This is a genomic window from Antribacter sp. NEAU-D49 (genome assembly GCF_057158775.1).
This window is the reverse complement of record NZ_JBXTSN010000014.1, coordinates 1-57333: the sequence shown is the minus strand read 5'-3', so window position 1 is coordinate 57333 and position 57333 is coordinate 1. Positions and strand designations below refer to the sequence as shown.

Here is a 57333-nt window from a genome sequence, read left to right as displayed (position 1 = left end):
CAGCGCCCGTCTCGGGATGCGTCAGGAGACGCTTGAAGCTGGGGGCGTAGGCGGCCAGGGTGCGGGCCGTGTCGGGATCGACGGGACTGTGCCCGTCGAGGCACCCCGGGGCGGACCCGCCCAGGAGCGTGGTCACCGGCACGGTCACCTGGACGTGCGGGCGCACCGTCCGGGCGAGCCGCGCCAGGAACGACGGCGAATCGGTGTCGCCGGGCCGGAACGGCGGAGGATCCTCGGGAGCCGTCTCGACCGCCGGCGTGCGGGCCTCCACCGCTGTGAGCTCGCCCGCCACACCGCCACCCACCGCACCGCCGCCCGTCAGACCGCCATCCACCGCGTCCGGGGCCGGGCCCCGGTCCGGCACGACCGGTCCCGTCGCCATAGCCGCCCCGAACCGGTCGAGCGTCCCGTCGTCGAGGAGCAGGTCGGTCAGGGTGTCGGCGCGCAGCTGGGCGAGCGTGCGAGGGTCGCCGTCGGCGCCGGCAGCCTGCCCCGTCTGCGTGAGCCGGTCGTGGATCGCGTGGGCGGCGGTCGTGGTCAGCAGCGCGGTCAGGGTCGCCATGCCGTCCGGAGCGGGATCCACCCACACGCCGCGCCGGGCGGCGGCATCTGCGTGGCGCACCTCGAGCGGGACGGGCTGGATCAGATCGCGCGCCTGCCGCACACGACGCCGAAAGTCGGGGAGCGAGCGGGTCGCAGCGCCGGGCAGCACAGTCCGCTCGACCGCCGCGACCTCGCCGGGCGAGAGGTCCGCCACCTCGTCGGCGAAGGCGCGGGCGTGCCTCTCCGACAGGTCCCCGGCCAGCACGGCCGCGAGCGTGGCGGGTGCGGCACCGGTCAGCAGCTCCGCGTCAGCGAGCAGCCCCTGAGCGGTGCGCGGGCCGACACCCAGCGCGCTCTTGGTCTCCTCGACCAGCGCGCGACGGGCGAGGTCGGCAGCCCGGCCGGGGTCGAGCTCACGCAACCGCGGAGAGTCCGCGGCGAGCACCTCGTCCTCCAGGCACACCGCGATGCGCCGAGCACGCTCCACCGCGAGCAGCAGGTGACCGCTCAGCGTGTTGATCCGCCGTTGCACAGCCGCCATCTCCGCGACCGCCGCATGCAGATCCTCGAGGCTCGGCCGCGAGGCGACCTCCGCCAGGCGCGCGACGTCGGCCGGCCGGTACGCCGCGGGCTTCTCCCCCTGCGTCACCGACGGCGAGAGGAGGCTGCCGGACGTAATCGTCATAGATCACATTCTCCCACCGACAACTACGAACCGCTCGCACAGGCGTACGAATTCGCCCGGGGCAGAAAGTTCAGAAGACACGCCGGACATTCGGAGGAAATGCCCCAAAGAGGGAGGTTGGCAAGCCGGGCCCTCAGGAAGCGGGCGGGCGCCCCGTCGTCGCGTCCGTCACCGGCCGGCTCAGCAACAGGACCATCACCGCCGCCGCCAGCACGAGTGCCACCGCTCCTGCGACGGCGGCCCACGCCTCCCCGCTGCCGATCGCGGCGATCCCGCCGAGGATCTGGAAGAGCTGCCACGTGACGATGACGCCCCGCGCGCCGCGGCTCCCGCGGACCAGGGCCTGGCCCGCCCCCACGAGCGCGGAGGCCGCCCCGGCGGCGCAGACGATCAGGAAGAGACTCACGCCGACGGACTGGGAGCCACCTGAGAACAGCTCGGCGAGGAGCACCACTGCAAACGCCGAGAGAGCCGCCGCCTCTACCACGAGAAGGGCGCGGAGGGAACGGATCAATCGCGAAGGAGTAGGCGCGGATTGGCTGTCTGGTCCAGGCATGACGCACCAGGATAGCGATGATCTGCGCTTTCACAATAGTGTGACGGATACCTCACGAGACATCTCGAAGAAACTTTGCCGTAACCCCTTGTGCGACGCTTCACGAGGTGTGAATCTTGATGGAGCAATCCCACACCGCCCCCCGAACAAGCCCGCGTCCTCGACCGCACCGACCCCCGGCAACAACGTTTTCCATCCAGTCCTGCGCCCCCAGAACGCACGACTGACGATGCCGGCGCAGGGTCATCCGCGGTCTAGAACCCCCCTCGGACGACGGGCCCGTTCCTTCTTAGGAGTATGCGAACCATGGACTGGCGCCACCGCGCTGCATGCCTCGACGAGGACCCCGAGCTCTTCTTCCCCATCGGCAACACGGGCCCTGCCCTGCTGCAGATCGAGGAAGCCAAGGCCGTCTGTCGCCGTTGCGAGGTTGTCGACACCTGTCTCAAGTGGGCCATCGACTCCGGGCAGGACGCCGGAGTCTGGGGTGGCATGAGCGAGGACGAGCGTCGCGCACTCAAGCGCCGCACCGCCCGCGCCCGCCGCGCAGGCTGACCCACTCTTACCCCGCAAGACCCAGACTCAGGCCCGAGCACCCCTGGCGCTCGGGCCTGAGTCGTACCCGGGCCCGCCGGGCCGGACGACCCCCGTCCAGCCCGGCGGGCCTCACGGCATCAGCCCGCCGCCTGCCCCGTCGCGCAGGACGAGCTCCAGCACCACCTCGGTGCCGCCGCCTTCTCGCACCTCCCAGGTGATCGTGCCGCCCAGCTCGTTGGTGACGAGCGTCCGCACGATCTGCGTGCCCAGGCCGCTCCCGGGTCCGCGTCCCTCAGGGAGGCCCACACCGTCGTCGGCGACCACGACCCGCAGGGCGGAGCCCTGCCGCTCCACGCCGATCTCGACGGTGCCGCTCGCCCGGCCCACGAACCCGTGCTCCACCGCGTTGGTGACGAGCTCGGTGAGCACGAGGGCGAGCGGGGTGGCGTCCTGCGCGGGAACCAGCCCGAACGACCCCGTCCGCACGGTGCGCACACTGGTGCCCGCCGACGCGACGTCGGCCGTGAGCCGCAGCGCGCGGCCCACCATGTCGTCCAGCTCGACCGACTCGTCGAGGGTCTGGGAGAGGCTCTCGTGGACGAGCGCGATGGTCGCGACCCGCCGCATCGCCTCCTCGAGCGCCGCCCGCGCCTCCGGCAGGTCCATGCGCCGGGCTTGGAGCCGCAGGAGCGCCGCCACCGTCTGGAGGTTGTTCTTCACCCGGTGGTGGATCTCGCGGATGGTCGCGTCCTTGGTGATGAGCTCGCGCTCACGACGTCGCAGCTCGGACACGTCGCGGCAGAGCAGGACGGCCCCGATGCGCTGCCCGTGGTCGGTCAGCGGCAGCGCGCGGAGCGAGAGCGCCACGCCGCGCGCCTCGACGTCGGTGCGCCACGGCGCACGGCCCATGACCACGAGCGGCAGCGACTCGTCGACCGGGTTCTTCTGGTTCTCCAGCAGGTCGGCGGTAACCTCGACCAGCGACTGGCCCACCAGGGGGCCGATCACACCGAGGCGGTGGAAGCACGACAGCGCGTTCGGCGACGCGTACAGCACCTCCCCCTCGGAGTTGAGCCGGATCAGGCCGTCCCCGACACGCGGCGCCCCGCGGCGCGGGCCTGTCGCAGCGTTCGGCGAGGGGAACTCCCCGCGCGCGATCATGGCCACGAGGTCGTCGGCAGCCTCGACGTAGTTCAGCTCGAGCCGGGACGGCGTGCGCCCCGACCCGAGGTTGGTCTGGCGCGCCACGACGGCGATCGGCTTGTCCTTGTGGACGACCGGCACCGCCTCCTCCCGCACCGCGTACGCACCGAACCACCGCGGCTCGCGCGACCGCTGCGCCCGTGCCTCGTCGAGGGCGCGCGCCAGCTGCGGGCGCTGCCCTTCGGGCGCGAGCGAGCCCACGATGTCGTCGTAGTGGACCGTGGCCCCGGTCGAGGGACGGCACTGCGCGATGGCGACGAAGCTGCCGTCGCTGGTGGGCAGCCAGAGCACGAGGTCGGCGAAGGCCAGGTCGGAGACGACCTGCCAGTCACCCACGAGCAGGTGGAGCCACTCCACATCGGCCGGCTCGAGCTCGGCATGCTGGGCGATCAGGTCACTCATGGCAGACACCCGCCCAGCCTAGAGGCCGCGCGGTCAGGCGGCTCCGCGGGCCCACCACGCGGGAACCGACCGGGCCCGCCGGACGTCGTACCCGCCGGACGGACCCCCGGCGCCCGCGGGCCCCGGGTTAGAGTTCACACCACCGGCACGCCACGAGGAGAGCCCGTGCACCTGACCGTCGACCTGACGTTTCCCGCGACCCTCGACGACGTGTCGGCGATGCTCGCCGACGAGGAGTTCGTCCGATGGCGCGCCCGCCGCACGGCGGGCACCGACACCGTGGAGCAGGCGGACGTGACCGGCTCGGTGGAGTCCGGCTTCACCGTGGTGGTCCGGAGGACGTTCTCCACCGACCAGATCCCGGTGCAGGCACGCCCGTTCGTGGGCGACGAGCTGGAGATCCGCCAGGCGGAGGCCTGGGAGGCGGAGTCCGGCGGCCGTCGCGTGGGCTCTGTGGCCATGGAGATCCTCGGCGCCCCGGTCCGGGTGGTCGGCACCATGTCGCTGGACCCGCTGCCCGACGGCGGCACGCGCCTCGCGTACTCGGGCGACGTCACGGCGTCGGTCCCGTTGTTCGCGCACGTCGTCGAGGAGGCCGCAGCGGGCGCCGTGCGCGGCACCCTGGAGGCCGAGGCCGAGGCCGGCCGGGCCTGGCTCGCCGGTGACCGGGACACGCCCAACCGTGACCAGCCGGACATCCACTCGTAACGATCGGGTCACGCCCGCGTCGTCGAAACGCCTGTGACCTGGGGCGTTACCGTCCCGAGACCCGCCCGAGCGGGTGATCCACGTCGCAGGTGGCTTGACGCACCCTCGTCCACGGGGGCACCATTCGAGCACGCTATGGAAGCGCTACCACCACGCTGTGGGAGCGCAACCACAGGAACGAGACGCGTCAGCTCCGACACGTCCTGAAGACAAGGGAGTCACCCGTGCTGAGCAGCACCCGACCCACCCGCCGGCGCGCTCTCGCCGCGACCGCCGGCATCGCCACCCTCGCCCTCACGCTCACCGCGTGCGGCGGCTCGAACGAAGGCGGCGAGACCGCTGAGGGCGAGGACATCACCCTCACCGTCGCCACGTTCAACAACTTCGGCTACACCGACGAGCTCCTCGCCCAGTACGAGGCGGAGAACCCGGGCGTGACGGTCGAGCAGGTCGTCGCCGCCGAGTCCGGCGACGCGCGCACCAACCTCACGACCAAGCTCGCCGCCGGCGGCGAGGGCCTGGCCGACATCGAGGCCATCGAGGTCGACTGGCTCCCCGAGCTCATGCTCTACCCCGACCTGTTCGTGGACCTGAGCGACCCCGAGCTCGAGGGCCGCTGGCTCGACTGGAAGGTCGAGCAGGCCACCACGCCGGACGGCGCCCTCATCGGCTACGGCACCGACATCGGCCCCGAGGCCATCTGCTACCGCCAGGACCTCTTCGAGGCCGCGGGCCTCCCCTCTGACCCGGCCGGTGTGGCCGAGCTGCTCGGTGGCGAGGACGCCACCTGGGAGGACTACTTCGCCGCGGGCGAGACCTTCGTCGCCGCCTCCGACTCGGCCTGGTACGACGCCGGCACCGCCATCGCGCAGGGCCTCGTCAACCAGATGGAGAACGCGTACGAGGAGAGCGACGGCACGGTCAAGGACCTCGCCACGAACACCGAGATCCGTGACCTCTACGACACGGTGATCGAGGCCTCCGTCACCAAGGGTCTCTCCGCCGGCCTGGGCCAGTGGAGCGACGACTGGGCCGCGGGCTTCCAGAACAACGCCTTCGCGACCATGCTCTGCCCGGCCTGGATGACCGGTCCGATCGAGTCGAACTCCGGTGGCGTCACCGGCTGGAACGTGGCCGACGTCTTCCCCGGCGGCGGCGGCAACTGGGGCGGCTCCTTCCTGACCGTCCCCGCCTCCGGCGAGAACACCGAGGCCGCCCAGAAGCTGGCCGCCTGGCTGACCGCTCCCGAGCAGCAGACCGCCGCGTTCGTCGAGGCGGGCACCTTCCCGTCGCAGGTCGAGGCGCAGGAGTCGGCCGAGGTCCAGGACTTCACCAACGAGTTCATGAACAACGCGCCGGTGGGCCAGATCTTCTCGAACCGCGCCAAGGCGATCGAGGTCAACCCGTTCAAGGGCGAGCACTACTTCGCGATCCACCAGACGGTGACCGACGCCATCACCCGCGTCGAGGTCGACAAGACGGACGACCCCGAGACGTCGTGGAACAAGGCTGTCGAGGCGTTCAACGCTCTCGGCCTCTCCTGAGAACGCTGATCCGATCCGCTGACGGGCGCTGAGCCCGGACGCGATCCGCACGGGCCGGGTCGGTGCACCTGCACCGGCCCGGTCCGCTGTCCACCAACCGCGCGCGCTCGGCGCTCAACCAGGAAGACGACATGGCCGTCACGACCTCCGCGAAGCCCTCACCGGCGCTCGACGGACCCACGCCTCGCGCACCACGCAGGCTCGGGTTCTCGCAGAAGCTCAGCCGGTGGGACGTCAAGATCTCGCCCTACCTCTACATCTCGCCCTTCTTCGTCCTCTTCGCGCTGACGGGCCTCTTCCCCCTGATCTACACCGCCGTGGTCTCGGTCTACGAGTGGAACCTCCTGGGGGGGCAGGGCGAGTTCGTCGGGGCCCAGAACTACGTCGACGTGCTGGACCAGCCCCACTTCTGGAAGTCGCTGGGCAACACGTTCTCGATCTTCGTCCTGTCGTCCATCCCGCAGCTGTTCGCCGCGATCCTCATCGCCGCGCTGCTCGACCAGAACCTGCGCAACGCGACGTTCTGGCGCATGGGCGTGCTGATCCCCTACGTGGTGGCGCCGATCGCGGTCTCCCTGATCTTCGGCCGGCTCTTCGCCGACCAGTCAGGCCTGATCAACGCCATGCTGGGCATCATCGGGCTGGACCCGGTCTTCTGGCACTCCGACCGCCTCGCCAGCCACATCGCCATCTCCTCGATGGTCAACTTCCGCTGGACCGGCTACAACGCGCTGATCTTCCTCGCCGCGATGCAGGCCGTGCCGCGCGACCTGTACGAGGCCGCGACGATCGACGGCGCCGGTCGCGCGCGCCAGTTCTTCTCCGTGACGATCCCCCAGATCCGCGCGACGATCATCTTCGTGGTCATCACGTCGAGCATCGGTGGCCTCCAGATCTTCGACGAGGCGCGCCTGTACGACTCCGGCGGCCTCGGCGGCGCCGACCGACAGTGGATGACGACCGTGCTCTACATGTACGACGTGGCCTGGGGCAACCAGCGCAACTTCGGCCGCGCCGCGGCGGTCGCCTGGATCCTCTTCGTCCTGATCGTGCTGATCGGGCTGATCAACTTCCTCGTCACGCAGCGGATCTCCAGCTCCGGCCCGCGGGCGCCCAAGGTGAGCCGCGCCGTGACCAAGCGGCTGCTCGCCGAGGCGAAGGCCGCCGGCGCCGGCCGGCCCGGCCCTCGCGGCCGTCACACCACCCCGACCACCGACCGGAGGAAGTCATGAGCTCCGTCGCCGTAACCGCACAGACCGCGGGCCGTGGCGCGGCCAAGGCGAAGGCACGTCGCCTCGCACAGGACCACGGCACGGGCAGCGCCGTCCGCCGGCCCGGCTGGGTCACGTACACGCTGCTGGGCCTGGCTCTCCTGGTCTCGATCTTCCCGCTGTACTACACCCTCCTGCTGGGTTCGTCCGACCAGGTGACCATCTCGCAGCGGCCGCTCCCGCAGCTGCTGCCCGACTTCAGCATCTTCGAGCGGTTCAGCCAGGTCATGGCCTCGTCCCAGATCAACTTCTGGCTCGCGCTCGCCAACTCGCTGATCATCGCCGTTGTCGTGTCGCTGGCCGTGGTGATGTTCTCCACGCTCGCCGGGTTCTCGTTCGCGAAGCTGAACTTCAAGGGCCGCGGGCCGCTGCTGATCTTCGTCATCGCGACGATGGCCGTGCCCACGCAGCTCGGCATCATCCCGCTGTACATCCTGATGAGCGAGCTCGACTGGATCGGCAAGATCCAGGCGGTCATCGTGCCGTCCCTCGTCTCGGCGTTCGGCGTCTTCTGGATGACGCAGTACCTCGAGGAGGCCCTGCCCTACGAGCTGGTCGAGGCCGCTCGCGTGGACGGCGCGTCGATGTTCCGCACCTTCTGGAGCATCGCGCTCCCGGCCGCCAGGCCCGCCGCGGCTATGCTCGGTCTGTTCACCTTCGTGCAGCAGTGGACCAACTTCTTCTGGCCGTCCATCGTCCTGGGATCCCGGAACCCCACGCTGCCGATCGCTGTCCAGAATCTTCAGGCGGGCTACCACGACGACTATTCGCTGATCATGGCCGGTGTGTTCCTCGTGACGCTGCCGCTCCTGATCATCTTCGCCTTCGTCGGCCGACAGCTCGTCGCCGGCATCATGCAAGGAGCTGTCAAGGGATGAACACTCAGACGACGACGGGCGGCGTCGCCCGGATCCCCGCGCCCGGGACCGCGCTGCCGTTCACCCCGTCAGCCCCGCGCACCGAGCCCACGCCGAACGCCACCGGGCGGGTCGACTTCCCCACCGACTTCCTCTGGGGAGCGGCGACCGCCGCGTACCAGGTCGAGGGCGCTGCTCACGAGGACGGGCGGGAGGACTCCATCTGGGACGTCTTCGCGCACGTCCCGGGTGCCGTGCTCAACCAGGAGGACGGCGAGGTCGCCTGCGACCAGTACCACCGCTACCCGCAGGACGTCGCGCTCATGAAGGAGCTCGGCATCAAGGCGTACCGGTTCTCCACCTCGTGGGCCCGCGTGGTCCCGGGCGGCCGCTCCGTCAACCAGGCCGGCGTCGACTACTACTCGCGCCTCGTGGACGAGCTCCTCGGTGCCGGCATCCTGCCGTGGCTCACGCTCTACCACTGGGACCTCCCCCAGGCGATCGAGGAGGAGCACGGCGGCTGGGCCAGCCGTGACACGGCGTACCGCTTCCGCGACTACGCGGTGACGATGCACGAGGCGCTCGGCGACCGCGTCGGCGTGTGGACCACGCTGAACGAGCCGTGGTGCGCCGCGTTCCTCGGCTACACCGGCGGGCAGCACGCCCCCGGCCGCCAGTCCCGCGAGGACGGCCTCGCGGCCGCGCACCACCTCATGCTGGGCCACGGCCTCGCGGTCCAGGCCCTGCGCGAGCGCGCGCCCGAGGCCAACCTGGGCATCACGCTCAACTTCGAGGTCGAGGACCCGCTGGACCCGGAGAACCCCGCAGACGTCGACGCCGCCCGCCGGCTCGACGGCGGGTTCAACCGGATCTTCGCCGACCCGGTCCTGCGTGGCGCCTACCCGGAGGACGTGCTGGCCGACGTCGCCGACTACGGTCTCGAGAAGCACATCCAGGACGGCGACCTGGAGATCATCTCCACGCCGATCGACTCGCTGGGCGTGAACTACTACCACGGCAACGCGGTCTCGGCGACGCCCCCGGTCACGAGCCTCGACGGCGGTGCCCCGGTGAGCCGGCCGTCGTCGTCCCCGTTCCCCGGCGGCGACGGCGCGTACACGCACCCGCGTGGCCTGCCCATCACCGACCAGAACTGGGAGGTCCAGCCCGAGGGGCTGACCCGCCTCCTGCTGCGTCTCCAGCAGGACTACACCGGACCCCGGGGCATCGCGCTCTACGTCACGGAGAACGGCTGCGCCTACGACGACGTCGCGGACGAGAACGGTTTCGTCCAGGACGACCGCCGGGTCGAGTTCATCGACCTGCACCTGCGGGCGATCAAGGACGCGATCGACGAGGGTGCCGACGTGCGCGGCTACTTCGGCTGGTCGCTCCTGGACAACTACGAGTGGGCATGGGGCTACGGCAAGCGGTTCGGCCTGGTCCGTGTCGACTACGAGACGCAGGAGCGCACCGTCAAGGCGTCGGGCCTCTGGTACGGCGGCGTGGCCACCGAGAACGCGGTCCCGCCGCTGGCCAACCCCGTGATCGAGGCGGTCGCAGCGGAGTGACGAACAGCGGACCCCCCACCCTGGACGACGTCGCGCAGGCTGCCGGCGTCTCCCGGTCGACGGCGTCCCGCGCGATCAACGGCGGCCTGCGCGTCTCGCCCGAGGCGCAGGCCGCCGTCGACGACGCCGTCGCCCGGCTCGGGTACGCCCCGAACCGGGCCGCACGGTCGCTCGTCACCCGGCGCACCGACTCGATCGGACTCGTGGTCCCCGAGCCGGACGCGCGCATCCTCACCGACCCGTTCCTCGCGGGCACCCTCCGGGGCGTCAGCGACGGCCTGGCGGGCACGGAGCTGCAGCTCGTGCTGCTCCTGTCCCGCCCGGGCGAGCACCCGGGCCAGATGGCCCGGTACCTGCGGAGCGGGCACGTCGACGGCGTCATCGTGACGTCGCACCACCGGGACGACCGCCTGGAGCCCGAGCTGGGCAGGGGGTCGCTCCCGGCGGTCTTCGTCGGGCGACCGTTCGTCGAGACCAACCTCCACTACGTGGACGTCGACAACGTCGAGGGCGGGCGCATCGCCACCCGCCGCCTGATCTCACGGGGGCGCAAGCGCATCGCGACGATCACCGGCCCGCTCGACATGACGGCCGGCGTCGACCGGTCCCGCGGCTGGCACGAGGAGCTCGAGAAGGCCGGGCTCCCCGCCGACGCCCTCGTCGAGGGCGACTTCACGGCGGTGGGTGGCGCCGCCGCGGCCGAGCGGCTGCTCGACGAGCACCCCGACGTGGACGCGATCTTCGTGGCGTCCGACCTCATGGCGGAGGGCGTGCTGAAGGTCCTCGCCGCCCGCGGCAGGTCCGTGCCCGGCGACATCGCGGTGGTCGGTTTCGACGACCTCGGCGTCGCCGCGGCTCTGAGCCCGCGGCTGACCACCGTCACCAACCCGGTGGTCCAGATGGTCGAGGCTGCCACCGGGACGCTCCTGGACCTGCTCGCGGGCAAGCGGGTGCCCGAGGCGCCGCAGGTCTTCACGCCCAAGCTGGTCGAGGGCGAGTCCGACTGAGCCGCTCGCCGAAGAGCCCCACCCCGCCGAGACAGTCACCTCGTCCGACGAGGTGACTGTCTCGGCGGTCTTGGTGGGCGGCTAGCGCGTGTGCACGTGGCCGTACCGGTGCATCGTCCGGCTCACGGCCTGCTCCCGCAGGACGGTCAGCAGCTCGCGCCGGCCCGACGCCAGCACCGGCCCGTCGAGCACCGTCACGCTCCCGAGCCTGGCCGCCGCCGCCGCACGCAGCCCGGGGGCCTCGCCGATCACGCGGACGCGGCCGGTCACCCGCCCGTCGGCCACCGCCTCGGCGAACGCCTCGTGAGTGGTCTCCTCGCCGGAGAGCGTCACGGGCACGCCCGCGCGGCTCGCCGCCGCGCGCACCCGCTCGACCTCGACCGGCAGCGCGCCGTCACCCACGCGGACGGTCAGGCCGGGCACCGGCAGGTAGCGCAGCACGTTCGACTCGGCACGCAGACCGGAGGGGTCGTGCTCGACGCCGAGCTCCTCGGCCCACGCGCGGTCGTCGTCGGCCCGGGCCCAGGCGAGCCACTCGGCCGGTGAGGTGACCCGCGACGGGACGTCTGCGGCGTCGGACCACGAGCCCAGCTGGGCCACGTAGTGCGGGCCGCCCGCCTTGGCACCCGGGCCGACCACGGAAGCCTTCCAGCCGCCGAACGGCTGCCGCCGCACGATCGCGCCCGTGATGTGGCGGTTGATGTAGGCGTTGCCCACCTCGACGCGGTCGAGCCAGGTGGCGACCTCGTCGCCGTCCAGGGAGTGCAGCCCGCCCGTGAGCCCGAAGGCCACGCCGTTCTGCAGTTCGATCGCCTCAGCGAGGGTGCGCGCCGTCATGATCCCGAGCACCGGGCCGAACGCCTCCGTGAGGTGGAAGAACGAGCCCGGCCGGACGCCGTCGCGCACCCCCGGGGTCCAGAGACGCCCCGGCCCGAGGCCCGCCTCGCGGGCCTCCGCGTCGAGCCGGCGGGGCCGCACCAGCCAGGTCTCCCCCGGCTCGAGGGTGGTCAGGGCGCGCAGCAGCTTGCCCTGGGCCGGCTCGGTGAGCGGGCCCATCGTCGTGGACAGCGACGTTGCCGGGCCCACAGCGAGCGAGCGCACGGCGTCCACCAGCTGGCGGCGGAACCGCTCGCCCGTCGCGGAGCGCGGGTCGCCCACGGACCCCACGAGGATCACGAGCGAGGCGGCCGAGCACTTCTGGCCGGCGTGCCCGAACGCCGAACGGACCACGTCGGCCACCGCGAGGTCGAGGTCGGCCGACGGCGTCACGACGATCGCGTTCTTGCCCGACGTCTCGGCGAGCACCGTGAGCTCGGGTCGCCACGATGCGAACAGCTCCGCGGTCTCGATCGAGCCGGTCAGCAGCACCCGTGCGACGTCGGGGTGGGTGACGAGGTGGCGGCCCAGGTCGCCGTCGGGCACGCGGAGGAACTGCACCACCGTGCGGGCGAGTGCCGGGTCGAGGCCGATCCGCGGAGCCAGCTCGTCGAGCGCCGCGTGCACCGCCTCGACGGCGACCTCCAGGCAGCGGGGCGTGGGCGGGGCGGGCTTGGCCAGCACCGCGGAACCGGCCGCGAGCGCCGCGAGCACCCCGCCGATCGGGATGGCGACGGGGAAGTTCCACGGCGGCGTGACGAGGGTGATGCCGTCCGGCGTGAAGGTCGCGCCGGGGACGCGCTCGAGGTCGGCCGCGCGCTCCGCGTAGTACGCGGCGAAGTCGACGGCCTCGCTGACCTCGGGGTCGGCCTCGGCGACGGTCTTGCCGGCCTCGTGGACCATGGCGGCGACGAGGTCGGCGCGCGCCGCCTCCAGGTGCGCGGCGGCCGCGCTAAGCACCTGTGCCCGGTCCGACGGGGTGACCTTCGCCCAGGCGGCGCGGGCACGCGCGGCCTGAGCGACGGCGTCGTCCACCTCGCCGGTGCTGGTGAGGGGGCGGGCGAGCGCGGGGACGTAGCCGGACGCGCGGCCCACCACCCGCTGGGCCCAGTCGCGGCTGACCGCGACGGCGGGGTCGGTGTCGGGCGCGTTGCGGAAGGGGACGACGGCGGCCGGGTCGCCCGGGTGCACCGCGCCGGCTTCGGCACGGCCGCGCCGGCGCGGGGCGACGTCCTCGTCGCGATAGTGCACGCCGTGCACGACGGACGCGCGGAAGGCGGCCTCGTGGTGGTCCATGGGCGACGCCGCCGGGGAGAACATCCCGTGCAGGAAGTTCTGCTCCGCCGCGTTCTCCTCCAGCCGGCGCACCAGGTACGAGATCGCGACGTCGAAGTCCTCGTCCCGCACCACCGGCGTGTAGAGCACCACCCGGCCGCCGTCCTTGGCGACCTCCTCGCGGACCGCCGCCGCCTCGCCGGGCGCCATGCCCTGGAGCATCTCGATGTCGAGCGCCTCGGACACCCCGCGCTCGCGCCCGAGGAGGATCGCGAGCGCCACGTGGAAGAGGTTGTGGGAGGCGGCGCCGATGCGGACGGCCCGCGTGCGTGCCGGGTGCAGCGCGTGGTCGAGGAGCCGCACGTAGTTGGCGTCGACGTCGGGCTTGCTGGGGTAGGGCGCCTGCGGCCAGTCGTGCAGCTCGGCCTCGACCTGTTCCATGGCGAGGTTGGCGCCCTTGACGAGGCGCACCTTGATGCGGGCGCCGCCGTCGGCCACGCGCTGCGCCGCGAACTCGGTGAGCCCGTCGAGGGCGCCGAGCGCGTCGGGCAGGTAGGCCTGGAGCACGATGCCGGCCTCCAGGTCGCGGAACTCGTCGCGGCCGAGGATCTCGGTGAAGACCGCGGTGGTCAGCGCCAGGTCGCGGTACTCCTCCATGTCGAGGTTGAGGAACACGCCGTGGTCACGGGCGGCGCGGTAGAGCGGGAGCAGGCGCTCGACGACGCGGTCGCGCGAGCCGGCGAGGTCCCAGGTGACGAGCTGTGCCGCCACCGAGGAGACCTTGACGGACACGTAGTCGACGTCGGGCCGCCGCACCAGCGCGATGGTGCGCTCCAGGCGGGCGCGGGCCTCGTCCTCGCCGAGCACCGCCTCGCCGAGGAGGTTCACGTTGAGGGCGTACCCCTCGGCGCGGGTGCGGGCGAGGTGAGCAGCGAGGCCGGGGCCGGCGTCGGCCACCAGGTGGCCGACGAGCTGCTTGAGCCGGAGGCGCGCTGCGGGGACCACCACGCTCGGCAGCACCGGCGCGACGAGCGCGCCCGTGCGGAACAGCGCGCGGTCCACCGGGCTCAGGAACGACGCAGCACCGGCCTTGCGGCCCAGCCGGGCCAGGGCGCGGGCGGCGACGCGGGCGTCCTGGGGGCGCGCGACGTCGTCGACGAAGCCGACGGCCAGCTCCAGCCCGGCGGGGTCGGAGACGAGGGCGCCCAGGCGGGCTGCGGTGGCGTCGGCCTGGCGGTCGCGCGAGGGGGCCTGGCTGATCTGCCCGGCCGGGTCGGTCGCCGTGCTGCTCTGCTCGGCGCGGATCCAGCGGCGGGCGAGGGCGACGGCGTCGTCGGCCAGCTTCTCCGCGAGGGCGTCGGTGGGGGCCGGGCCGGTGGGGGCCGGGCCGGAGGCGGCGCTCGTGGCGCCTTCGGGGTCGGCGGGGTGCGCCGGGACAGTGGTGCTCATGCTCCCAGGGTGCCTCGGGTCGCGCGGACTCGTCTTGTACGATCGGGCCCGCCATGACAGCGGATCCCGACAAGAGCGCGTGGCCGGAGGCCGACGCCCTCCTGGCCGCCCTGAGCCCCGCGATGGTGGGGCTGATGGACGAGCTCTCCGACGTCATGTTCTGCGCCAAGGACGCCTGCGGGCGCTACGTGATCGTCAACGAGGTGTTCGTGCGCCGCACGAGCGAGCGGTCGCGGCGGCAGGTGGTCGGGCGCCGGGCACGCGACCTGTTCGTGCCGCAGCTCGCCGAGCGCTACGAGGCGCAGGACGCCGAGGTGCTGCGGACCGGCCGCCCGCTCCGCGGCGAGCTCGAGCTGATCCGCCGCCTGGGCGGCACTCCCGGCTGGTTCCTCACCTCGAAGCTCCCCGTGCACGACGACGCCGGGCGGGCCGTGGGCATCGTCTCCCTCTCGCAGGACCTGCGCTCGGGCGACGCCGACGACGCGACGATGGACGCGACGGGCCGCCTCCGGGCGGCCGTGGAGGCCGCGCTCGACGAGGGCCGGGTACTCTCCCTGGCCGAGCTCGCCGACGCCGCGGGCTGCACCCCGGCCGTGCTCGACCGCCGGGTACGGCGCGTGTTCGGCGTGAGCCCCCGGCAGCTCGTGCTCCGGGTCCGCGTGGACCGCGCGGCGCACCTGCTCACCTCCACGACGACCGCCCTGGCCGACGTCGCCGTGGCGGCCGGGTTCTACGACCAGCCGTCGTTCACGCGCACGTTCGCGCGGCTGACCGGGGAGACGCCGTCGTCGTTCCGCCGGCGGTCGCGGCGAGGCTGAGAGCGGGCGAGGGGTTCCAGGGAACGTCCCGTGCGCCCAAAAGTATCTACATCTGTAGGATGATCGACATGCACACGGTCACGATCGCCGAGCTCCGGCAGAACCCCACTCCCGTGCTCGATGCCGTCGAGCACGGCGAGACGTACGTCGTGACCCGGTACCGCAAGGAGATCGCGCGGCTCGTGCCACCCGCGCGGCGCCGGCCGGTGACCGGTGCGGAGGCGATGGCGGTGTATCGCGATGCGCCGCTGGGCGACGACAGCTGGGGACGTGACCTCGCGGAAGACCGTGCAGCCGTGGAGAAGGAGCTCGACGAACGGCTGGAGACCTACGGGTGGTGAGCGCCCTCCTCGACACGAACATCCTGGTCGCCACCGAGTCGGCAGGCGAGGCGCCCCCGGATCTGCACGGGTTCGACGACCTCCTGGTCAGCGCTCTGTCCTACGCCGAGCTCGCGAGAGGCATGCACCTCACCTCCGACCTCGGGGTCTACAAGGCACGCGCCCGGCGGCTCCTGCGGGTCCAGAGCACCTTCGGCGAAGGCATCCCGTTCGACGACGACTGCCTCGAGATGTACGGGGAGCTGCTCACCCGGGTGCTCCAGCGCGGTGGTGACCCGAAGGCCCGGCATATGGACCGGATGATCGCCGCGACCGCCATGGCGCACGACCTCACGGTCGTGACCCGGAACGGCAAGGACTTCGCGATGTTCGAGGGGCTCGTCGACGTCGTCGAGCGGTGAGCGGCGGCCCCGGATTGTCGTCGTCCCACAACCGCTCGCGGCCCTGGGCGGTCCACGCCGCCCGGGATTGCGTGATCCCCACAACGGGCGCCCCGCAACACAGGTCGCGAGGCACCAGGACGAAGAGTCCACCGCGGGGCTAGCGTCGTCGCCATGACCACGCTCGCTCTCCCGCTCTTCCCCCGCTCCAACCCGCGCCGTGTGCTGGCCGACCTGATCCCGGGCGCCGTCGCGCGCGACGTCGCGCTCGTCCTCGGCGTGGCCGCGCTGACCGCGCTCGCCGCGCAGATCCGCATCCCGGTACCGGGCCTGCCCGTGCCCGTCACGGGACAGACGTTCGCCGTGCTGCTCGGCGCGGCCGCCCTCGGCCCGTGGCGCGGCGCCCTGGCGCAGGTGGTCTACGTGCTGGTGGGCATGATCGGCCTGCCCGTGTTCACGGGTGGCGCGTCAGGCGTGGAGGTCGTGCTCGGCGCGTCCGGCGGCTACCTCGTGGGCTTCGTCGCGGCCGGCGCCGTCGTGGGCGCGCTCGCCCGCCGCGGCATGGACCGCGGCGTGCTCGGGACCGTGCTCGCCTTCGCCACCGGCACCGTCGTGATCTACGCGATCGGCGTCCCGTGGCTCGCCGTGGTGGCCGGCATGGCACCCGGCGAGGCCCTCGCGGCCGGGGCCCTGACGTTCCTCCCGGGCGACGCGATCAAGGCCGTCCTCGCGGGCGTGCTGCTGCCCGCGGCCTGGCGCCTGACCGAGCGCGGCTGACGCGCGGCCGACGGGACGCTGGACAGCGCGAACCCGCGCTATGTTGAGACCGAGGCGCATCATCCCGCGCCGCGCCACCGGCGCCCCACCCGGGCGCTTGCTTCCGGAGGAACCGTGACGACGACGTTCACGAGCCCCATCGAACCCACCACGTCCCGCCCGGCCGAGGGGTCCCCCCTCGCCACCGCGCACTCGCAGCTCGCCGCCGCGGTGGACATCCTGGGCTACGACGAGGGCCTGCACCGCATGCTGGCCACCCCCCGCCGCGAGATCCACGTGGCCGTCCCGCTGCGCCGGGACGACGGCGAGATCAACCTCTTCCACGGCTTCCGCGTGCAGCACAACTTCAGCCGGGGCCCCGGCAAGGGCGGGCTGCGCTACCACCCCGGCGTCGACATCGACGAGGTGCGAGCCCTCGCGATGTGGATGACGTGGAAGTGCGGCGTGGTCGACCTTCCGTACGGCGGCGCCAAGGGCGGCGTCGCCATCGACCCCCGCGGCTTCTCCCGCTCGGAGCTGGAGCGGGTCACCCGCCGCTACACGTCCGAGATCATGCCGATGATCGGCCCGGACACCGACATCATGGCGCCCGACATGGGCACCGACGAGCAGACCATGGCCTGGGTCATGGACACCTACTCGGTCAACCGCGGCTTCACCATCCCGGCCGTCGTGACGGGCAAGCCGCTCGCGGTGGGCGGCTCGCTCGGCCGCGGCACCGCGACCTCCGCGGGCATCGTGCACGTCACCGCCGCGGCCCTGGCCGACGCCGGGGAGCGCCTCGAGGACGTGACCGTCGCCATCCAGGGCTTCGGCAAGGTGGGCTCGCACGCGGCGGCGATCTTCGCCGAGCGCGGCGCCCGGGTCGTCGCGGTCAGCGACCAGTACGGCGGCGTGCGCAACGACGACGGCCTGGACCTGACGCGCCTCCTGGAGCACGTCGCGGCGACGGGGTCCGTGGTCGGGTTCGCCGACTCAACCCCGGTCAGCAACACCGAGCTGCTCGCGCTGCCGGTCGACGTGCTGGTTCCCGCGGCCATCGAGGGCGTGCTCGACGAGCACACCGCCGGCCACGTGCGCGCCCGGTACGTCGTCGAGGGCGCGAACGGGCCCACCACCGCCGCCGGCGACGTGCTGCTCGCCAAGAACGGCGTCACCGTGGTGCCGGACGTGCTCGCGAACGCCGGGGGCGTCGTCGTCTCCTACTTCGAGTGGGTCCAGGCCAACCAGACCTACTGGTGGACCGAGCAGGAGATCGCCGACAAGCTCGAGCACCGCATGGTCTCGGCCTACGCGGACGTGTCGGGCCTGGCCCGGCGCGAGGACGTCTCCCTCCGCGACGCGGCCCTCGTGATCGGGGTCAAGCGCGTCGCCGAGGCGCACCAGATCCGCGGGCTCTACCCGTGAGCTGACCACCCACCTCCAGGCGTACACGGGCCAGCCTGCCTGATGATCGGCAGTCCGTCGGATGGTCGGCAGCCCGGGCTGCCGATCATCCGACGGACTGCCGATCACGGCAGGCGGGTCGGCCCGCCGCCTAGGATCGGGCGGTGACCTCCTCCTCCGCAGCCGACGACGTCGTCGCTCGCCTCCGCGCGGCCGGCTGCGTCTTCGCGGAGGACGAGGCGGCGATCCTCGTCGAGGCCGCCGACGGCGACGCCGCCCGGCTCGAACGGCTCGTCGCCGGGCGGGTCGACGGCCGTCCCCTGGAGCACCTCGTCGGGTGGGTCGAGTTCGCGGGCCGGCGGTGGGCGGTCGACGACGGCGTCTTCGTCCCTCGGCAGCGCACGGAGCTCCTGGTCACCGAGGCTGTGCGCCTGGCCCCGGTCGCGGGAGCCGTCGCGGTCGTGGACCTCTGCTGCGGCTCCGGAGCGGTGGGCGGTGCGGTCGCGGCCAGGCTCGCGGCGGCCGGCCGGGAGGTGGAGCTGCACGCGGCCGACGTGGACCCCGTCGCCGTGGCCGTTGCGCGGCGGAACCTGGCGGGGCTGTCGGCGTGGCAGGGCGCGACGACGCGCGCAGGGCTGCCCTCGGGCCCGGGCGTCGCGTCGGGCGCCGGCCCGGGCCGGGTCTCCGCGACCGCCTCGGCCGGCGACCTCGACGCCCCGCTCCCCCGGGCCCTGCGCGGCCGGGTCGACCTGCTCCTCTGCAACGCGCCCTACGTACCCACGGCCGCGATCGCGTTCCTGCCGCCGGAGGCGCGCGACCACGAGCCCTTGTTCACGCTCGACGGCGGCGCGGACGGCCTGGACGTCCTGCGACGCGTGATCGATGTCGCCCCCGGCTGGCTCCGTCCAGCGGGCCACCTCCTGTTCGAGGTGGGCGAGACGCAGGTGAGCGCCGCCGTCGGCGCGGTGCAGGTGACCGGACTGACCGCCCGGGTGGTCGAGGACGAGGAGGCCGGGGCACTGGGGGTCGTGGCCACGCGGCCGTGAGGTGGTGGCCGCGCCAGGGCGTGTGGGTGACCGCCCGTAGCGTGGCGGCATGACCGAGGACCAGATCCGCACCGTGGCCGTCGAGGGTTACCGCTCCCTCCGCAAGCTTGTGCTGCCCCTGGGCCGGCTCACCGTCGTGACCGGGGCCAACGGCGCAGGCAAGTCGTCGCTGTACCGGTCGCTGCGGCTGCTGTCCGAGGTGGCGCTGGGCGGCGCGATCGGGGCGCTGGCCCGCGAGGGCGGGCTGTCCTCGACGCTGTGGGCGGGTCCCGAGGTGCACGGCCGGGCGGTGCGCGAGGGGCGCGCGCCCGTGCAGGGGACGGTCCGGTCCGGCCCGGTCGCGCTGCGGCTGGGGTTCGCGAGCGACGGTCTGGGGTACGCGATCGACCTGGGCCTGCCACAGGTGCCCGGGGCGTTCCCGCTGGACCCCGAGGTCAAGGTCGAGTCCGTCTGGACGGGTCCGGCGCCCCGCCCCAGCACCCTCGTCGCCGAGCGCCACGGCCCGGCGGTGCGGCTCCGGGGCATCGACGGCGGCTGGAGCACGCCTGTCGCGACCCTCCGGCCCTTCGAGTCGGTCCTGACGGAGGTGGTAGACCCCGTGGGCGCTCCTGAGCTCGTCGACGTGCGCGAACAGCTCCGTTCCTGGCGGTTCTACGACCAGTTCCGCACCGACCCCGGGGCGCCCGCCCGAGCGGTACAGGTGGGTACCCGCACCCCGGTCCTCGCCCACGACGGGTCCGACCTCGCCGCCGCCCTGGAGACCGTCCGTGACCTGGGCCGGGGCGAGGAGCTGGACGAGGCGGTGTCCCGCGCGTTCCCGGGCGCCCGCCTCGCCGTCACCCAGGACGACGGCCGGTTCGAGGTCACGCTCCGCCAGCACGGGCTGCTGCGCCCGCTGCGGGCGGCCGAGCTGTCCGACGGCACGCTGCGCTACCTCCTGTGGGTCGCCGCCCTGCTGAGCCCGCGGCCGCCGCGACTCCTCGTGCTCAACGAGCCGGAGACCTCCCTCCACCCCGAGCTGCTCCCGGCCCTGGCAGCGCTGGTAGCGCGGGCCGCCAGCGTCACGCAGGTGCTCGTGGTGACCCACTCCCAGCCGCTGATGGACGCGCTGGGCGGGCGCGACGTCGTCGGGCCGCGGGGGCTGCTCCCCGAGGGCGGCCTGCTGCGGGTCGAGCTGCTCAAGGAGCTGGGTGCCACTGTGGTGGCCGGCCAGGACGGCCCGTTCGACGTGCCGGCGTGGCACTGGCCGAAGCGCTGAGGCGGTTCTGACAAGTCGTCCCGTCAATGTCACGTCCCGTCCCGGCCTCCTCACGGCGGTGCATCGGTCCGGGAGTGAAAAGATTGGCGCCATGCCCTCGAACTCCCCCCGGTCGACGGCGCCCGACGCGGCCCCGTACGACGCCCTGCTCCTGTACTCGTTCGGCGGCCCCAACAAGCCGGAGGACGTGGTCCCGTTCCTGCGGAACGTCACCGCCGGCAAGGGGATCCCCGACTCGCGGCTCGAAGAGGTCGGCGAGCACTACTACGGCTTCGGCGGCAAGAGCCCCATCAACGAGCAGAACCTCGCGCTCAAGGCCGCGCTCGAGGCCGAGCTCGCCCGCCGGGGGCTCGACCTGCCCGTCGTGTGGGGCAACCGCAACTGGGAGCCGTACACCAGCGACGCGATCGACGAGCTGGAGAAGCTGGGGGCTGAGCGCGCCGTCGCACTCGTCACCAGTGCCTACTCCTCGTACTCGGGCTGCCGGCAGTACCGCGAGGACCTCGCCGTCACGCTCGACAAGCGGGGCCGGCTCGGGCCGGAGGGTTCCACCGGGATCCAGTTCGACAAGATCCGGTCCTACTTCAACCACCCCGGCTTCGTGCAGGCCAACATCGACGCGGTGGCCGAGGCCTTCGACGACCTGGCCGCCGCGGGCGGCTCGCCCGCCGGGGCCCGGCTCGTCTTCGTCACGCACTCCATCCCGGACACGATGGAGGCCGCCTCCGGCGTGGGCCACGCGACCTACTCCGAGCAGCACCTCGACGTGGGCGCGGTCATCGCCGCGGCCGTGTCGGAGCGGCTCGGCCACGACGTGCCCTGGGACCTCGCCTATTGCTCGCGGTCGGGCCCGCCGAGCCAGCCGTGGCTCGAGCCCGACGTGAACGACCACCTCGAGGCCCTCGCCGCCGAGGGCGTGCGCGACGTGGTGCTGTCGCCCATCGGCTTCGTCTCCGACCACATGGAGGTCGCCTACGACCTCGACACCGAGGCGCTCGCCACCGCGCGCGACCTCGGCCTGCACGCCGTGCGCGCCGCGACCGTCGGCACGCGCGAGCCCTTCGTGCGGGGCCTCGTGGACCTGCTCCTGGAGCGGGCAGCGCTCGCCCGCGGCGAGCAGGTCGACGAGGCTACGGTGGGCACCCTGCCCGCCTTCCCGTCCGTCACCCCGCCGGACTGCTGCCTGCGGCGCCACGAGGAGCCCAGCGGCATCCCGGCACTCTGCTCGGAGGACCTGCACCGATGACCGAATCCCCCACGCCCGGCCACGTCCACGGCGACACCGGGCACGAGATCGACACCGCCGCGATCAACGCGTCGATCCGCTACACGATGTTCTCGGTGTTCTCCCTGAGCGAGACGCTCCCGGAGGACCGAGACGAGCGCCACGAGCTGGTGGCCGACGCCGAGGCCGCAGTGGGCGGCACGGGCGATCCCGCCGCCGCCACCGGCGACCTGGTGGTGCGCGGCTGGTACGACGTGGGCGGCCTCCGCTCGGACGCCGACCTCATGCTCTGGACCCACGGCCCGTCCATCGAGTCCGTGCAGGGCGCGTACCAGCGCCTCCGCGCGTCGGCGCTCGGCCGGGCGCTCGACCCCGTGTGGTCCGTGGCCGCCATGCACCGGCCCGCCGAGTTCAACCGCGGCCACGTGCCGGCGTTCCTCGCGGGCGAGCAGCCGCGCGGCTACATCTCGGTGTACCCGTTCGTGCGGTCCTACGACTGGTACCTCCTGCCCGAGGACGAGCGCCGCACCATGCTCCGCGACCACGGCATGGCCGCCGCCGGGTACAAGGACGTGCGGGCCAACACGGTCTCCGCGTTCGCCCTCGGCGACTACGAGTGGATCCTCGCCTTCGAGGCGGACGAGCTGCACCGCATCGTCGACCTCATGCGCGACCTCCGCGCCACCGAGGCCCGCCGCCACGTGCGCGAGGAGGTCCCGTTCTTCACGGGCCCGCGCACCACGCTGGAGGCCTGGGCGGAGCGCCAGCCGCTCGCCTGACGCGTGGCGCCGCTGCGGTCCTGGGTCTGACGTCTCGCCGACAGCCCCGTCCGCGGTCAGGCGATCGTGCAGCGTTCGCGGCCCGTTTCGCTGCACGATCGCCTGATCGTGGAACCGCCGTCAGGTAGTGGGCCGCGACGCCAGGTGCAGGTTCGTCACCGTCGCGGCCAGGTCCGTGAGCCGCGTCGCCGTCCGGGCGATCAGCTCGGCGAGCTCCACCGGCCCCGGCGCGATGGAGAACGCCGCGGTGATTCCCGCCTCGCGCACACGCGCCGCCGGGAGCAGCACCTGGCCCGCCACCACCACGACGGGCGGCCGGCCCGGCGCGGCCGCGGCGATCCGGGCGATGCCGTCGGCCACCTTGCCACGGACCGACTGCGAGTCGAACGACCCCTCGCCGGTGATCACGAGGTCGGCCTGCGCCACCGCGGCGGGCAGCCCGATCGCCTCCGCGACCAGGGTGGCGCCCCGCTCGAGCTCGGCGCCGAACAGGGCCACGAGCGCCGACGGCACCCCGCCCGCCGCACCCGCACCTGCCAGGTCGCGGACCGCCACCCCGGTCTCGGCCTCCAGCAGGCCGGCCCAGCGGTCGAGCGCGGCGTCGAGGAACGCCACCTCGCCGGGGTTGGCCCCCTTCTGCGGGCCGAACACCTGGGCAGCACCGTGCTCGCCCACCAGCGGGTTGGTCACGTCCACCGCGAGGCGCCAGCGCACCTCGCGCGCCCTCGGGTGCAGTGCCGACAGGTCCAGGCTCGTCGCCCGCGAGAGGCCCTCCCCGCCGTCGGGCACCGGCTCGCCCGCCTCGTCCAGGAGGCGGACGCCGAGACCGGCGAGCACCCCCGACCCGCCGTCCGTCGACGCGGAGCCGCCGAGGCAGACCAGCACCTCCTCGACGCCCGCGTCGAGGACCGCCGCGGCGAGCTCGCCGGTGCCCCGGGTGCTCGCGTGCAACGGCTGGAGCGGCGCGTCGCTCACGCGGGGCAGTCCGCTCGCCTCGGCGAGCTCCACCACCCCCACCCGGCCGTCGGGCGACGTGGCCCAGCGGGCGGTGGCAGCACGCCCGACGGCGTCGACCGTCGCGATCTCCTGCGGGTCCGTGCCCCAGACGGTGAGCAGGGCGTCGAGCGTGCCCTCGCCGCCGTCGGCCATGGGCAGGCAGGTCACCTCCGCGTCCGGCGCGACGGACCGCACGCCCTCGGCGACGGCGTGCGCCACCTCGGACGCGGAGAGGCTCCCCTTGAAGGAGTCCGGGGCGACGACGACGTGCAGCGGCTTCACGTCGATGATCGTAGAGGCAGCCACCGACAGAGCGCGGAGCCGTCCGCGCACATTGGTTCGGCAGTTCGTCGTCGGTTCGGCAGTTCGAACTGCACCGACGACGAACTGCCGAAGTGATGTGCGCGGCTGCCGGGCTGACGCGCGCCGAGGGTCAGGCCGTCAGCGCCTCCGCCACGTCCGTCCACGGCGCGCCGAACGCGGCGGCCACCGGCGCGCTCGTGATCCGGCCGGCGTGCGTGCTGAGCCCCTGGGCCAGGGCGGGGTCGGCGGCGAGGGCAGCCCGCCAGCCCTGCTCGGCCAGGGCGACCACGTACGGGAGGGTCGCGTTGGTCAGCGCACGGGTCGACGTCGCCGGCACGGCCCCGGGCATGTTGGCGACGCAGTAGTAGACGGAGTCGTGGACGCGGTACGTGGGCTCGTCGTGCGTGGTGGGGCGCGAGCCCTCGAAGCAGCCGCCCTGGTCGATCGCGATGTCGACGAACACCGAGCCGGGCTTGGCGGAGGCCACCATGGCGTCCGTGACCAGCTTGGGGGCCGCGGCGCCGGGCACCAGGACGGACCCGATGACGAGGTCCGCCGACGACACCTGCTCCGCGATCTCGTAGTGGGTCGAGGCCCGGGTCTGCACGGCGCCGCCGAAGCGCGCCTCCAGCCGGCGGAGCTGGGGCAGGGAGATGTCCACGATGGTCACGTCGGCGCCCATGCCGATCGCGTTCGCCGCCGCGTGCTCTCCCGCGACGCCGCCGCCGATCACCACCACCTTGGCGGGCGGCGTGCCCGGCACGCCGCCGAGGAGCACGCCCGCTCCTCCGGCCGCGCGCATCAGGTGGTAGCCGCCCACCTGGACGGACAGGCGGCCCGCCACCTCGCTCATGGGCGACAGGAGCGGGAGCGAACGGTCGGGGAGCTGGACGGTCTCGTAGGCGATGGCGGTGGTGCCCGCCGCGAGCAGTGCATCGGTGCAGGGCTTCGAGGCGGCGAGGTGGAGGTAGGTGAACAGGACCTGGTCGGGCCGCAGCAGCGCGTACTCGGGCTCCACGGGCTCCTTGACCTTGACGAGGAGGTCGGCCTCGGCCCAGACCTCCTCGGCGGTGGGGACGGTCCTGGCCCCCGCCACGCGGTACGCGTCGTCCGTGAAGCCCGAGCCCGTGCCCGCGCCGGCCTGGACGAGAACGCGATGCCCGCGGGTGGCGAGCTCGTGCACGCCGGCCGGGGTGATGGCGACGCGGTTCTCGTTGTTCTTGATCTCGGTAGGGATGCCGATCTTCATGCTCGGAAAATACGGCGGCGCGATTGTGCGGGTCCATGTCGCGTTTCCGATGTGTTTGTTCGGCACAGCCGTACAGTGGAGGTGTGCTGAACCCCTGGCGGCTCCGCCTGCTCCACCAGCTCCACCTGCTCGGCACGGTCCGGGCCGTGGCGGAGTCCGTGCACCAGAGCCCGTCGAGCGTGTCCCAGCAGCTCACGCTGCTGGAGACGGAGGTGCGTGCCGCGCTCTTCGAGCGGGCCGGGCGGCGGATCCGGCTCACCCCCGTGGGGGTGGTGCTCGCGCAGCGCGCGGCGGAGATCCTCGACCACATGGACTCGGTGGAGGCGGAGATCGCGCACCTCCACGACGAGGCCACCGGCCTCGTGCGGGTCGCGGCCTTCACGAGCGCCTTCCACAGCATCCTGCTGCCTGCCGTGCAGCGGGTCACCGGCGAGTACCCGCGGATCTCGCTGGAGCTGACCGAGGCGGAACCCGTCGTGAGCGTGCCCGCGGTGCAGCGCGGCGAGGTGGACGTGGCGGTCAGCGCGGACTTCCCGGACGCACCGGTGGTCACGGGCCCTGGGCTCGTGCGGATCCACCTCGCGTCGGACCCCGTGGTGCTCGTGGTCCCCGCGTCACGGTCCGACCTGTGCGAGGGTCCTCTCCGGCTCGCCGCCCTGGCGGACGAGGCGTGGGCCTTCGAGCACCCGGGCGCCCACCTCGCCGACCTCGGTGAGCGGTGGTGCCTCCGAGCCGGCTTCCATCCCCGCGTCACCGCGCGTTTCGCCGGGTTCGGTCCCATGCTGCGGCACGTCGAGGCAGGGCTGTCCGTGACGCTGCTGCCGCTCCTCGCCGTCGACGACCGCTACGCCGTCCGGGCGGTTCCCCTGACCGACCCGGTGCTGCGCGACATCCACCTCGTGGCCCGGCGCACGGCCACCTCGCGGGTCGCAGTGCGCGAGACCCTGACGGCCCTGCGCCACGCGGGCCGGACAGCCCTGCCGCCCGCCGGGCCCGACCCGGCCGACCCGCCCGACCCGGCCGACCCGGCCGACCCGCCCGACCCGGCCGACCCGCCCGGCGCGCCCGACCCGCCCGGCATCCGGCCTGCCGGATAGCGCGCGATATTTGCGCACTCACGCACCTATGCAAAGATGCAAGTGTGTTGCGCGCCCTCTCCCACCGCACCTACCGGCAGCTCTTCCTGGCCCAGGTCGTCGCCCTGGCCGGGACGGGCCTGCTGACCGTCGCCCTCGGCCTGCTCGCCTACGACCTGGACCCGGACGACGCGGGCGGCGTGCTCGGGACCGCACTGGCGATCAAGATGGTCGCCTACGTGGTGTTCGCACCGCTCGCGGCCGCCGCTCTCGTGCGGCTCCCCCGGCGGGCGGTCCTGGTCGGGTCGGACGCGGTCCGGTTCGCGGTGGCGCTGAGCCTGCCGTTCGTCAGCGAGGTGTGGCAGGTCTTCGCGCTCGTGTTCGTCCTGCAGGTCGCCTCGGCGGCCTTCCTGCCCACGTTCCACTCCGTCATCCCCGACGTGCTGCCCGACGAGGACGACTACACCGGCGCCCTCTCCCTCTCCCGGCTCGCGACGGACCTCGAGTCCGTCCTGTCGCCCCTGCTCGCGGCGGCGGCGCTGCTGGTCCTGCCGTCGTCGTCCCTGTTCCTCGGCACGGCGGCCGGCTTCGCCGGCTCGGCCCTCCTGGTCCTGTCCGTCGCGCTCCCCCGTCGCACCAGGGACGTCATGGCCGACGACGACACGCCCGAGCTGCCGTTCGACCGACGGGCCCGGCACGGCATCCTCCTGTTCTTCCGGCTGCCCGCCCTCCGGCCGCTCCTGGTGCTCAACCTCGCAGTCGCCGCGGGGGGAGCCTTCGTGCTGGTGCAGACGGTGACGATCGTGCGGGGCACCTTCGGTGCCGGCGAGGGTGCCGTCGCCCTGCTGCTCGCCGCCAACGGTGCGGGCTCGATGGCCGGGGCGGTGGTGCTGCCCGCCGTGCTGCGCCGGCTCCCCGAGAAGCGGGTCATGCTCGGCGGCGGCGTGGTGCTCGCCGTGGCGACGGCGCTCGTCCCGCTCGCCCTCGCGGGTGGCCGGGGCACCGGGCCGCTCGTCGCGACCGGCGTCCTCTGGGTGCTGGCCGGCGTCGGCTGGGCCGCGGCCGAGACGCCCGTCGGCCGCATCCTCCGGCGGGAGGTCCCACCACAGGACCTCGCCGACGCCTTCGCCGCCGACTTCTCCCTCTCGCACGCGTGCTGGCTCGTCACGTACCCGCTGGCCGGCTGGCTCGGCGCCACGAGCCTGGGCGGCACAGCCCTGGTCCTGGCCGGGACGGCCGGTGCCGCCACGCTGGCCGCGGTCGCCCTCTGGCCACGGGCGAGGGTGCGATCATGAGCGGCGTGGCAACCCTGCGGCACACCCCCACCGAACCGGAGCTCGACCACGCCGTCGAGGTGCTGCGCCTGCTCGCCGACCGCACCCGGCTGGCCGTCCTCGCGATGCTCGACGGGACGGAGATGTCGGTGAGCGACATCGCGGAGGCCCTCGACCGGCCCACGCCCGCGGTGTCTCAGCACCTCGCCAAGCTGCGCGCGGGGCACCTGGTGACCACACGGAAGCACGGCCGGACCGTCTACTACGGGCAGCCCGACGAGCACGTGGCCGCGCTCGTGACGAACGTGCTCCAGCACACCGAGCACGCCCTCTACGAGACGCCGCCGCACCACCGCTGAGCGGGACCGGCGGGCCGCTCAGGCCGCGGGCCGGGTCTTGAGGACCTGGTCCACCAGCGCGACCACCCGGGCCGGCTGCTCGTCCAGCAGGAGGTGACCGGCCTCGGGCACCTCCTCGACGTCCGCGCCCAGGTGCTTGCCCGCCGGCCCGCGGAGGCGGCGCGCGGGCAGGAAGACGTCGTGCGCGCCCGTCACGACGGCACGCGGGACGTCCGCCCGCGCCGCGAGGAGCCGGCCGGGCAGCGGCGACGGCGCGAGCGACGTGCGGCAGTGCGTCGCGAGCAGCTCGAACCACTCCACGAGCGGCGGGGGCACCTCCGCACCCGGCGCGACCAGGTGCCGCAGGAGCGTGACGCTCGGCTCCGTGCCCTGACGGACCTGCCAGCCGACCGTGGCGGCCAGGATCGCGGGCGTGACGCGGAGCGGTGCCAGCCCGGCGGGCGAGACGAGGACGCGGGCCCGCACGAGGGGTGACCCGCAGGCCAGCGCGATGGCGGCACCCAGCGAGTGCCCCACCACCGTGGCCCCGTCCGGCGCAACCTCCTGCAGCGCCTCGGCAAGCCAGCCGCCGTAGACGGGGAGCCGGTCGCCGCCGGGCGGCTGCTCGTCGCTCAGGCCCGGCTGCCCGGGCACGTCCAGCAGGACCACCCGGTGCGCGCGGGCCAGCACCGCGGCGAACCGCTCGAGGAGCACGCCGCTGATGTTGGTACCGGGCACCACCACGACGGTGGGCCCGCCCGAGCCGGTGAAGACGGCGTGCGTCCGCCCGGCGGTGGTGGTCAGCATCGCGGAGCCGAAGCTTGTCGACCACGCGCTCAGGGTGTTCCTGCAGTGGTCCCGGACGGCCATGGCGCCGGCCGGGTCTCGGTAGACCGATCGTGGCATGCGCCGACGCTACAGACCTCCCTCCGCCGCCGCAGCCCCAGGACCGGGTGCAACCCGACATTCCCCCACCGGCGGGTGGACCGCGCCGGACGTCCCTCGCCGGGCGGCACGCCGTGCGGGCATATTTCTCCCGGCGTGGGCGAGGGGGTGATTCTCGGGCACACTGGACCTGGCAACGGCGCCGTGACGATGAACCCGTCGACGGAAGCAGACGATGAGCCCCGTACCGGTCCGCCCGCACACCCAGACCGAGCGGCACTACCGCGCCGCGCTGACCCTCGTCTGCGTCCTCGTGGCGCTGACCGCGACCACCTGGGCGGTGCTCACGCCCGGGTTCCGCGCTCCTGACGAGACGCAGCACCTGAACAGCATCGTGCGCCTCGCGCACGGGGGCGGCTGGCCGGAGCCCGGCGAGGCCTACCTCGGCCCGGCGGTCACGCAGGCGCAGGAGCAGTCCGCCCGGTGGGCCGACCTGCCAGGCCGCTACGCGCTCCGTGAGGAGAAGCCGCAGTTCGTCGACGTCGCCCCCGTCCCCGACGCCGAGCGCGTGCACGTCACTGCCGAGAACGCGCTCCCGGAGCCGCACGACGGCGGCCTCCGGCCGGTCGTCGACCAGATGACGCAGCACCCACCCCTCTACTACGCGCTCGGCGCCGCCTTCCTCCGGGCGACCGGACTGGCGGAGGCGCGGTGGGACGTGATGCTGCTGGCGGTGCGGCTGCTGGATGTGGCGCTCCTTGTGCCCCTCGCGCCGCTGGCCGCCGCCTCGGTCCGGCGCCTCACGGGATCCCGGCCGGCGGCCCTGCTCGCAGCCGCGTTCCCGCTCTTCATCCCGCAGTCGGGACACATCCTCGCCAGCGTCACGAACGACTCGCTCGTGACCCTCACGGGAGCCGTCCTCACCTACCTCTGCGTGCGGGTGCTCACGGGTGACCGGTCGTGGCGCACGGCCGCGCTCGTGGGGCTCGTCGTCGGGCTGGGCCTCCTGACCAAGATCATGCCGGGGTTCGCGCTGCCCACAGTGGTGCTCGCGTTCCTCCTTGCGACCGGTGCGCCCGACCTCGGCCGTGCCCCCTCGTGGGCTGCCCGCTCGCTGCGGGCGGGCCTCGCCCTCGTCGTGGCCTTCGCGGTGGGCGGCTGGTGGTGGGCGCGGAACATCCTCGTCCACGGCACGGTCCAGCCGGTAGGCATGCCGCCCACCTACCCCAGCCAGCCGGCCGGCGGGCTCGGTGACTACCTGCCCACGGCGTGGCGGATGCTGACCCGCTCCTTCTGGGGCAGCTTCGGCTGGCTCGAGCTGCGGGCGAACCCCACCGTCGTGCTCGTCGCCACCTGGCTCCTGATCCTCGTCTGCCTCGCCGCGGTCGTGGCGCGCGGCCACCGTCGCGAGGTCGGCACCCTCCTGGCCCTGCCCGGGCTGCTCGCCCTGTTCGTCCTCGTCAACGGCTGGGCGTTCTACCAGGAGCACGGGTGGATCACCGCCCTGCAGGGCCGCTACGTGTTCGCGGGACTCACGGCCCTGGCTGTCGCGTTCGCCGTCGGCCTGCGCGCCCTGCTCTCCCGGTGGCCCCTGGCGCTCGGCAGGGCGGTGCCCGTGGTCGTGACCGCAGGTCTGGTCATCGCGGCGGCGAGCCTGGCCGTGGCCTTCGCGGGCATGTACCGCGGCCCCGGCGAGCCGCTCGGGACGGCGGCGGCGCGATGGCTCGCGTGGAGCCCGCTCACCGGGCCTCAGGCAGGGCTGGTGCTGGCCCTGGCGGCGTCGGCCGGGGTCGCGGCGGTCCTCGCGTCGACGACGTTCGCTCGGACGGCCGTCGCTCTCACCATCGCCACGGACACCACGCCGGCCCCGAGCGCCAGCACCGTCGCGACGACTGCCGGCACCGGGGCCGAGGTGTAACGGCCCGGGTCCATCGGCTCGAGGAGCCGCAGCACCACCCAGACCACCCCGTCCACCGCCACGACGGCCGACCACACCGGGACGAGGACCCGCGGCGCCAGCGCGAGCCCCGCGGCGATCCCGAGCGCGAGCGGGAGGGCGACCGGGAGCAGGTACCGCGGGTAGAGACCCCCGCCGTTGGTCGAGTACAGGAGCTGCACCAGGACGGTCACCCCGAAGGCGACGGCGGGCAGCGCGACGAGCAGCGGGTTCGCGGCGCCCGCGGCGGCCTGGCCGGCCCCCGCGGCGGCCTGGCCGGCCCCCGCGGGGTGCCGGGCCGCGGCACGACGGCGCCGCACCACCGCCACCAGCGCGGCGATCACCGGCGCGTACACCAGCACCAGCACCGTGACCACCATCGTGACGGCGGCGTACCCGCGCGGCAGGGGTCCACCCCACCAGAACAGGTCAGGCAGCCGGCCCCAGGTCACGGGGTCGGCGAGGACCTGGGCCAGCGAACGGGGCACCCGGCCCTGGTTCTCGAGCGACCAGTCGAAGTGGCTCCCGGTGAGGTTCCCGGTCAGACGGTAGTTGCGGAGGTAGAACCAGCCGCTCGCCGCGAGCACGGCCACGGGCGCCGCCACGAGCAGGGCGACGGCGGGCCGCCAGGAGACCGAGGCGCCGTCGGCCCCAGGCCGCCAGGCGCGCAGCAGCTGAGCCAGCAGCGCGAACCCGCAGCAGACCACCGCCACGATGGTGGCCGAGGTGCGGGTGAGCGAGCACGCGGCGGCGACGAGCGAGATCGCGGCCACCAGGCGCGCGTCGAGGCCCCGCCGCACCGCGCTGCCGCACAGACCGAAGAGCACGGTGACGAGCAGCGTCGCGAGCAGGTCGTTGTATGCGGAGCCGCCGAGCCGGGCCGCCTGGGCCATCAGAGCCACGACCAGCGCCGTGAGGAGGGGGACCCTGCTGCCTGGCCGCGTCAGCCTGCGGGCCGACCACCAGGCCGCGCCCACCAGCGCCCCGTGCAGCAGCGCGTTGACGGCGCGGGCCGCGTAGACGGCGGCGACGGGGTGGCCCGCGTCGGCCAGCGGGCCCACCAGGGGCGCGACCAGGAGGTAGAAGAGCGGCGGGTGCTGTGCCGTCCACTGCACGGGCGCGAGCCACGCGCCCGGCGGTCGTAGCCGGAGCCCGTCCTCGAACACGGGCAGCCCGCCGTGCCACACCTGGTAGGCGTAGTCGACGTGGGGAGCCTCGTCACCCGTCGCGTACGGAGGGTCGGCGAAGCCTGCGGCCAGCGAGGCCAGGACGGCGGTCACGGCGAGGCAGAGCACGATCCACGGCTCGGCGGGGCCGGACCGGACCGGGAAGCGGAACACGGCGCCAGCCTACGACGACGAGCCCGGCGCGACGTCCACGGTCAGGCGTCGGGGATGTCTGCCTGGGCCGCGCGGAGCCGGTCGAGCAGGTCGCGGATCGTCGCCATCTCCGCGCTGTCCAGCGCACCGCCGAGGTAGTGGGCGATGGACCGGACGTGCCGCCGGCCGAGCTCCTTCTGGACGCGGACCCCCTCGGGCGTCAGGCTCACCAGGGTGCCCCGGCCGTCCTCCGGGTCCGGGGCGCGAGCCACGAGCCCGCGGCCCTCGAGGCGCTCGACCATCCGGGACAGGGAGGACTGGGCCATGAGGATGCCCTCGTTGAGGTCGCGCAGGCGCATGCCTGTGTCGCCCGGGCCGGCGCCCGCCGCTGCGAGCGTGAAGAGCACGTCGTACTCCCGCATGCTCAGGTCGCCCCAGATGTCGTCGGCCCGGAGCCGCCGCATCAGGGCCACCTGGGTGCGGAAGAGCGACTCCCAGGTCTCGGCCGCCTCCCGTGCCGACGGTGCCGGACTGCTGTCAGGTGCCTTCATCTCGCCTCCCTCGGATCCACGGCAGGCTACCCGCGTGCCCGTCCGCTCACGCGTCAGGCGCGGCGGCTCGAGCGGGGAACGTCACTTGCCGAGGCGGCGCTCTCGCTGCGAGTAGTCGCGGAGCGCACGCAGGAAGTCGACGCGCCGGAACGCGGGCCAGTAGGCCTCGCAGAAGTAGAACTCGGTGTGCTGGCTCTGCCACATGAGGAACCCGCCCAGCCGCTGCTCGCCCGACGTGCGGATGACCAGCTCCGGGTCAGGCTGCCCGCGCGTGTACAGGTGCTCGGCGATGTGCTCCACGTCGATGCGCTCGGCGAGCTCGGCGAGGGTGGCCCCGCTGTCGGCCTGCGACGCCAGGTAGGACCGCACCGCGTCGGCGATCTCGTGGCGCCCCCCGTAGCCGATGGCCACGTTGACCTGCAGACCCTCGACCCCCTCGGTCTTGTCCGCGGCGGCCCGCAGGGCGTCGGAGAGCCGCGCCGGCAGCAGGTCCAGACGTCCGATCACCCGGAGGCGCCAGCGCCCCGAGTCCGCAAGGTCGCGGACGGCGTCCTCGATGATGTCGAGGAGGTTGGAGAGCTCCTCGGCCGAGCGGGAGAGGTTGTCGGTGGACAGCATCCACAGGGTGACGACCTCGATCCCGAGCGGCTCGGCCCAGCCCAGGAACTCTGTGATCTTGTCCGCGCCCCGCCGGTGCCCCGTCGCGGCCGTCTCGCCGAACGACCGCGCCCAGCGACGGTTCCCGTCGAGCATGACCCCCACGTGCCGCGGCAGCGCCGCTCCGGTCAGGCTCGCCGCCAGGCGTCGCTCGTAGAGGCTGTAGAGCGGGCTGGGCAGGCGCAACGGGTACCTCTGGAGGAAGGAGGGCGGACAGGGATCGCCGAACCGGCGGGACACACGCTACCGCGCCCGGTGCGTCACACCCATACGTCCACCACGCCTGCCCCACGGACCTGCGCCCGCTCCCCGGGCACTTCGCACGGTGCAGCCGCAGGATCTTCACACGGCGGGTTTTCCGGGCGTGCCGCCATAACCTACGCTTGAGTAAGTTACGCGACCGTAGGTTGCGGGGCGCGACGCCTCGCCTACCGTCTGCAGTCGCGCCGGACGTAAGGAGGAACTGTGGCAGCAGCCGCTGACCAGAACGGTCGCCAGGGCGACACGCCGCGGGACGGGAAGGTCTCCGAGGCCTTCGACGAGGTGCGCCACACCGTCGGCGAGGTGGTCCAGACCATCTCCGCCAACGTCGCGGAGGCCGTCGAGCAGCTCAAGCCGCGCCTGCGCGGCTGGATCCACGCGGGCACCTTCCCGCTGGCCCTGGCCGCGAGCATCGTGCTGGTCGTGCTCGCGCCCCCGGTCGCAGGCAAGGTCTCGGTGGCCGTGTTCGGCCTCAGCGCGTGCCTCCTCTTCGGCACCAGCGCCGTGTACCACCGCGGCACGTGGTCGCCCCGGATGGCCGGGGTGCTCCGCCGTGCCGACCACTCCAACATCTTCCTCATCATCGCCGGCACGTACACGCCCCTCGCGGTCCTGATGCTCCCCGAGGCGACGGCCACCGTCCTCCTGTGGATCGTCTGGAGCGGCGCCCTCCTGGGGCTCCTCGCCCGCGTGGTCTGGCTGAACGCCCCCCGCTGGGTCTACGTGCCGATCTACCTCGCCCTGGGCTGGGTGGCGGTGGGCTACATGGGCCAGTTCTGGGCGACGGGCGGCCCTGCGGTGGTGTGGCTCGTGATGGGCGGCGGCCTGGCGTACACGGTGGGCGCGATCATCTACGCCACGAAGAAGCCCAACCCCAGCCCCCGGTGGTTCGGGTTCCACGAGATCTTCCACGTGCTCACCGTGGTGGGCTTCGCGTGCCACACGGTGGCGATCTTCATCGCGGCGGTCGCGGCCCGCTGACGCCCTGCTACCGCGGCACCACCGTGTAACGGCGGTTGGCGAGCGAGGGGTTGGCCGCGCGGGCGGCGGCCACCCCGGCGGGGTCGAGGTCCACGGTGCGCACGTCGGCGGCCTCCCCCAGCTCCAGGCCGACGACGCCGTCCGGTCCCACCAGCAGCGACCGTCCCGTCACCCCCTTGCCCGCCATGCCGACGCCGATCGCGATCGCGGTGTTCTCGATCGCGCGGGCCTGGAGCAGGGTGCGCCAGTGGTCAGCCTTGAGGGGACCTGCGACCCACGCGGCGGGGTAGAGCAGCACGTCCGCCCCGGCGTCGACGACCCGCCGCGCCGACTCCGGGAAGCGCAGGTCGTAGCAGGTGAGCACCCCGAACGTGAGACCGCCGAGGCGCAGCGTCAGCGGGGGCGCGCCGGCCGGGCCGGGCTCCAGCCGGTCGGACTCCCGCGTGCCGAACGCGTCGTACAGGTGGACCTTGCGGTACACGCCCGCGAGGTCTCCCGCGGCGTCCACAGCGACCATGGCGTTGACCGCCAGCTCGCCCGTGCCGGGCAGCGTGGTGCCCGCGACCACCGCGACGCCGTGCCGGCTCGCCAGGCTCCGGAGCGCGCTGACGAACGGGCCGTCGAGCGGCTCCGCATGCTCCCGGCCCACCCCGTGCCGGTCGTAGCCCGACGCGTACTCCGGCAGCACCAGCAGGTCCGCCGACAGCCTCGCGGCCTCGCGGAAGGCGTCCGCGACGGCCTCGCGGTTGGCCGCGTGGTCCTCGGACACCTCGAGCTGGCCCACCGTCACGCGCACGGGCGCACCCGGCGCGGCGGCGCCGGGCTCCTCAGTCACCCGAGCCGCTCCCGCTGTCGCTGCCCGACGACGATCCCCCGCCGTCGCCCGGCCCGCGACCACCCGGCTGACCTCCCGACGAGGGCGGCGACCCGGCGTCGTCGGACGCGCCACCTGCCGCGCCACCCGCCGGGCCGCCCTCGCGGCGGAAGCCGATGCCCTTGTTCTCCTCGACGGGCAGACCCTGCTCCTGCGCGTTGCGGCGGGCCGCCCGGAGGTGCTTCGTGAACGACATGAAGAGCAGCACGCACGCGGCCGCCACCGCGAAGGTGACGAGGAACCCCACGAGACCGGGAGAGACGTCGGTCTCCTCGAGCCCTGGCCGCATACCGCCCGACGGCGACGGGGACGGCACGGACGCGGCGAGCAGCCAGGACCTCATGCCGACACCTCGTCGTTCACCCGGACACCGGCGAACAGGTCGTCCTCCAGCTCCCCCTCCCCGAGGGGCGGCAGCGGGACCCGGGACTCGGCCAGCTCGAACTCCTCCCAGGGCCACACGTCGACCTCGAGGTCGCGCGGGACCGCGAAGAAGAAGCCCTCCGGGTCGATCTGCGTGGCGTGCGCCGTCAGGGCCGCGTCACGCTGCGGGAAGTACTGCGCGACGGGGACCCGCGTGGTCACCTGGCGCTCGGGGATCTCGCGCGCCGTGCGCGACTCGACCCACTCGCCGAACGGCGACTCCAGGCCGGCGCCCTCCATGGCCTCGTGGACCGCCCGGATGCGCGCCATCGAGAAGCCGTGGTCGTAGTAGAGCTTGAGCGGCTCCCACGCCTCACCGGTGCCGGGGTAGCGCTCGGGGTCGCCCGCCGCGCGGAACGCCTCCATCGAGACCTCGTGGCACTTGATGTGGTCGGGGTGCGGGTAGCCGCCCGACGGGTCGTACGTGGTCATCACGTGCGGGCGGAACTCGCGCACGAGCTCGACGAGCGGTCGCGCCGCCTCCTCGAGGGGGACCAGGGCGAAGCAGCCCTCGGGCAGCGGGGGCAGCGGGTCGCCCTCCGGCAGGCCGGAGTCGACGAATCCCAGCCACGTCTGCCGCACGCCGAGCGCCGCCGCGGCGGCGGCCATCTCCTCACGGCGGAGCGCCGCCATGCCCTCGGGCGTGTCCAGGCCGGAGTGGGCCGAGGCGTCGAAGCTCGGGTTCAGGATGTCCCCGCGTTCCCCGCCCGTGCAGGTCACGACCAGGACCTCGACCCCCTCTGCGACGTACCGGGCCATGGTCGCGGCCCCCTTGCTGGACTCGTCGTCAGGGTGCGCGTGCACGGCCATCAGACGCAGCGGCTCGCGCTGTGCTGCGGACACCGTTTCCTCCGTATGGGTCGAGGTGTGGGTCATGGTCAAAGGTGGAGCCAGGCAGCCTGTGGGCTCAGGGACAATGGAACCATGAGCCACCCACAGGACCCGTCTGCCGAGGCTGCCGCCGACGAGTACCTGGCGGAGCGCTACGGTGCCCGCCGGCCCGGCGCCCGGCGCCTCGGAACCGGCGCCCGCGTGGCGGTGGCGGCCGCCCTGGCCGCCGCGGTGGCCGTGGCTGCCTGGTTCACGGTGGTACAGCAGCAGCGGGACCCGGTGTCCTTCACCGACGTGGGGTTCTCGGTGGGGAGCGCGGAGCAGGTCGACGTCACGTTCCAGGTGAGCATGCCGCCCGGGATGGAGGCGACCTGCCTGATCACCGCCATGAACACCGCCCACGCCCAGGTGGGGGCGCTCGAGGTGGAGGTGGGCCCGTCCGAGGCCCGCACCGCGCAGTACACGGTCACGGTCCGCACCACGGAGCGGGCCACCACCGGCGTGGTCGACAGCTGCACGGCCACGTCCTGACGGTATTCAACGGGCATTTGGTATCCTAAGAGATTCACACGCAGTGTTGATCGGTACACGCGCGTGCCCGCCGCACCGTCGGAGGCGCACGCGCGTCGCCACTTGTCGCTCGAACGAGCACCACGAAAGGAGAGCCCCCGTGGCCGATGCCTCTGTCACCTGGCTCACCCAGGAAGCGCACGACCGGCTCAAGGCCGAGCTGGAGCACCTCTCCGGTCCCTACCGGACCGAGATCGCCGAGCGCATCGCTGCCGCCCGCGACGAGGGTGACCTCAAGGAGAACGGCGGCTACCACGCGGCGCGCGAGGAGCAGGCCAAGAACGAGGCCCGCGTGCGCGAGCTCACCGAGAAGCTGCGTCACGTCCAGATCGGCACGCCGCCCGACGACGGCACGGTCGAGCCGGGCATGGTGGTCACCGCTCTCGTGGCGGGTGACGAGATGACGTTCCTCCTGGGCTCCCGCGAGATGGCGGGCACCACGGAGATGGACGTGTTCTCCCCCACCTCCCCCCTCGGCGCCGCCATCAACGGCAAGTCCGTGGGCGACAAGACCGCCTACGCGGCGCCGAACGGCCGCGAGATCGAGGTCGAGATCACCGGCGCCAAGCCGTTCCAGGGCTGACCGCCCGCTCGACCGCTGTGGGTATGGCTGTGGCGGGAATCCGGGCCGGATTCCCGCCACAGCCATACCCACAGCGGTCGTAGGGAGTAATCAGGCGAGCTCCGCCAGCCTCCGTTCCAGCAGCCGGCGGTCGCCCGCGCGGTCCACGACCTCGAGCGCACGTCGGTACCCGGCGACGGCCTCGGCGGTCCGCCCGGCCCGGCGCAGCAGGTCGGCCCGCACCGCGGGGAGCAGGTGGTACGCCGCGAGCTCCGGGGCGGCGGCGACCCGGTCCACCTCGGCGAGGCCCGCCTCCGGCCCACGGAGCATCGCGACGGCAACAGCCCGGTTGAGCGCCACCACGGGCGACGGCGTCAGCCCGGCCAGCACGTCGTAGAGCGCCGTGATCTCGGCCCAGTCGGTCTCCTCGGCCGACGCCGCCCGGGCGTGCAGCGCCGCCACGGCCGCCTGCACCTGGTACGGCCCCGGCCTGCGGGCGGCCAGGGCGTCGTCCAGCACCGCGAGGCCGTCCGCAATCTCGTCGTGGCGCCACAGCGACCGGTCCTGCTCCTCGAGCGTCCGCGGGACGCCGCCGTCCGTCAGCCGCGCACCCCGGCGGGCGTGCTGCAGCACCAGCAGCGCGAGGAGCCCCCGCGCCTCCGGCTCGTCGGGCAGGAGCCGGGCGACGAGCCGGGCGAACCGCACCGCGTCGTCCGCCAGCGCGCGCCGCGCCACCGCCCCGGCGGCGTCGTCCTCCGGTTCACCCCAGGCGTCGTAGCCCTCCGTGAACAGCACGTAGAGGACGGCGAGCACGGCCGACACCCGCTCCCGCAGCAGCCCCACCGGCGGCACCCGGAAGGAGATCCCCGTGTCCCGGATGCGCCGCCGCGCCCGGGTGAGCCGCTGCGCCATCGTCGTCTCCGGCACGAGGAAGGCCCGGGCCACCTGCGCCGTCGTCATGCCGGTGAGCGAGCGCAACGTGAGAGCCACCCTGCCCTCGAGCGGCAGCGCCGGGTGGCAGCAGGCGAAGACCAGGCGCAGCAGGTCGCCGTCTCCGTCGTCGTCCCCGGGCCCCGGCCAGCCCGGTGCGTCCGCCGCGTCGACCACGGCCCGGGCGACCGGGTCGGCGCCGCCCGCAGCGGCGCCGCCCGGCAGCCCGTCCACCCGTTCCGCGGCCCGGGCGGCGGACGCCACCTTCTCCCCCTCCACCCGGCGCCGCCGCAGGCGGTCGAGCGCGTGGTTGCGGGCGGTGGTGGTGAGCCAGGCGCCCGGCCGGTCCGGGACGCCGTCGCGGGTCCAGGTCTGCAGCGCCGTCGCGAACGCCTCCTGCGCGCACTCCTCCGCGAGCTCGAGGTCGCCGGTGCTCCGGGCCACCGCCGCCAGGACCCGCCCCCACTCGGCGCGGAACGCCTCCGCGACGGCGGTCCCGACGTCGGCGCCCGGCGTCATCGCGTCTCGCCGACCGTCCGCGGCATCACTCGCCCTCCTCGAACGGCCAGAAGGGCCGCAGCTCGATCGCGCCGCCGTAGGCCATGGGATGACCGGCGGCGATCGCGATCGCCTCGTCGAGGTCGGCCGCCTCGAGCACGTCGAAGCCGAAGATCTGCTCCTTCGTCTCGGCGAACGGGCCGTCGGTCACCAGGACCTCGCCACCACGGACGCGGACACCGACGGCGTCCTCCTGGGGACGGACCCGGTCACCGAGGATGCGCGCGCCGCTGGCGTCGTGCGTGCGCACCCACTCCTCGACGTCGGGCGCGGGGCCGCCGTCCGGCTCGTCCGGCGCGGACACGACCAGCATCAGGTACCTCATGACGTACTCCCTCCCGGGCAGCCCCGGTTGTCATCGTCGCGCGGCCGGGACGGCCGCGTCACCTGGACGACGAACGGGCACGCCGCCGCACGACACCTACGACGTGACGACGTCGAAACCGGCGTTCCGGAGCCGCTCCACCACCGCTGCGCAGTGCTCGGGCCCCTTGGTCTCCAGCCGGATGTTCACCGACACCTCGGACACGGCGAGGGACACGTCGGTACGCGCGTGGTCCACGTGGACGATGTTGGCTCCCGACGCCGCGATGGTCTCCACGAGCCCGGCGAGGGCGCCCGGCTTGTCCACGAGCCGCACCCGGAGCTGCAGGTAGCGCCCCGCGGCCACGAGGCCGTGCTGCACCAGGCGGAGCAGGACCAGCGGGTCCACGTTGCCGCCCGACAGCACGGCGACCACCGGGCCCTTGAGCTCGCCCGGTGCCGCCGCCAGCAGGCCCGCGACCCCCGCCGCGCCGGCCGGCTCGACGACGAGCTTGCTGCGCTCGAGCACCGCGAGCAGGGCCCGGGAGAGCTGGTCCTCGGTGACGGTGCGCACCTCGACGCCGCGCGACCGGACGATGCCGAAGGGCACGTCCCCGGGAGTTCCGACGGCGATGCCGTCGGCCATCGTGGGCCGCAGCCGGGCCGTGCGCGGGCGGCCCGCGGCCAGCGACTCGGGGTAGGCCGCCGCCTCACCGGCCTGCACGCCGATCACCCGGACGTGCGGCGCCAGCTCGCCCAGCACGGCGGCGATCCCCGCGACCAGGCCGCCGCCGCCGAGCGGGACCACCACGGTGGCGACGTCGGGCACCTGCTCCAGGATCTCAAGCGCGACGGTGCCCTGCCCCGCCACGATGTCCGCGTGGTCGAACGGGTGGATGAGGATGCGGCCCGAGCGTGCCGCCTCCACGCGCGCCGCCGCGAGGGCGTCGTCCACGCTGGCGCCGACCAGCCGCACGTCGGCGCCGTACCCGCGGGTGGCCGCCACCTTGGGCAGCGCGGCGTCCACCGGCATGTACACGACGGCGTCGATGCCCAGCATCCCCGCCGCGAGGGCGACACCCTGCGCGTGGTTGCCGGCGCTGGCCGCGACGACACCGCGCGCCCGCTCCTGGGGCGACAGGTGAGACAGGCGCACGTACGCCCCTCGCACCTTGAACGACCCCGCGCGCTGCAGGTTCTCGCACTTGAGGAAGACGCGGGACCCGGTGAGCTTCGTCAGGGCACGGCTCTCCTGCACGGGGGTACGGGTGATCACGCCGTCGAGCAGGCGGGCGGCCGCTCGGACGTCGTCGAGCGAGACGGAGGGCAGGACGGGCGGGATCGCCGCCGGAGTCTGTGGCACAGCGGGCATCGTGCCCGACGACGGCCGCACATGCACGTCCGGGACCTCAGCCCGAGGTCAGCGCTGGGCGCCGCCGGGGTTCTCGACCTCGTCGATCGCCTGCTCGGTCACCACGCCCTCGGCCGCACCGGCGTCGGCCGCACCACCCCCCGCGGCGGCCGCGGCCGCGCGCCTGCGCTGGGCCAGGGCGGCCTGCGCGGCGGCGGGGCCGCGGAGCCGCAGCCGGATCGGCGCCGCGTCGGCGGGCCGCCACCGAAGCGGCAGCCGGTCGTCCGTGCCGAGCTCGGGGAACTTGTCGTGCCCGTGCAGGTACAGGATCACCGTGTTGAGCAGGGCCGCGAGGGGCACGGCGAACAGTGCGCCCACGATGCCGGCCGCAAGGCTGCCGGCCGCCACCACGAGGATCACGGCGACCGGGTGCAGCGACACCGCCTGGCCCATGAGGAACGGCTGGAGCACGTGGCCCTCGATCTGCTGCACCAGGAGCACCACGCCGAGCATGATGAGCGCGGCCACCCAGCCGTTGGCGACGAGCACCACCACCACGGCCACCGACCCGGTCACGATGGCACCGACCACCGGCACGAACGAACCCACGAAGACGAGTACGGCGATGGGCAGCGCGAGGCTCGGGACGAAGAACGCCGAGCCGATGCCGATGCCGACGGCGTCCACGAACGCCACGAGGATCTGCGTGCGCACGTAGGCCGACAGCGTGACGATGCCGCGCCTGCCCGCCTGGTGCACGCGCTCCCGGGAACCGATCGGCAGCAGGTTGACGAGCCAGGCCCAGATCCCCCGGCCGTCGTGCAGGAAGAAGAACGTGCAGAACAGCGCGATCAGCGCGCCCACCGCCACATGGCCCACCGTGGTCGCCGCGCCCAGGGCGCCGGTGATGATGGCGCTCTGCTGCGCCTCGAGCTGGGTCAGCAGCTCGTCACCGTAGTCGGAGAGGTCCACCTGGAATCGCTCGTTCGCCCAGCGGATCAGCTCGTCGATGCCCGCGACTGCCTGGTCGCTCAGGTCGGCGAACCCACCGGCGATCGAGCGGCCCGAGAGCGTGATGAGCCCCGCGACGATGAGGAGGAGCGAGAGGAGCGAGAGACCGGACGACCCGCCGCGACCGATGCGGAGGTGCTTCTGGTAGAAGCGCCGCATCGGGGTCAGCAGCACCGCGAGCAGCATCGCCACGGCCACCGGCACCACGATCGTCTTGAGCGCGGCCAGCAGCCACACGCCGGCGGCGACGAAGACACCGATGAGCAGGATGCGCCAGGCCCACGCGGCAGCCGCCTGCACCGAGTAGGGCACGGCGGCGAGCGCCCGGGCCGACACGTCCGCCGCAGGGGACGAGGTGGTGCCGGGGGTGGTGGCGGGCGCGTCTTCCGGGACGTCTGCGGGGCCGGCGGGCGGCGACGGGGCGGTCTCCGGTCCTGAGTTCTCGGTCACGAGCCTCACCCTAGGTGAGACCTCGGACACTCACGCCCCGGAACACACCCCGGGCCATCCCTGACCTGCCCCTGAACTTTCCCCTACCCGCCGGGAAGGAGGCGCCCGGGCACGGCTGCCCGGGGCGCTCAGCGCAGCGCCTGCTCCAGGTCGGCGATCAGGTCGTCCGCGTCCTCGATGCCGACCGACAGCCGCACCAGGTCGTCGGGAACCTCGAGCGCCGAGCCCGCCACCGACGCGTGCGTCATGCGGCCCGGGTGCTCCACGAGGGACTCGACTCCCCCGAGCGACTCTGCGAGCGTGAACACGCGGGTCCGCGCGCAGACGTCCAGCGCCGCCGCCTCAGACCCCACCCGGAACGAGATCATCCCGCCGAAGTCGCGCATCTGGCGCTTCGCCAGCTCGTGCCCCGGGTGGGACGCCAGTCCCGGGTAGATCACCTGGGTGACCCGGGGGTGGGCGTCGAGGAACTCCGCCACCCGGGCGGCGTTCGCCGAGTGCCGGTCCATCCGCACCGCGAGCGTCTTCAGACCCCGCAGGGTGAGCCACGCGTCGAACGGCCCGGCGACCGCACCGGAGGCGTTCTGGTGGAACAGGACGGCGTCGGCCACGCTCGTCGAACCGCTGGGCGCGACCAGGCCGCCGGGCAGCAGCACGCCGTCGGGCACCGCCAGGGCGCCGCCGACGACGTCGCTGTGACCGCCCACGTACTTGGTGGTGGAGTGGACCACCACGTCGGCGCCCAGGGCGAGGGGCTGCTGCAGGTACGGGGTGGCGAACGTGTTGTCCACGACGAGCAGTGCACCCGCGGCGTGGGCCACCTCCGCGAGCGCGGCGATGTCGCTGATGCCGAGCAGCGGGTTGGTCGGCGTCTCGACCCACACGACCTTGGTACGGCCCGGCACGATGGCGGCCTCCGCCGCGGCGGGGTCGGTCAGGTCGGCCGGGGTGTGGTCGATGCCCCACGGGCCGAAGACCCGGGCGATCAGGCGGTAGGAGCCGCCGTAGGCGTCGTCGGGAAGCACGACGTGGTCGCCCGGGCGCAGCACGGCGCGCAGCAGGGTGTCCTCGGCGGCCAGCCCGGACGAGAAGGCGAAGCCCCGCACCACGACCTGCTCGCCCGCGGGCCGGTCGCTCGCGGGCGGTGTCTCTGCCGCCGCGATCGCCGACTCGAGCGCGGTGCGCGTCGGGTTGGCGGAGCGCGAGTACTCGTAGCCGCCGCGCAGGCCGCCCACACCGTCCTGCTTGTAGGTGGAGGTCAGGTAGACCGGCGGGATCACCGCGCCGGTGGTGGGGTCGGGGTCCTGGCCGGCGTGGATGGCGCGGGTCGAGAACCCGGCGTGGGTCCAGTCGTCGTGGGTGGTGCTCACCGGCTCAGCCTAGTTCGGCCCGGAACACCGCGCGTGCGCACCCTGTTGACGTCGGTGGGCGCGCACCAGGCGCCCGCAAAGGAGGAAAGAGATGTCGTTCTTCGAGCAGTTCTTCGGGTCGTCCGCCAAGACCAGCATGGTCGAGCCGGAGGAGGCGCTGCCGGGCCGCCAGACCCCCGTGCTGCAGACGCCGCGCCCGCACACGGTGCTCGGCACGTCGATCACCGGGCCGTGGGCGCCGGGGACCCGCGTGCTGTACCTGGCGATGGGCTGCTTCTGGGGCGCGGAGGAGATCTTCTGGCAGGTTCCGGGAGTGGTGAGCACCGCCGTCGGCTACATGGGCGGCACGACGCCGAACCCCACCTACGAGGAGGTGTGCACCGCCCGCACGGGGCACACCGAGACCGCGCTCGTGGCGTACGACCCGAAGCAGGTCTCCGAGGAGCAGCTGCTCCGGATCTTCTGGGAGCGCCACGACCCGACCCAGGGCTTCCGCCAGGGCAACGACGTGGGGACCCAGTACCGCTCGGCGGTCTACTGGACGGCGCCCGAGCAGGAGGCTGCCGTACGGGACACGATGAACCGCTACGCCGAGGTGCTGAGCGCCAAGGGCTACGACGCGATCACCACGGAGCTGCGCCCGGCCGCCGAGGCCGGCCCGTTCTACTACGCCGAGGACTACCACCAGCAGTACCTGAGCGACAGCAAGAACCCGAACGGCTACCGGTGCCACGCCACGACGGGCGTCCCGTTCCCGGCCGCCGTCTGACTCCCGCGCTGCCCGCTACCCGTGTGATCGGCAATTCGGTGCGTGTTCGGCAGTTCGAACTGCCGATCACGCACCGAATTGCCGATCACTCGCCGGCCGCCGCGCGGCGGGAGTCGCAACACCCGGCCGCCGTCCGACTGTCGGAGCGGCCCGCTAGGGTCGCAGGATGCAGCGACCCACCACCACGACCACCGTCTCGGGCGAGGACTGGTACGGGCGGGACCTCTCCGGCGAGACGTACGAGGCCACGCTGTTCGTCGACGTGGACCTCATGGAGGCCACGGGCACGGGCGCCACGTTCGACGACTGCGTGTTCCGCGGCGTCCAGCTGAACGCCGCGGTGCTGCGCGAGTGCGCGTTCACGGCCTGCCTGTTCGACCGCTGCGTGTTCTTCGACGCCACGTTCGAGCGGTGCAAGCTGGTGGGGTCCACGTTCACCTCGTGCACCTTCGACCTCCTCAAGGTCGAGGGCGGCAACTGGTCCTTCGTGAACCTCGGCCGTGCGGAGCTGGGCTCCGCGCGGTTCGAGGGCGTGCGTCTGCGCGAGGCAGACCTCAGCGACGTCCGGGCGCACGGGGGCGTGCTGCACGGCTGCGACCTGTCCGGCGCCGCCCTCGACGGCGCGGACCTCTCCGCGGCCGACCTGCGCGGGAGCGACCTCACGTCGCTGGACCCGCGGACCGCCAACCTCACGGGCGCGATCGTCGACCCCGACCAGGCGATCGCCGTCGCCGAGGCGCTCGGCCTGGTGGTCCGGCCGGACTGACGCCCCGCCGAGTTGTCAGAAGCTCTCCGGCCCATGTACCGGGGAGCTTCTGACAACTTGAGACAGCGCGCGCCTCAGCCCGCCGCCGCCGGCAGCACCGTGGGCCCGTCCTCGGTGGTGAGCCGCATCCGCACGCCGAACCGGCGCGGTACCAGCTCGCCCTGCAGCACCAGGGCCGCGGCGCCGACCGCCGCCGCCTCGTTGGCGTGGGACGACACCAGCACCCGCACCCCGTGCGTCCCCCGCGCCACGAAGGACGAGCTGGCCCGCTCCTGCACCTCCGGCAGGTAGAGGTCGCCGGCTACGGCGAACGCGGGCCCGGTGAGGACCAGCAGGTCCACGTCCATCACGGAGCAGAGGGTCTGCGCGGCCACCGCGAGGTAGCGGGCGGAGCGCGCCATGATCTCGGCGGCGGTCTCGTCGCCCGCGAGCGCCAGCCGGGCGACCTGCGCGAAGCCCTCGGTGACGTCGGCGCCGGGGGTGGGCCCGCCGTCGTCGGCCCCGGAAGCCGGGGCCTCCGCACCGAGCAGGCCCGCCTCGCGTGCTGCCGCGACCACGGCCGACGGTCCCGCGAAGGCCTCGATGCAGCCCACGTTGCCGCACCAGCACTCGGGGCCGTTGATGTCCACGCAGACGTGGCCGATCTCGCCCGCGTTGGCGCTGGCGCCGCGGTACGGCACGCCGTCGGCGATGGTGCCGGAGCCCACGCCGGTGGCCATGTAGAGCACGCTGAAGGCCGTCGAGTGCTCGGCGCCCCCGGTCCAGTGCTCGCCGACGGCGGCGGCGGTGGCGTCGTTGTCGATCACGACGGGGTACCCGGACGCGGCCTCGAGCCGTGCCTTCAGCGGGTAGTCGACCCACTGGTGCAGCGACGGCCGGGAGATGACCAGGCCGGTCGCCGCGGTCAGCGGCCCGGGCGAGACCACGCCGAGGCCCAGCACGCGCTCCGGGTCCACGCCGGCGTCGGCGACGACCCGCTCCACCTGGAGGGTGATCTCCCGGACGACGGCGTCCGGGTCGGCCCCCACCCCCTCCTGCCGGTAGCGGGACACGATCGTGCCGCCCAGGTCGAGCAGCACGTACGTGATCCCGTCGTGGTCCAGGTGGATGCCCACCGCGTAGCGGCTGGTGGGGACCATCCGGAGCAGCATGCGCGGCTTGCCGCCCGTCGACGCGGCACGACCCGCCTCCACGACGAGGCCCTCGTCGAGGAGCCGCCGCACCTCGTTCGAGACCGTCGCGCCGGTCAGTCGGGTCGCGTGCACGATCTCGACGCGACTGATCATCCCGGCGGTCCGGATGGCGTCGATGATCGCGGCTCTCGCGTTGGCGTGGTCCGCCCCGGTGCCGAGCATGGTCCTCCTCACGGTTGGGGCGTCAGCCCTGGAGCTCGCGCAGGCGGCGCTCGGGATCGGGCGAGGCCTCGCGCAGAGTGCGCGTGTACTCGTGCTGCGGGTTCAGGATGACCTCGTCCGCGACGCCGCGCTCGACGATTCTCCCCCGGTACATGACCAGGATGTCGTCGCTGAAGTGGCGGGCGGTCGCCAGGTCGTGAGTGATGTAGAGCACGCCCAGATTCTCCTCCTGCTGGAGGCCGGACAGGAGGTTCAGCACGCCGAGGCGGATCGACACGTCCAGCATCGACACCGGCTCGTCGGCCACGAGGATGCCCGGCCCGGGCCCGAGGGCCCGTGCGATGGCGACCCGCTGCCGCTGCCCGCCCGACAGCTCGTGCGGCCGGCGCTCCGCGAGGTCCTCGTGGAGCCGGACCCTGCGCAGCAGCGACTGGACCCGCTCGCGCAGCTCGTCGTTGCTCAGGCCCGGGTGGTGCAGCGCGACCGGCCGGGCCAGGTGGTGGCCCACGGTGTGGAACGGGTTGAGCGACCCGAACGGGTCCTGGAACACCATCTGCACCTGGTGCCGGTAGGCGTGCTGCGCCCGCCGGCCGCGCCCCACCGGCTGGCCGTCCAGCAGGAGCTGCCCGCTCGTGGGCCGTTCGAGCTGGGTGAGGATCTTGGCGATCGTCGACTTGCCGGAGCCGGACTGGCCCACGAGCGCCACGGTGCGGCCGGGCTCCAGGGTGAAGGAGACCCCGTCCACGGCCCGCAGGGTGGTGGACCGGAAGCCGGCCCGCAGGCGGTACTCCTTGGTGACGTCGCGCAGCTCGAGCGTGGTCATCGGATCTCCTCCGCGTGCGTGCTGCCCGTGTCGCGCACGAACCCGCCGCGCTCCCCGGTCAGGCTGGGGAACGAGCCGAGCAGCGTCCTGGTGTACTCGTGCTGCGGCTGCGTGTAGAGGGTGAGCGCCTCGGCGAGCTCGACGATGCGTCCCTCCCGCATGACGGCGATGCGGTCGCTGATCTCCAGCAGCAGCGGCAGGTCGTGCGTGATGAACACGACCGCGAACCCCAGCTCCGACCGGAGGCGGGTGATCTCCCGCAGGATCTCCCGCTGCACCACCACGTCGAGCGCGGTGGTGGGCTCGTCCATGATCATGACCTGCGGGTCGAGGGCCATGGCCATCGCGATCATGACGCGCTGGCGCATGCCGCCCGACAGCTCGTGCGGGTAGGCGTTCAGCCGGTTCCGGTCCACGCCCACGCGCTCCAGGAGCTCGCCGCAGCGCTCCCGCCGCTCCTTCTTGCCGAGCTCCGGCCGGTGCGTGGTGAACACGTCCTCGAGCTGGTCGCGCACCTTCTTCACCGGGTTGAGCGAGTTCATCGCCCCCTGGAAGACCATCGAGATCTTCTCCCAGCGGAAGAACCGCAGGTCGTCGCCCTCCAGGGCACGGACGTCGATGGTGTGCCCCTCGCGCGAGTGGAACATCACCGAGCCGCCGGTCACGACGGCCGGCGACTTGAGCAGCCGGTTCACGCCGTACGCGAGGGTCGACTTGCCGCAGCCCGACTCCCCCGCCAGGCCCAGGACCTCGCCCCGGCCCAAGGTGAGGGACACGTGGTCCACGGCCCGGACCACCTTCTCGGCCCGGTACTCGATGCTCAGGTCCGTGATCTCGAGGACGGGGTCCACCTCGTGCCGCGGGGCACGCCCCGCGGTGGTGGGCAGGGTGGCGGTCATGCGGTCACCTCCTTCTCGGCGGCGCCCTCCACCGCGGTGCCCGACGACGGCGCGGTCGTCTGCCACCGCTTCGTCACCGCGCGCGTGTGGTCCCGCAGGCGAGGGTTGATGATCTCGTCGATGGAGAAGTTGATGAGGGCCAGCGCGGCGCCGAAGAGCGCGATGCTGAGGCCCGGCGGGATGAACCACCACCACGCCCCGCGCATCAGCGCCAGGCTGTTCTGCGCGTAGTAGAGCATGGTGCCCCAGGTGAACGAGCCGGTGGCACCGAGGCCGAGGAACGACAGGCCGGCCTCGCCGAGGATGGCGAAGATGATGCCGAACACGGCCTGCGACGCCAGGAGCGGCACCAGGTTGGGCAGGATCTCGACCAGCAGCACCCGCCAGGGACGCTCGCCCGCCACACGGGCCGCGAGCACGTAGTCGCGGCTCCGCACGGACAGCGTGAAGCCGCGCAGCACCCGGGCCGACCCGGCCCAGCTCGTGACGGCGAGGACGCCGGCCACCAGCCAGACGCTCTTGTCGGTCACATAGCTGGAGATGATGATCACCAGCGGCAGGCCGGGGATCACGAGCATGACGTTGGAGAAGAGCGAGAAGCCCTCGTCGACCCAGCCGCCCACGTATGCGCCGACCACGCCGAAGAAGGCGGAGAGCAGCAGCGTCAGCACTCCGACGACGAGGCCGATGATCAGCGAGCCCCGCGTGGCGTGGGCGAACTGCGCCAGCACGTCCTGGCCGGTCTGCGTGGTGCCGAGAAGGTGGTCCGCGCTGGGCGCGGACAGCCCGATGTTGTCGATCCCGGACGGGTCGGCCACCACGAACGGCCCGATGACCCCCCAGAGCACGAACGCGCCCACGATGATCAGGCCCACCAGGAGCTTGGGGGTGAGAGGTGGAAGGTTGCGCATGGCTCAGCTCCTCGCTCGGGTGCGCGGGTCGATGACGCCGTACAGCAGGTCCACCAGCAGGTTGGCGCCCAGCACGGACAGCGTGATCACCAGGAAGATTCCCTGCATGAGCGCGTAGTCGTTCGAGTTCACGGCCTGCAGCAGCATGTTCCCGATGCCGGGGTAGCTGAACACCACCTCGGCCACGATGGAGCCGGCCACGACGAAGCCGAGCGAGATCGCGAAGCCCGCGACGGACGGCAGCACCGCGTTGCGGGCCGCGTAGGCCCGCATGATCCGGCGGGGGTGGATGCCCTTGGCCTCGGCCGTGAGGATGTAGTCCTCCGAGAGCGTGGAGACCATCATGTTGCGCATCCCGAGCATCCAGCCACCCACGGACGACAGCACGATCGTGATGGCGGGCAGCGTGCCGTAGTAGATGACCGACTGGATGAACGGCCAGTTCCACCCCGGGAACGTGCTCCAGGGGTCGTAGCCGCCGTTCAGGGGCGAGACGCCCAGGATCAGGCCGAACACGTACAGCAGGATCAGGGCCAGCCAGAAGTACGGCACCGACTGCAGCATGGTCAGCCCAGGGATCAGGTTGTCGACCCACGACCCGCGCTTCCAGCCGGCGAGCGTGCCGAGGCCGACGCCGAGCAGGAACGAGATGATCGTCGACAGGCCGATGAGACCCAAGGTCCAGGGCAGCGTCTGGCCGATCATGTCCGACACGGAGGCCGGGAAGTAGGCGACCGACCGGCCCAGGTCACCACGGGCGATCTGGCCCCAGAACCCGAGGTACTGCTGCCAGAGCGGCTGGTCCAGGTCGGCGCCGAGGAGGAGCTCGATGGCGCGCCGGGTCTCCGGCGTCACCTGCCCCTTCTGCGCGAGCTTGGAGACGAGCTGATCCACCGGGTTGCCGGGCATCAGCCGTGGGATGAGGAAGTCCAGGGTGACGGCCGCCCACAGCGCGACCGCGTAGAACCCCAGCTTCTGCAGCACGAATCTCATCTCAGTGTCCTCTCGAGCTCCTCCTCGTCGCGATCACTCGGCCGGGACGATCGTCTTCAGGACGATGCCGTTGTCCCAGGCCTTCCACGAGGCGGCGAAGGCGTACTTGTCCTCGTTGCTCGGGAAGCCCGTGACCTTCGAGTTGTTGAACTCCGTGAGGGTCGAGTTGATGTAGATCGGCACGTACGGCATGTCCCGCACGATCTCGCCCTGGATGGTGGCGTAGGCCTCCTTCTGCGCCGCCTCGTCGTCGGTCGCGGCAGCGGCCTTGATCGCCTCGTCCACCACGGGGTTGGAGTAGCGGGAGAAGTTCTGCCCGTAGGACGCCTCGCCCACCTTCGTGGTGCTGGTGGACGCGTACCGAGGGTTGTACGTGAAGTACGGGTTCGCGGAGGCGCCGAGGCCGATGGAGTCGAGCGAGAGCTGGAACGTGCCCTTGGTCTGGTTGTCGTTCCACTCGTTCCAGGCGAGCTGCGTCGGCTTGAGCTCGATGCCGACCTCCTTGAACTGCTGCGCCATCGTGTCGTTCAGCGAGATGTAGTCGCTCCAGCCGGTGACGGTCTGGATCGTCATGGACAGCTTCTGGCCGTCCTTCTCCCGGATGCCGTCAGCACCCATGACCCAGCCGGCGGCGTCGAGCAGCTCGTTGGCCTTGGCAGTGTCCGCACCCTCGGGAGTGGTGAGGTGCGCGGGGTCGGCGATCCAGTCGGCGTCGCGCTCCGGGAGCAGGAGCGTGGGCGAGCCGGTCGCGGCGAAGCCGCCGCCGGCAAGCTGGTTGAGCTGCTCGCGGTCCATCGCGTGGTACATCGCCTGGCGCACGGCCGGGTCGGTCTGCGGCCCCTCGCAGCCGAGGTCGGCGTTGGAGCAGGTGAAGATCGAGGTGGTGAGCGCCGGGGTGTTCACGTACGACAGGTCGGGGTTGTCGGCCAGGAGCGTGTCCAGGTCGGGGAGGAACGAGCTCATCCAGTCGACCTGGCCGGAGATCAGGGCGGCAGCGGCGGCGTCGGCGTTGTCCAGGGAGATGTAGCGGATCTCGTCCACCGAGGGCTTGCCCTCCTCCCAGTAGCTGCCGTTCTTCTCCAGCAGGTAGCTCTGGGCCGAGAACGACTTGAGCTTGTAGGCGCCGGTGCCGACGGGGTTCTGGTTGATCGTGGTGATCGGGTCGTCGAGCTCGGACCAGATGTGCTCGGGCACGATCGCCTGGTTGCCGAGGACCTGCGGCTCCTGCATGTACGAGGTCTCGGGGAACGTCAGGGTCACGTGGGTGTCGTCGATGGCCTCGGCCGTGGCGGCGAGGCCCGACGTGTTGAGCTCCGGCGTCTCGGCGATCAGGTTGAACGTGAACGCCACGTCGGCGGCCGTGAACGGCTCGCCGTCCGACCACTCGACGCCCTCGCGGGTGGTGATGGTCAGCTCGGTGCCGTCCTCGTTCCACTCCCACGACTCGCCCAGCAGGGGCGTGGGTTCCGAGGTCTCGGCCAGGTTGTACCAGAAGAGCGGCTCGTAGATCACGCCGAGCGTGGGCTGCAGAGCCGTCGGGGAGAACGGGTTCCAGTTCTCGTTGATCGTGCCGGTCGCACCGTTGAAGACGGTCATGGTGCTGCCACCGCCGGCGTTGCCGCCCTGGGCCGCGCCGGAGCACGCGCTGAGCGCGAACGCCGCTGCGGACACGAGTGCGACACCAGCCATGGCGCGGCGCCGCGTGCGCCGCGAGGAGGAGTGCGTCATCGGAATCCCTCTGTTGGTCGCCTTCGTCGGCGAGGCCGTGCCGCGGCGCCCGGGAACGCCCCCATCGGCGGACCCGGCGGGTGTGACCCACGCCGCAGCAGGACCTTTTGTAACTGACGAAACGAAGTCCTGTCAATCGCCCCATGGTGCGTCGTTGCCGTTCTGTGACCCGATCCCGACCCTGTGGACACAGGTTTGACGAACTTTCTTCGTTCACTGAACAATGAAGACGTCGCGCGCCCGACGACGTCGCGACGCTCCCGGACACCGCTCGAGGACGAGGATCGACGATGATCAGCCGTGACCTGACCGCCTGGACCCTGACCGCCACCGGCGGGCCCGTTCCCGCCGACCTCGCGGAGAAGCTCCGCGACCTGCCCGCCACGGTGCCCGGCACCAGCCACACCGCGCTGCTGGACCACGGTCTGATCCCCGACCCGTACCTGGGCACGAACGAGACCGCCCTCGCCTGGATGAAGCGCGCCACCTGGCGCTACGCCACCACGCTCGACGAGGCCGCCCCCGCAGGCGACGAGCGCGTCGACCTGGTGCTCGACGGCGTCGACACGGTCGCCACCATCGCGCTCGGCGGCACCGAGCTGGGGCGTACCGCCAACATGCACCGCGGCTACCGCTTCGACGTACGGCACCTGGTGGGCGGCCCCGCCGGCCTCACCGTGGACCTGGCGTCCGCCCTGGAGACCGCCGAGGCCGAGGCGGAGCGCCTGGGCGCGCGCCCCATGGCGTACACCCAGCCGTTCAACATGGTCCGCAAGATGGCGTGCTCGTTCGGCTGGGACTGGGGCCCCGACCTGCAGACGGCGGGCCTGTGGAAGCCGGTACGCGTGCAGCGCTGGCGCGTGGCCCGCCTGGCGCAGGTGCGCCCGCTCGTCACCGTGGACGGCACCACCGGCGTCGTCGAGGTCCACGTCGAGGTGGAGCGCTCCGGCCTGGGCGAGGCGGGGCCGGTCACCGTCCGCGCCGCCGTCGCCGGCCGTACCGCGGAGGTGACGGTCGAGACCTCGGCGAGCGCCGCCGTCGTGCGGATCGAGGTGCCCGACGCCCCGCTGTGGTGGCCCGCCGGGTACGGCGAGCAGCCGTTGGTGCCGCTGGAGGTGACCCTCGCGGGGGCCGACGGCGAGCCGCTGGACCACTGGACCCGTCGCATCGGCTTCCGGACCGTGACGCTCGACCGGTCCCGCGACGAGCACGGCACGCGCTTCACGCTGGCGGTCAACGGCCGGCCGGTGTTCGTGCGCGGCGCCAACTGGATCCCCGACGACCACCTCCTCACCCGGATCACCCGCGAGCGCCTCGCGGAGCGCGTGGACCAGGCGCTCGGCGCGCACCTCAACCTGCTGCGCGTGTGGGGCGGCGGCATCTACGAGACCGACGACTTCTACGACGTGTGCGACGAGCGGGGCGTGCTGGTCTGGCAGGACGTGCTCCTCGCCTGCGCCGCCTACCCGGAGGAGGACCCGCACTGGGCAGAGTTCGAGGCGGAGCTCCGGGAGAACGTGGCCCGGCTGACGCCGCACCCGTCGCTGGTGCTGTGGAACGGCGGCAACGAGAACCTGTGGGGCCACGAGGACTGGGGCTGGAAGGAGCGGCTGGGCGACCTCACGTGGGGCGCGCGCTACTACGCGGAGCTGTTCCCGGCGGTGGTGGCCGAGCTCGACCCGACCAGGCCGTACGCGGACGGGTCGCCGTACTCCCCCGGCTTCAGCGCCGAGGAGATGCACCCGAACGACCCGGACCACGGCACCCACCACCAGTGGGAGGTGTGGAACCGGGTGGACTACACGCACTACCGCGACGACGTGCCGCGCTTCTGCTCGGAGTTCGGGTTCCAGGGGCCGGCCACGTGGGCCACCCAGAGCCGGGCGCTGGGCGAGACGTCGAAGGAGGACCCGGCGTTCCTGCTCCACCAGAAGGCCGACGACGGCAACGGCAAGCTCGACCGCGGCATGGCCCCGCACCTGGGCGTGCCGGAGGACTTCGCCGACTGGCACTGGGCCGCGCAGCTCAACCAGGCGCGCGCGATCCAGTACGCCGTGGAGCACTACCGGTCGTGGTGGCCGCGCACCGCGGGCGCGATCGTGTGGCAGCTCAACGACTGCTGGCCCGTGACGTCGTGGGCGGCCGTGGACGGCGACGGCCGCCGCAAGCCGCTCTGGTACGCGATGCGGCACGCCTTCGCGGACCGGGTCCTCACGGTCCAGCCGCGGGGGTCCGAGCTGGAGCTCGCCGTGGTCAACGACACCGACGAGCCCTGGCAGGGCACGGTCGCGCTGCGTCGGACGACGCTGGGAGGCGACGTGCTGGCGTCGTCGGGCAGCGAGGTGGACGTGGCACCGCGCTCCGTGGCGCTCGTGCCGCTGGCGGGCGATGTCGTGGCGGTCGGTGATGTCACCGGCGAGGCGCTCGTCGCCGAGCTGGGGGGCGTGCCTACGGTGTTCCTGTGGGCAGAGGACAAGGACCTCGCGCTCGACCCGGCGCCGGTGACGGCAGCCGTGGCGGCCGAGCCGGGCGGTTACGCCGTCGAGGTGACCGCGCACTCCCTCGCCCGCGGCGTGACGCTCCTGGTGGACCGGCTGGACCCGGCGGCGACGGTGGACGACCAGGTCGTCGATCTTCCGGCGGGTGCGACCATCACCTTCCACGTCGCCACGGATCGCGAGCTGGACGCGGAGGCCCTGGTCTCCGCACCGGTGCTGCGTACTGCCAACGACGTCGTGGTGCACTGAGCACCGCCCGCGCGGCCGACCACCGACCCTCCTGGAGGACGTCATGACCGGATGGACCACCCTGCGCCGGGACGGCGTGTCCCTCGTCGTGGGGCACCCCGACGCGGGTCTGCCCACGGTGCTGCACTGGGGCGCCGACCTGGGCGACCTCACCGCCGACGACCTGGCGGCGCTCGACGCCGCGACCAGCCGGCAGACCGCGCCCGGGACGCTCGACGCGGCGTGGCGGGTGCCGCTGGTGCCCCAGGAGTCGGACGGATGGGCGGGCCGGCCCGGTCTGCTCGCGACGGCCGGCGGGGCGCCGCTCTTCCCCCGCTGGACCGTGGCCGAGGTGGCGCGGGACGCCGCCACCCTCACGGTCACGGCCGAGGACCCGGAGCACGGGCTGCACCTGCGCACGCGGGCCGAGATCGGCGAGGGCGGCGTGGTCCGCCTGGAGCACGAGCTCACGAACACGGGCACGGCACCGCTGGACGTCGCGTGGCTCGAGGCGACGCTGCCCGTGCCGAAGACCGCCGACCACCTCACCCGGTTCACCGGACGGTGGCCACGCGAGAAGTCCCCCGTCACGGGGACGCTCCCGCCCGGGTCCACCACGCGGGAGTCGCGGCGCGGCCGCGGCGGGCACGACATGCCGTGGGTCAGCCTCGTGACGGCGGGCGCGCCCCGGAACCGCGCGGGCGAGGTCTGGGCCGTGCACCTCGGCTGGAGCGCCGACACGACCCACCGGACCGACCAGCTGACCGAGCACGTGACGCTCCTCGGCGCCGGGGAGCTGCTGCGCCCGGGCGAGATCCGGCTCGCGCCGGGGGCGTCGTACCGCACGCCGGTGGCGTACTTCGTGTGGTCCGCGGCAGGGCTCGACGGCGTCTCCGACCGGTTCCACCGCTGGCTCCGCGCCCGCCCCCAGCACCCGCGCACCCCGCGACCCCTCGTGCTGAACACGTGGGAGGCGGTCTACTTCGACCACTCCCCCGCCAAGATCGAGCGGCTGGCCCGGCGGGCCGCCGAGGTGGGTGTGGAGCGTTTCGTGCTCGACGACGGCTGGTTCCACGACCGCCGCGACGACACCCGTGGCCTCGGCGACTGGGTGGTGGACCGGTCCGTGTGGCCGGACGGCCTGGGGCCGCTGGCCGCCCTGGTGCACGAGCTCGGCATGCAGTTCGGGCTCTGGTTCGAGCCGGAGATGGTCAACCTGGACTCCGACCTGGCCCGGGAGCACCCCGAGTGGGTCCTGTCCAGCACGCGCGCGCTGCCGTCGCCCGACGGGCTCTCGTGGCGCACGCAGTACGTGCTCGACCTCGCGAACCCGGAGGCGTGGGAGCACGTGCGCGGGCAGATCTCGGCGCTCGTGGACGAGCTCGGCATCGACTTCATCAAGTGGGACCACAACCGCGACCTGGTGGAGCCGGTCCACGAGGGCCGGCCCGGCACCCACTCCCAGACGCTCGCCACGTACGCCCTGATCGACCGGCTCAAGGCCGACCACCCGGGGCTGGAGATCGAGTCGTGCTCGTCCGGCGGCGCCCGCACCGACCTGGGCATCCTGGCCCGCACCGACCGGGTCTGGGCCTCCGACTCCAACGACCCCGTGGAGCGGCAGGACATCCAGCGGTGGACCGAGCTGGTGCTCCCGCCCGAGCTGGTGGGCGCGCACGTAGGTCCGTCCCCCGCGCACTCCTCGGGGCGGGCGACGGACCTGTCGTACCGGGTCACGACGGCGCTCATGGGCTCCGCCGGCTTCGAGTGGGACATCCTCACCTGTGACGAGGACGAGGTCGCGGCGATCACCGCCTACGCGGCCCTCTACAAGGAGCTGCGGGGCGTGCTCCACACGGGGACCCTGGTGCACCCCGACACCGTGGACCCGGCGCTGCGGGTCACCGGCGTGGTGGCGCAGGACCGCTCGGAGGCGGTGTTCACGATCGCCACGGTGGCGTCGCTCACCGACGCGCTGACCGAGCGGGTGCGGCTCGAGGGGCTCGACCCGTCGCGGCGGTACACGCTGCGCGTGCGGGACGAGGTGGGCGCCGCCCGCTGGGGCTGGGTCACGCCCGCCTGGATCGGCAAGGAGCCGGTGGTGCTGCCGGGTTCGGTGCTCACCGGCGTGGGCCTCCAGCTCCCGACGCTGTGGCCGGTGCAGGCCCTGATCCTGCACCTCACGGCGGCCGGGGCCGGCCAGGAGGTCTCCCGGTGAGAGAGCAGGAGCCGGCATTCCCCGGGATGGTGTTCGCGAAGCGGTGGGGAGGCGCGACCGTCAGCGAGGTCACGCGCACGGACCAGCCGCGCGAGATCGTCTACGGCAACGTGTGGGTCCCGAAGCACGAGCAGAAGACGTGGGCGTTCGCGGCCGTGCGGCTGGACCGCCGCCTGCCGCACGTCGTCCTGGAGAACGTGCGCGGTGGCGGGCTCATCGCAACCAGCGTGGGGACCCCCAGCGGGAAGCGCGTGCGGCTGGGACGCGAGTTCGACCGGACGTTCCACCTGTACGTGCCGAAGGGCCGGGAGCACGACGCGCCGTCCCTGCTCACGCCGGACGTGGTGAGGCGTGTCCTCGACCTTCCGAAGGGGATCGACCTCGACCTGGAGATCGTGGACGACCGGCTCCTGATCTACTCGCCCCTGCGGATCCTCGGCCCGGGCCTGGAGACGGGGGTCCCGATCCGGGAGTCGCTCGTGCTGCCCGCCCTCGAGCAGCTCGTCGCCGACCTGCTGCCGGCGGTCGGCGAGTGGGCGCGGTGGGGCGAGGCCTGACCCGGCTGCCCGCGCCGTCCGCTGTGGGTACACGA

General features: G+C 73.2%; 51 protein-coding genes (1 of these 51 only partly in view). 28 read left to right on the top strand and 23 right to left on the bottom strand.

Features of this window, described 5'->3' with window-relative positions:
- Positions 1–1228 carry the 5' portion of an HNH endonuclease signature motif containing protein gene (locus AC060K_RS12415; protein ID WP_483765725.1) on the bottom strand. The gene continues 392 nt to the left of window position 1, outside the view, so 1228 of the gene's 1620 nt are visible here — the first part of the coding sequence; its start codon is at positions 1226–1228; the stop codon falls past the left edge of the window.
- A gap of 133 nt (positions 1229–1361) precedes the next feature.
- On the bottom strand, positions 1362–1742 hold the full coding sequence (locus tag AC060K_RS12410) for a hypothetical protein (protein WP_483765724.1): 381 nt from the start codon (positions 1740–1742) through the stop codon (positions 1362–1364).
- 348 nt (positions 1743–2090) lie between these two features.
- Here AC060K_RS12410 and AC060K_RS12405 point away from each other — a divergent pair, with 348 nt between their 5' ends.
- Complete coding sequence (locus AC060K_RS12405) at positions 2091–2339, top strand: WhiB family transcriptional regulator (protein WP_125774843.1); 249 nt, start codon at positions 2091–2093, stop codon at positions 2337–2339.
- Between the two features lie 111 nt (positions 2340–2450).
- On the opposite strand, the gene AC060K_RS12400 is transcribed toward AC060K_RS12405, so the two are convergent.
- Complete coding sequence (locus AC060K_RS12400) at positions 2451–3926, bottom strand: sensor histidine kinase (protein ID WP_483765780.1); 1476 nt, start codon at positions 3924–3926, stop codon at positions 2451–2453.
- Between the two features lie 165 nt (positions 3927–4091).
- On the opposite strand from AC060K_RS12400, the gene AC060K_RS12395 reads away from it, so the two are divergent.
- The 6 genes from AC060K_RS12395 to AC060K_RS12370 all read left to right on the top strand — a co-directional run bounded on the left by AC060K_RS12395 (position 4092) and on the right by AC060K_RS12370 (position 10884).
- Positions 4092–4634 (top strand): DUF2505 domain-containing protein, encoded by a 543-nt coding sequence (locus tag AC060K_RS12395; RefSeq protein WP_483765723.1) that lies wholly within the window; start codon positions 4092–4094, stop codon positions 4632–4634.
- A gap of 224 nt (positions 4635–4858) precedes the next feature.
- Positions 4859–6178 carry an ABC transporter substrate-binding protein gene (locus AC060K_RS12390; protein WP_483765722.1) on the top strand — a complete coding sequence of 440 codons (1320 nt, stop codon included), beginning with the start codon at positions 4859–4861 and terminating at the stop codon, positions 6176–6178.
- Between the two features lie 131 nt (positions 6179–6309).
- A complete protein-coding gene (locus AC060K_RS12385; RefSeq protein ID WP_483765721.1) occupies positions 6310–7410 on the top strand; it encodes a carbohydrate ABC transporter permease in 1101 nt (366 codons plus the stop codon).
- Complete coding sequence (locus tag AC060K_RS12380) at positions 7407–8327, top strand: carbohydrate ABC transporter permease (protein WP_483765720.1); 921 nt, start codon at positions 7407–7409, stop codon at positions 8325–8327. The genes AC060K_RS12385 and AC060K_RS12380 overlap by 4 nt, the downstream gene beginning before the upstream one ends.
- Complete coding sequence (locus tag AC060K_RS12375) at positions 8324–9877, top strand: GH1 family beta-glucosidase (protein ID WP_483765719.1); 1554 nt, start codon at positions 8324–8326, stop codon at positions 9875–9877. Before AC060K_RS12380 ends, AC060K_RS12375 begins: the two co-directional genes overlap by 4 nt.
- Positions 9874–10884: a LacI family DNA-binding transcriptional regulator gene (locus AC060K_RS12370; protein ID WP_483765718.1), complete on the top strand. Its 1011-nt coding sequence runs from the start codon at positions 9874–9876 to the stop codon at positions 10882–10884. The genes AC060K_RS12375 and AC060K_RS12370 overlap by 4 nt, the downstream gene beginning before the upstream one ends.
- An 81-nt stretch (positions 10885–10965) precedes the next feature.
- Here the strand turns inward: AC060K_RS12370 and AC060K_RS12365 are convergent, their stop codons facing one another.
- Positions 10966–14484 (bottom strand): proline dehydrogenase family protein, encoded by a 3519-nt coding sequence (locus AC060K_RS12365; RefSeq protein ID WP_483765717.1) that lies wholly within the window; start codon positions 14482–14484, stop codon positions 10966–10968.
- A gap of 53 nt (positions 14485–14537) precedes the next feature.
- On the opposite strand from AC060K_RS12365, the gene AC060K_RS12360 reads away from it, so the two are divergent.
- From AC060K_RS12360 to hemQ, 9 genes are all read left to right on the top strand, one after another.
- Positions 14538–15302, top strand: a complete 765-nt coding sequence (locus tag AC060K_RS12360) for a helix-turn-helix transcriptional regulator (RefSeq protein ID WP_483765716.1) — start codon at positions 14538–14540, stop codon at positions 15300–15302.
- Positions 15303–15370: 68 nt separating this feature from the next.
- The gene (locus tag AC060K_RS12355) at positions 15371–15643 is read left to right on the top strand and encodes a type II toxin-antitoxin system Phd/YefM family antitoxin (protein ID WP_483765715.1); all 273 of its coding nucleotides are present in this window, start codon (positions 15371–15373) and stop codon (positions 15641–15643) included.
- Positions 15640–16044 carry a PIN domain-containing protein gene (locus tag AC060K_RS12350; RefSeq protein ID WP_483765714.1) on the top strand — a complete coding sequence of 135 codons (405 nt, stop codon included), beginning with the start codon at positions 15640–15642 and terminating at the stop codon, positions 16042–16044. Before AC060K_RS12355 ends, AC060K_RS12350 begins: the two co-directional genes overlap by 4 nt.
- Before the next feature lie 153 nt (positions 16045–16197).
- Positions 16198–16800, top strand: coding sequence for a biotin transporter BioY (locus AC060K_RS12345; protein ID WP_483765713.1), 603 nt, complete (start codon positions 16198–16200; stop codon positions 16798–16800).
- 114 nt (positions 16801–16914) lie between these two features.
- Positions 16915–18207 (top strand): Glu/Leu/Phe/Val family dehydrogenase, encoded by a 1293-nt coding sequence (locus AC060K_RS12340; RefSeq protein ID WP_483765712.1) that lies wholly within the window; start codon positions 16915–16917, stop codon positions 18205–18207.
- Between the two features lie 143 nt (positions 18208–18350).
- A complete protein-coding gene (locus AC060K_RS12335; protein WP_483765711.1) occupies positions 18351–19232 on the top strand; it encodes a class I SAM-dependent methyltransferase in 882 nt (293 codons plus the stop codon).
- Between the two features lie 49 nt (positions 19233–19281).
- Positions 19282–20490, top strand: a complete 1209-nt coding sequence (locus AC060K_RS12330) for an AAA family ATPase (protein ID WP_483765710.1) — start codon at positions 19282–19284, stop codon at positions 20488–20490.
- Positions 20491–20581: 91 nt separating this feature from the next.
- Positions 20582–21736, top strand: a complete 1155-nt coding sequence (locus tag AC060K_RS12325; RefSeq protein WP_483765709.1) for a ferrochelatase — start codon at positions 20582–20584, stop codon at positions 21734–21736.
- Positions 21733–22494 carry a hydrogen peroxide-dependent heme synthase gene (gene hemQ / locus AC060K_RS12320; protein ID WP_483765708.1) on the top strand — a complete coding sequence of 254 codons (762 nt, stop codon included), beginning with the start codon at positions 21733–21735 and terminating at the stop codon, positions 22492–22494. Before AC060K_RS12325 ends, hemQ begins: the two co-directional genes overlap by 4 nt.
- A gap of 120 nt (positions 22495–22614) precedes the next feature.
- Here hemQ and AC060K_RS12315 read toward each other — a convergent pair whose 3' ends face one another.
- Both AC060K_RS12315 and ald read right to left on the bottom strand, forming a co-directional pair.
- Positions 22615–23772, bottom strand: coding sequence for a glycerate kinase (locus AC060K_RS12315; protein ID WP_483765707.1), 1158 nt, complete (start codon positions 23770–23772; stop codon positions 22615–22617).
- A 151-nt stretch (positions 23773–23923) separates the two neighbouring features.
- A complete protein-coding gene (gene ald, locus AC060K_RS12310; protein ID WP_483765706.1) occupies positions 23924–25042 on the bottom strand; it encodes an alanine dehydrogenase in 1119 nt (372 codons plus the stop codon).
- A gap of 83 nt (positions 25043–25125) precedes the next feature.
- Between ald and AC060K_RS12305 the strand changes: the two genes are divergently transcribed.
- The 3 genes from AC060K_RS12305 to AC060K_RS12295 are packed head-to-tail and all read left to right on the top strand — an operon-like array spanning position 25126 to position 27751.
- On the top strand, positions 25126–26139 hold the full coding sequence (locus tag AC060K_RS12305) for a LysR substrate-binding domain-containing protein (protein ID WP_483765705.1): 1014 nt from the start codon (positions 25126–25128) through the stop codon (positions 26137–26139).
- Between the two features lie 44 nt (positions 26140–26183).
- Positions 26184–27413 carry an MFS transporter gene (locus AC060K_RS12300; protein WP_483765704.1) on the top strand — a complete coding sequence of 410 codons (1230 nt, stop codon included), beginning with the start codon at positions 26184–26186 and terminating at the stop codon, positions 27411–27413.
- The gene (locus tag AC060K_RS12295; RefSeq protein ID WP_483765703.1) at positions 27410–27751 is read left to right on the top strand and encodes an ArsR/SmtB family transcription factor; all 342 of its coding nucleotides are present in this window, start codon (positions 27410–27412) and stop codon (positions 27749–27751) included. Before AC060K_RS12300 ends, AC060K_RS12295 begins: the two co-directional genes overlap by 4 nt.
- An 18-nt stretch (positions 27752–27769) precedes the next feature.
- On the opposite strand, the gene AC060K_RS12290 is transcribed toward AC060K_RS12295, so the two are convergent.
- Positions 27770–28636: an alpha/beta fold hydrolase gene (locus AC060K_RS12290; RefSeq protein WP_483765702.1), complete on the bottom strand. Its 867-nt coding sequence runs from the start codon at positions 28634–28636 to the stop codon at positions 27770–27772.
- Between the two features lie 214 nt (positions 28637–28850).
- Between AC060K_RS12290 and AC060K_RS12285 the strand changes: the two genes are divergently transcribed.
- The gene (locus AC060K_RS12285) at positions 28851–30533 is read left to right on the top strand and encodes a DUF2142 domain-containing protein (protein ID WP_483765701.1); all 1683 of its coding nucleotides are present in this window, start codon (positions 28851–28853) and stop codon (positions 30531–30533) included.
- Positions 30534–31932: 1399 nt separating this feature from the next.
- Here AC060K_RS12285 and AC060K_RS12280 read toward each other — a convergent pair.
- Together AC060K_RS12280 and AC060K_RS12275 are read right to left on the bottom strand one after the other, a co-directional pair.
- A complete protein-coding gene (locus AC060K_RS12280) occupies positions 31933–32421 on the bottom strand; it encodes a MarR family winged helix-turn-helix transcriptional regulator (RefSeq protein WP_483765700.1) in 489 nt (162 codons plus the stop codon).
- An 81-nt stretch (positions 32422–32502) separates the two neighbouring features.
- Complete coding sequence (locus AC060K_RS12275) at positions 32503–33264, bottom strand: isoprenyl transferase (protein WP_483765699.1); 762 nt, start codon at positions 33262–33264, stop codon at positions 32503–32505.
- A 279-nt stretch (positions 33265–33543) separates the two neighbouring features.
- Between AC060K_RS12275 and trhA the strand changes: the two genes are divergently transcribed.
- Positions 33544–34320: a PAQR family membrane homeostasis protein TrhA gene (gene trhA, locus AC060K_RS12270; protein ID WP_483765698.1), complete on the top strand. Its 777-nt coding sequence runs from the start codon at positions 33544–33546 to the stop codon at positions 34318–34320.
- 7 nt (positions 34321–34327) lie between these two features.
- Here trhA and AC060K_RS12265 read toward each other — a convergent pair whose 3' ends face one another.
- From AC060K_RS12265 to mca, 3 genes are read right to left on the bottom strand one after another with little or no spacing between them, the layout of a single operon-like run.
- The gene (locus AC060K_RS12265) at positions 34328–35155 is read right to left on the bottom strand and encodes a carbon-nitrogen hydrolase family protein (RefSeq protein ID WP_483765697.1); all 828 of its coding nucleotides are present in this window, start codon (positions 35153–35155) and stop codon (positions 34328–34330) included.
- Positions 35148–35537, bottom strand: a complete 390-nt coding sequence (locus AC060K_RS12260; protein WP_483765696.1) for a hypothetical protein — start codon at positions 35535–35537, stop codon at positions 35148–35150. The genes AC060K_RS12265 and AC060K_RS12260 overlap by 8 nt, the downstream gene beginning before the upstream one ends.
- Positions 35534–36427, bottom strand: a complete 894-nt coding sequence (mca, locus tag AC060K_RS12255) for a mycothiol conjugate amidase Mca (protein ID WP_483765779.1) — start codon at positions 36425–36427, stop codon at positions 35534–35536. The genes AC060K_RS12260 and mca overlap by 4 nt, the downstream gene beginning before the upstream one ends.
- A 114-nt stretch (positions 36428–36541) precedes the next feature.
- Here mca and AC060K_RS12250 point away from each other — a divergent pair, with 114 nt between their 5' ends.
- Both AC060K_RS12250 and greA read left to right on the top strand, forming a co-directional pair.
- The gene (locus AC060K_RS12250; RefSeq protein ID WP_483765695.1) at positions 36542–36979 is read left to right on the top strand and encodes a DUF4307 domain-containing protein; all 438 of its coding nucleotides are present in this window, start codon (positions 36542–36544) and stop codon (positions 36977–36979) included.
- Positions 36980–37118: 139 nt separating this feature from the next.
- Complete coding sequence (greA, locus tag AC060K_RS12245; protein WP_483765694.1) at positions 37119–37601, top strand: transcription elongation factor GreA; 483 nt, start codon at positions 37119–37121, stop codon at positions 37599–37601.
- A gap of 90 nt (positions 37602–37691) precedes the next feature.
- On the opposite strand, the gene AC060K_RS12240 is transcribed toward greA, so the two are convergent.
- The 5 genes from AC060K_RS12240 to AC060K_RS12220 form a co-directional block, all read right to left on the bottom strand.
- Positions 37692–39029, bottom strand: a complete 1338-nt coding sequence (locus AC060K_RS12240) for an RNA polymerase sigma factor (RefSeq protein ID WP_483765693.1) — start codon at positions 39027–39029, stop codon at positions 37692–37694.
- Between the two features lie 25 nt (positions 39030–39054).
- A complete protein-coding gene (locus AC060K_RS12235) occupies positions 39055–39393 on the bottom strand; it encodes a YciI family protein (RefSeq protein ID WP_483765692.1) in 339 nt (112 codons plus the stop codon).
- A gap of 96 nt (positions 39394–39489) precedes the next feature.
- Complete coding sequence (ilvA, locus tag AC060K_RS12230; RefSeq protein ID WP_483765778.1) at positions 39490–40743, bottom strand: threonine ammonia-lyase; 1254 nt, start codon at positions 40741–40743, stop codon at positions 39490–39492.
- A gap of 48 nt (positions 40744–40791) precedes the next feature.
- Positions 40792–42183 carry an AI-2E family transporter gene (locus tag AC060K_RS12225; protein WP_483765691.1) on the bottom strand — a complete coding sequence of 464 codons (1392 nt, stop codon included), beginning with the start codon at positions 42181–42183 and terminating at the stop codon, positions 40792–40794.
- Between the two features lie 128 nt (positions 42184–42311).
- Positions 42312–43553: a cystathionine gamma-synthase gene (locus AC060K_RS12220; protein WP_483765690.1), complete on the bottom strand. Its 1242-nt coding sequence runs from the start codon at positions 43551–43553 to the stop codon at positions 42312–42314.
- A gap of 91 nt (positions 43554–43644) precedes the next feature.
- Here AC060K_RS12220 and msrA point away from each other — a divergent pair, with 91 nt between their 5' ends.
- Together msrA and AC060K_RS12210 are read left to right on the top strand one after the other, a co-directional pair.
- A complete protein-coding gene (msrA, locus tag AC060K_RS12215) occupies positions 43645–44322 on the top strand; it encodes a peptide-methionine (S)-S-oxide reductase MsrA (protein ID WP_483765689.1) in 678 nt (225 codons plus the stop codon).
- A gap of 166 nt (positions 44323–44488) precedes the next feature.
- Positions 44489–45088: a pentapeptide repeat-containing protein gene (locus tag AC060K_RS12210; protein WP_483765688.1), complete on the top strand. Its 600-nt coding sequence runs from the start codon at positions 44489–44491 to the stop codon at positions 45086–45088.
- Positions 45089–45162: 74 nt separating this feature from the next.
- Here AC060K_RS12210 and AC060K_RS12205 read toward each other — a convergent pair whose 3' ends face one another.
- The 6 genes from AC060K_RS12205 to AC060K_RS12180 are packed head-to-tail and all read right to left on the bottom strand — an operon-like array spanning position 45163 to position 51797.
- Positions 45163–46443: an ROK family protein gene (locus tag AC060K_RS12205; RefSeq protein WP_483765687.1), complete on the bottom strand. Its 1281-nt coding sequence runs from the start codon at positions 46441–46443 to the stop codon at positions 45163–45165.
- A gap of 22 nt (positions 46444–46465) precedes the next feature.
- Entirely contained in the window at positions 46466–47266 is an 801-nt protein-coding gene (locus AC060K_RS12200) for an ABC transporter ATP-binding protein (RefSeq protein ID WP_483765686.1), read from the bottom strand.
- Positions 47263–48165, bottom strand: a complete 903-nt coding sequence (locus AC060K_RS12195; RefSeq protein WP_483765685.1) for an ABC transporter ATP-binding protein — start codon at positions 48163–48165, stop codon at positions 47263–47265. The genes AC060K_RS12200 and AC060K_RS12195 overlap by 4 nt, the downstream gene beginning before the upstream one ends.
- Positions 48162–49076 carry an ABC transporter permease gene (locus tag AC060K_RS12190; protein ID WP_483765684.1) on the bottom strand — a complete coding sequence of 305 codons (915 nt, stop codon included), beginning with the start codon at positions 49074–49076 and terminating at the stop codon, positions 48162–48164. Before AC060K_RS12190 ends, AC060K_RS12195 begins: the two co-directional genes overlap by 4 nt.
- 3 nt (positions 49077–49079) lie before the next feature.
- A complete protein-coding gene (locus tag AC060K_RS12185) occupies positions 49080–50069 on the bottom strand; it encodes an ABC transporter permease (protein WP_483765683.1) in 990 nt (329 codons plus the stop codon).
- Between the two features lie 33 nt (positions 50070–50102).
- Positions 50103–51797: an ABC transporter substrate-binding protein gene (locus AC060K_RS12180; protein WP_483765682.1), complete on the bottom strand. Its 1695-nt coding sequence runs from the start codon at positions 51795–51797 to the stop codon at positions 50103–50105.
- Between the two features lie 290 nt (positions 51798–52087).
- Here AC060K_RS12180 and AC060K_RS12175 point away from each other — a divergent pair, with 290 nt between their 5' ends.
- From AC060K_RS12175 to AC060K_RS12165, 3 genes are read left to right on the top strand one after another with little or no spacing between them, the layout of a single operon-like run.
- Positions 52088–54544: a glycoside hydrolase family 2 protein gene (locus AC060K_RS12175; RefSeq protein ID WP_483765681.1), complete on the top strand. Its 2457-nt coding sequence runs from the start codon at positions 52088–52090 to the stop codon at positions 54542–54544.
- Positions 54545–54587: 43 nt separating this feature from the next.
- On the top strand, positions 54588–56741 hold the full coding sequence (locus AC060K_RS12170; protein WP_483765680.1) for an alpha-galactosidase: 2154 nt from the start codon (positions 54588–54590) through the stop codon (positions 56739–56741).
- The gene (locus tag AC060K_RS12165) at positions 56738–57298 is read left to right on the top strand and encodes a hypothetical protein (RefSeq protein WP_483765679.1); all 561 of its coding nucleotides are present in this window, start codon (positions 56738–56740) and stop codon (positions 57296–57298) included. The genes AC060K_RS12170 and AC060K_RS12165 overlap by 4 nt, the downstream gene beginning before the upstream one ends.
- Positions 57299–57333: the final 35 nt, after the last annotated feature.

Coding starts and splice junctions, on each gene's coding strand:
- AC060K_RS12210 (WP_483765688.1), top strand. CDS start 44,489: ATGCAGCGACCCACCACCACGACCACCGTCTCGGGCGAGGACTGGTAC.
- AC060K_RS12260 (WP_483765696.1), bottom strand. CDS start 35,537: ATGAGGTCCTGGCTGCTCGCCGCGTCCGTGCCGTCCCCGTCGCCGTCG.
- mca (WP_483765779.1), bottom strand. CDS start 36,427: ATGGCCGTGCACGCGCACCCTGACGACGAGTCCAGCAAGGGGGCCGCG.
- AC060K_RS12400 (WP_483765780.1), bottom strand. CDS start 3,926: ATGAGTGACCTGATCGCCCAGCATGCCGAGCTCGAGCCGGCCGATGTG.
- AC060K_RS12355 (WP_483765715.1), top strand. CDS start 15,371: ATGCACACGGTCACGATCGCCGAGCTCCGGCAGAACCCCACTCCCGTG.
- AC060K_RS12380 (WP_483765720.1), top strand. CDS start 7,407: ATGAGCTCCGTCGCCGTAACCGCACAGACCGCGGGCCGTGGCGCGGCC.
- AC060K_RS12325 (WP_483765709.1), top strand. CDS start 20,582: ATGCCCTCGAACTCCCCCCGGTCGACGGCGCCCGACGCGGCCCCGTAC.
- ilvA (WP_483765778.1), bottom strand. CDS start 40,743: ATGCCCGCTGTGCCACAGACTCCGGCGGCGATCCCGCCCGTCCTGCCC.
- AC060K_RS12185 (WP_483765683.1), bottom strand. CDS start 50,069: ATGAGATTCGTGCTGCAGAAGCTGGGGTTCTACGCGGTCGCGCTGTGG.
- AC060K_RS12330 (WP_483765710.1), top strand. CDS start 19,282: ATGACCGAGGACCAGATCCGCACCGTGGCCGTCGAGGGTTACCGCTCC.
- AC060K_RS12365 (WP_483765717.1), bottom strand. CDS start 14,484: ATGAGCACCACTGTCCCGGCGCACCCCGCCGACCCCGAAGGCGCCACG.
- AC060K_RS12290 (WP_483765702.1), bottom strand. CDS start 28,636: ATGCCACGATCGGTCTACCGAGACCCGGCCGGCGCCATGGCCGTCCGG.
- AC060K_RS12375 (WP_483765719.1), top strand. CDS start 8,324: ATGAACACTCAGACGACGACGGGCGGCGTCGCCCGGATCCCCGCGCCC.
- AC060K_RS12190 (WP_483765684.1), bottom strand. CDS start 49,076: ATGCGCAACCTTCCACCTCTCACCCCCAAGCTCCTGGTGGGCCTGATC.
- AC060K_RS12250 (WP_483765695.1), top strand. CDS start 36,542: ATGAGCCACCCACAGGACCCGTCTGCCGAGGCTGCCGCCGACGAGTAC.
- AC060K_RS12240 (WP_483765693.1), bottom strand. CDS start 39,029: ATGACGCCGGGCGCCGACGTCGGGACCGCCGTCGCGGAGGCGTTCCGC.
- ald (WP_483765706.1), bottom strand. CDS start 25,042: ATGAAGATCGGCATCCCTACCGAGATCAAGAACAACGAGAACCGCGTC.
- AC060K_RS12175 (WP_483765681.1), top strand. CDS start 52,088: ATGATCAGCCGTGACCTGACCGCCTGGACCCTGACCGCCACCGGCGGG.
- AC060K_RS12200 (WP_483765686.1), bottom strand. CDS start 47,266: ATGACCACGCTCGAGCTGCGCGACGTCACCAAGGAGTACCGCCTGCGG.
- AC060K_RS12385 (WP_483765721.1), top strand. CDS start 6,310: ATGGCCGTCACGACCTCCGCGAAGCCCTCACCGGCGCTCGACGGACCC.
- hemQ (WP_483765708.1), top strand. CDS start 21,733: ATGACCGAATCCCCCACGCCCGGCCACGTCCACGGCGACACCGGGCAC.
- AC060K_RS12280 (WP_483765700.1), bottom strand. CDS start 32,421: ATGAAGGCACCTGACAGCAGTCCGGCACCGTCGGCACGGGAGGCGGCC.
- AC060K_RS12295 (WP_483765703.1), top strand. CDS start 27,410: ATGAGCGGCGTGGCAACCCTGCGGCACACCCCCACCGAACCGGAGCTC.
- AC060K_RS12345 (WP_483765713.1), top strand. CDS start 16,198: ATGACCACGCTCGCTCTCCCGCTCTTCCCCCGCTCCAACCCGCGCCGT.
- AC060K_RS12205 (WP_483765687.1), bottom strand. CDS start 46,443: ATGCTCGGCACCGGGGCGGACCACGCCAACGCGAGAGCCGCGATCATC.
- AC060K_RS12235 (WP_483765692.1), bottom strand. CDS start 39,393: ATGAGGTACCTGATGCTGGTCGTGTCCGCGCCGGACGAGCCGGACGGC.
- AC060K_RS12360 (WP_483765716.1), top strand. CDS start 14,538: ATGACAGCGGATCCCGACAAGAGCGCGTGGCCGGAGGCCGACGCCCTC.
- AC060K_RS12195 (WP_483765685.1), bottom strand. CDS start 48,165: ATGACCGCCACCCTGCCCACCACCGCGGGGCGTGCCCCGCGGCACGAG.
- msrA (WP_483765689.1), top strand. CDS start 43,645: ATGTCGTTCTTCGAGCAGTTCTTCGGGTCGTCCGCCAAGACCAGCATG.
- AC060K_RS12170 (WP_483765680.1), top strand. CDS start 54,588: ATGACCGGATGGACCACCCTGCGCCGGGACGGCGTGTCCCTCGTCGTG.
- AC060K_RS12180 (WP_483765682.1), bottom strand. CDS start 51,797: ATGACGCACTCCTCCTCGCGGCGCACGCGGCGCCGCGCCATGGCTGGT.
- AC060K_RS12405 (WP_125774843.1), top strand. CDS start 2,091: ATGGACTGGCGCCACCGCGCTGCATGCCTCGACGAGGACCCCGAGCTC.
- AC060K_RS12285 (WP_483765701.1), top strand. CDS start 28,851: ATGAGCCCCGTACCGGTCCGCCCGCACACCCAGACCGAGCGGCACTAC.